Origin of the sequence: Corynebacterium sp. ACRQJ (genome assembly GCF_022346045.1) — a bacterium.
Classification (GTDB): Bacteria; Actinomycetota; Actinomycetes; order Mycobacteriales; family Mycobacteriaceae; genus Corynebacterium; species Corynebacterium evansiae.
The window spans coordinates 1-57,671 of the sequence record NZ_JAKRMT010000004.1 but is presented as its reverse complement, the minus strand read 5'-3'; the positions used below and the strand labels follow the sequence as shown (position 1 = coordinate 57,671).

Here is a 57,671-nt window from a genome sequence, read left to right as displayed (position 1 = left end):
CTCCCGGTCGCGGAAGGCATTCTTCAGCACGGTGTAGGCGCGCTCGCTAGCGGCGACGATCATCACCCCGGAGGTGCCGACGTCCAGGCGCTGCACGATCCCCTTGCGCTCCGGTGGGCCGGAAGTGGAGATGCGGAAGCCCGCGGCGGCCAGGCCGGAGGTCACGGTGGGGCCCTCCCAGCCGACGGTGGGGTGCGCGGCCACGCCGACGGGCTTATCCACCACGATCACGTCCTCGTCGGAGTAGAGGATGTCCATGCCCTCCACGTGGCGGGCGGGTTCTGCGGCCAGGTCCCGCGGCGGGGCGGGCAGGGTTACGTCCAGCCACGCGCCGGCAACCAAGCGGTCGGACTTCCCCACCGGCGCCTGATCCTGCAGGATGTCGCCGTCGGCCGCCAGCTCCGCCACGGCGGTGCGGCTGAGCCCCAGCAACTTGGACAAGCCGGAATCCACCCGCATGCCGGCCAGGCCGTCCGGCACGGGCATCACTCGGTTCTCGCGGGTCATCGGATCACCTCCTCGCTGGCGGCCTCCTGTTCTTCCTGTTCCTCCCGCTCTTCCCGCACGTGATTCGCCGGCTCAATGAAGAACGCATAGATCAGGTAGCAGACAACACCGACGGTGATGGCGGCGTCCGCAACATTAAAGATCGCGAAGCTACCGAAAGAAAGAAAGTCCACAACGTGCCCGTGCATACCCCCGGGCTCGCGAAAGATGCGATCCAGCAGATTGCCCGCCGCACCGCCGCCGATCAGGCCGATCGGTAGCGCCCCGGCCATGTAGCGCGTGCGCAGAGCCAGAACAATGCAGGCCAGGAACGCGACTAGCTGGAATATGGAGAAGATAATGGTGGCGTTCGTCCCCATCGAAAAAGCCGCGCCGGGGTTGCGCACCAGATAAAGCCGGAAGAACTCGCCGATGACGGGGTAGGCCCGTTGCTCCTCTAGGTTTTCGACGACCGCCCATTTAGTGATCTGGTCGACGGCGATGATCCCGAACATCAGGGTCAAGGCGGCGAAAGATGCACGTTTTGAAGTCACGCTTATTCAGTCTAATGTCCGCCTGTTACGCTGTGAACTTGTGGGTATTTCTAGCAAGTCCGCGCTGGCTGTTTGCAGCGCCATAGGTCTGGCCTTCACGACCGTCGCATGCTCTGACTCCGAGCAGCCGCAAGCTAAGCCGGCAGATGTGGCCGTGCCGGGCGTCAAGGTGGAGCTTCAAAGCCGCGGGGCTTCTCCCCAGGAGCCGATCGCCTGGTTCTCGCAGGAGGGCAGCCAGGAGGTCACGTACCACGCCACCCAAGGATTCGCTCAGCACACTGTTGGTGCCGCTAAGGATGATGACGCCACCGCGTCGGCCACCGACGCCTCAGAGACGGCGAAGGAAGACGAGCAGCCGGATGTTGACGAGCTGGACTACGACGAGGTCACCATGAACTTGCCCTTGTCCGCCGAGGTCACGACTGACGGTAAGGGGCGCCAGACCAATGTGACCGTGGGCGAGCCAACCGGCACCAACGACGAGCGGAACGAGGACATCGCCACGGCCGAGGGCTTCAAAATGACCACCGAGCAGGAGGTGGACGGGCGCGCGACCTCCCGCAGCTACACGGCCCCTGACGAAGCCAGCGCCACCGCCCGAGCCAGCGTGGAATCCGCGCTGAACCAGATGAACGACTTCCCCCTGATCTTCCCCACCGAGCCTGTCGGAGTGGGCGCGAAGTGGACGGTCTCCAACCGCGTGGACGGCGACATTTCGATGACCCAGAAGGTCACTTATTCCCTGCTGGAGCGCGAGGGGCAGACGGTCTCGCTCAAGGTGGAGGTATCCCGCAGCCCGGCAGTGGCTACGTTGGCGCAAACCGATCTGAAGGTGCTGGACGTCAAAACCGAGTCCAGCGGGCAGATCGCGCTGGATCTAAACAAGGTGCTGCCCACCCGGGGCCACATCAACGTGGAGACGAAGGTCACCTACGGGCAGGATGATTCCCCAGTCCGCGTGGTGCAAACCTCCACGTCGAAGTCGAAGTGGACCCCTGAACAGTAATCCCCCCCAAAGAACAGTGACCTAAGCGACCTAGAGGTCCTTGCACATCGGCGGTACCTGATCCGGCAGGACGTTTTCCACCAGGGTGCAGGCCCAGCCCTGGTCCAGCTTCCACTTGCCATCCTCGCTGACGAACTCCACGTCGCTGACCACGTGCGGCTCCTGGTCGGGCACGGTCAGGTTCACGGTTGCGTTAACGTTGCCGGGGGTCAGGCTCGGCAGTACGGGGTCGACGACTTCGAGGGTTGCGCCGGACTCGGTGCGGGACTTCGTCAGGGCGTCAAAGAGCTCCGGGGCCTGGTCGCCGTTCACGACCGTGTCCACCTTTTCCTCGGTCGGAATCTCCGGGTCGACGGCGCGGTTCAGCACTCCCGACAGCTCCTCCGCCGTCGGGGTCTGGTCCTCCGCCGCCTCAGAAGACTCGACGGTGGTGGCGGAGGAAGAGGAGGTGTTGTCGGAGGAATCGTCGTCGTTGCCGCAGGCGGAAAGGGTCAGCCCGGCAGCCAGGACGGCGGAGACAGCCGTTGCGCGAGTAAAGATCTTGGTGCTGCGAGAGTGGCGCTGGGTAGAACGCACGAGAATGCTCCTTCGATGGTTGGACAATGTGATGCTAATGATCGTGTGCAATTAACCGAGTAGGAAAATGGTGCTCGGTGGCACACTGCCGTAGACAGCTGTGCACATGGAGTACACATCCCAAAATTTGGGGAACCAGTTTCCGACTATACAAGCCATGCTGTTGCAGATGTTATTCGTGTGATTTGCGCCCGTGCGCACATGGTCCTGTCCGGGCCGTCACGTACATTGGTCACATGACTTCCAGCCCCTCGCAGAACTACTTGCAGATCCCCGTCCTCGGCACCGGCGGCACCATCAGTTGCACCCACTCCCCCGAAGGCGAACTTGTACCAACCCTGACCTGCGCGGACATCGTAGATCAGGCTCGCGTGCCGGAGGGTTTCCAAGCCCTGCCGCACGACATCATGAGCATCGACTCCAGCTCCATCACCCTGCCCCAGATCGACGAGCTCGTCGCCCACATCGCATGCTTCTGCTCCCCCGCCCCGGAGGGCATCGTGGTGCTGCACGGCACGGACACGATGGAGGAATCCTCACTCGCCGCCGCGTGCGCCCTGGAGCTGCCCTGCCCTGTTGTGTTTACGGGCGCCCAGCGCCCGGGTGATGACGCCGCACCGGACGGCCCGGCCAACCTTTCCCGCGCGTTCGCCGCGCTTGCATCGGGGGAGCTTTCTGCGGGGGTTCACCTAGTTTTCGGGGATGCCATCCTGCCCGCCCGCGGGGCTTACAAGGCCCACACCACCGCCGAAACAGCCTTCCGCAATGCACTGATTGACTCCGGGAAACACGATGGCGAGTCCCCCGAAACGGATGGCACCCCCCTCCCTCCGCTCCAGGTAGCGGGGCTAAACGTGCCCATCATCGGCACCTTTGCGGGCGATGACGGGCAACTCATTCGGGCGCTGCGAGAGCAGGACAAGCGGGAGCAGGGCACAAAGGTTGGCGTCAAGGTAGGTGCCGTGGACGGCCTGGTGCTGGCCGCCATGGGCTCCGGCAACATTCCCACGGCTGTCGCCGAGGAATTGGAGGCCTGGCGCGCGGAGCGCTACACGGAGCTGCCGGTCGTAGTGTGCAGCCGGGTGCCAACCGGCGGGGTTTCCTTCGTCTACGGAGGTACGGGCGGCGGTGCTCAACTGGCCCGCGCCGGTTTCCGTAGCGGCGGGGCAATGCGTCCCAGCCAGGCACGCATCGAGTTGCTCTACGAACTCGCCCGCGCTCGCTAGTCCCCTCTCAGTTTCTAGTCCTCCGCCAACCCGTCGAGATCCCAGGCCAGACTGTCCAGCGGGTTGGCAGGGCTTAGGTCTTCGTCGTCAATGCGGAAGGTGCGGGTCTTCCCCGGGCCGGTCGCGGCGGTCTCGAAACGCACGCTGACCACCCCGTTGCCGGCTCCCTGCACCCACCCGTGCCCGAACTCCACGTGCGATACATCCTGGGTGGCATGCCACACGGGGCGGGCCGTGGTGGCGTCATCAACCAAAGAACCAAACCCCGCATCGGTCTCGGTGGGGGCGGCGATGGGCACCGGCGGGCCGTCGAGCTCGGGGAACAGCAGCTCCTGGCGGTCGGCCACCAGCCCGGACACGCTCACCCCGACCAGGCGAAAGGCACCGGCCTGCTCGGGGCGTGGCATCAGGCGCTGGGCGAGGGCGAAGATCTTGTCGAAGTCCTCCGTCGGCGCGGGCAGCCCGGCGGATTTCGTGTGCAGCTGAAAGTCGGTGGTGCGCGTCTTGACCGTCACGGTACGCGCGGCGCGGCCATCCTTCAGCAGGCGACGGTGCATGGCCAGCGCGGTCTCGTGCAGCACGCGCATGGCCTCGGCGGTGGTGCGCGCGTCCACCTGCAAAGTCCTTTCCGCACTGACCTGCTTGGCGGGCGCGCGGGGAGCAACGGGCCGCGGGTCGTCGCCGGCAGCCATGCGCTGCACCTCCACCCCAACCGAGCCCAGGGCACCACGCACGTCCGTGATGTCGGCGACAACGAACTGGCCGATCGTGTCGATCCCCATGGTGTGCAGCTTGCCCTGTGCCACCTTGCCGATTCCCCACACGTCGCCGACGGGCCGGTCGGCAAAGACCTCCATGCGCGCCTCGCGCGGCACGACGAACACTCCGTGGGGCTTGGCCAGGTCGCTGGCCATCTTCGCGTCCAACTTGGTGGCGGCCATGCCGACGGAAGCGGGCAGGCCGGTCTCCTCCTCTACCCTGGCCTGCAGGTTCTCGGCCCAGGCGCGGGCCTCCTCGGTGCTTTCCAGCCCCTGCGGCTCGGCGAAGCCCTCGTCCACGGATAGCTGTTCCACCACGCCCGCGTGGGCGCGGATGACCTGGAAGATGCGGCGGGAGGCGGCCGCGTACACCTCCTTGCGTGGTTTAACCACCACGGCGCGGTTGTTGCACAGGCGCACGGCCTGCCCCATCGGCATCGCCGAGCGGGCGCCGAAGGCCCGGGCTTCGTAGGAAGCTCCGGCGACCACCCCGCGACCACCCAGGCCGCCGACCAGCACCGGCCTATCGCGCAGGGTCGGCCGGGTGAGCTGCTCGACGGAGGCGAAGAACGCATCCATGTCGATGTGAGCCACCCAGCGCATGCGCTTACCCTGCGGGTCTTTCTTTAGGACGCCACCGCGATGTCAGCCGAGCAGCCGTCCGCGACGTCGTGGCTGAGCTGCTCGCCGATGACAACCTTCACGTCCGTGGCCAGCACTTCCTTGGCGATCGCATCCGCGTGGGCGCGCGCCCACTCTTCCTTGTCTGCAGGCACGGAAAGGGTCAGGTGGATCCGGTCGCTGATCTGCAGGTCGGCGGCCTTGCGGGCCTCCTGCAGGCCGCGCACGCGGTCGGCGGCCCAGCCCTCGGCCTCCAGCTCCGGGGTGGTCTGGGTGTCCAGCACCACCAGGCCGTCTTGGCCGGAAACCTCTGCCGTGTGCTCCGGCTCGGCAGCCACGAGCTTCCGAGTGAACTCGCCATCCTGCAGCTCGATGCCGTCGGCGGTAACCACGCCCGCGTCGTCGACGGTGTAGTTGCCGGACTTCACGGCCTTGATGACGCGCTGGACGTCCTTGCCCAGACGCGGCCCGGCCACACGTGCGTTGACCACGACCTCGAAGCCGCCGACCTGGGCGACGTCCTCGGTCAATTCGACCTGCTTGACGTTCACCTCGTCGGCGATGATCTTCGTGAAGTCCTCCAGAGCGCTGGCGTTCGGCAGTGCGACCGTCAGCTTCGGCAGCGGCAGGCGGTTGCGCAACTTGTGGGACTTGCGCAGGGAGCTCGTGGCGGAGCTGACGGCGCGCACGGCATCCATAGCGGCGACCAGCTCCGCATCGGCGGGCAGGTTCTCGGCCTTCGGGAAGTCCGCCAGGTGCACGGAGCGCTCTCCGGTCAGGCCACGCCAGATCACCTCGGTGGTCATCGGCAGCAGCGGAGCTGCCGCACGGCACAGGGTCTCCAGCACGGTGTACAGGGTGTTGAAAGCCTCGGGGTGGACGGCGTCGCCCGCCCAGAAGCGGTCGCGAGAACGGCGGACGTACCAGTTGGTCAGAGCGTCACAGAACCAGCGAATCTCGTCACAAGCGGTGGCGATGTCCGTGTTGTCCAGCGCATCGGAGACGCCCTGCACCGTGTCGCGCAGCTTCGCCAGGATGTAGCGGTCCAGCACGTTAGTGGAGGACGTATCGTACTGCGCCGGCTGGGAGGCATAGAGGCGCAGGAAGGAGTACGCATTCCACATGGGCAGCATCGCCTGGCGCACACCCTCGCGGATGCCCTGCTCGGTGACGATCAAGTTACCGCCGCGCAGGATCGGCGAGCTCATCAGGAACCAACGCATGGCGTCGGAGCCGTCGCGGTCGAAGACCTCGTTGACGTTCGGGTAGTTGCCCTTGGACTTACTCATCTTCAGGCCGTCATCGCCCAGCACGATGCCGTGGGCCACGACCTTCTTGAAAGCCGGGCGGTCGAACAGCGCGGTGGACAGAACGTGCATGGTGTAGAACCAGCCACGGGTCTGGCCGGAGTACTCCACGATGAAGTCCGCCGGGGAGTGAGTATCGAACCACTCCTTGTTCTCGAACGGGTAGTGCTTCTGCGCAAACGGCATGGAGCCCGACTCGAACCAGCAGTCCAGCACCTCCGGCACGCGGCGCATGGTGGACTTGCCCGTCGGGTCGTCCGGGTTCGGGCGGGTGAGCTCATCAATGTCCGGACGGTGCAGCGAAGCCGGCTTGCGGCCGAAGTCGCGCTCCAGCTCCTCCAGGGAGCCGTAGACATCCATGCGCGGGTACTCCTCGGAGTCGGAGACCCACACCGGGATCGGCGCGCCCCAGTAGCGGTTGCGCGAGATGTTCCAGTCGCGCGCGCCCTCCAGCCACTTGCCGAACTGCCCGTCGCGGATGTGGGAGGGCATCCACTCGATCTGCTCGTGATTCAGCTCCACCATGCGGTCGCGGAACTTCGTCACGGCCACGAACCAGGACGGCAGAGCCATGTAGATCAGAGGCTCGCCGGAGCGCCAGGAGTGCGGGTAGGAGTGTTCAATCGTCTGGTGGCGCAGCACGCGGCCAGCGGCCTTCAGATCCTTGATGATCGCCTTGTTTGCATCGAAGACCAGCTGACCCTGGTAGTCGGGAGCCAAGGAGGTGAACTTGCCGTCCATGTCCACCGGGATCTCCAGGTCGATGCCCGCTGCCTCGCAGGTGAACATATCGTCCTCACCGAAAGCCGGAGCCTGGTGAACCACGCCGGTACCGTCGGCGGTGGTGACGTAGTCGGCGCACAGCACGCGGAAAGCTCCCGGCTTAAACTGACTACCCTCGCTGCCCTCGCCGGCGCCGGCCTTCTCGCCCGCACGCTCCGCGAAGTACCCGAACAGCGGCTCGTAAGTCATGCCCTCCAGCTCTGCACCAGTGAACGTGCCCAGAACCTCGGCCTTCTCGCCGAGCTCCTTGGCATATGCCCCGCGCAGGTCGTCGGCCAGCACCACGGTCTTGCCGTGCATGCCCTCCGCGCCGTCGGCACCGGCGGCGTCATCCCCAATCCGCACCGCGGCGTAGGTCACCTCGGGGTTAACGGCCAGAGCGAGGTTCGCCGGCGTGGTCCACGGGGTGGTCGTCCAGCCGATGAACGCGGCATCGGCGAGCTCCGGGTGCTCGGCCAGGGTCTTCACAGAGGCCGTGCCCTCGGTCGCGCCGGTGATCGGGAAGGTCACCGTGATGGTCGGGTCCTGGCGCATCTTGTAGGAATCATCCAGGCGGGTCTCCTGGTTGGACAGCGGTGTGTGCTCCGCCCAGGAGTACGGGAGAACGCGGAAGCCCTGGTAGATCAGGCCCTTGTCGTAGAGAGTCTTGAAGGCCCACATGACGGACTCCATGAAGCCCGGGTCCATCGTCTTGTAGCCGTTGTCGAAGTCCACCCAGCGCGCCTGGCGGGTGACGTATTCCTTCCACTCGTCCGTGTAGCGCAGCACCGAGGTCGCGCAGTACTCGTTGAAGGAGCGCATGCCCATCTCTTCGATGCCGGCGCGGTCCTTGATACCCAGCTGCTTCTCCGCCTCCAGCTCGGCGGGCAGGCCGTGGCAGTCCCAGCCGAAGACGCGGGCGACCTTCTTGCCCTGCATGGTCTGATAGCGCGGGACGATGTCCTTGACGTAGCCCGTCAGCAGGTGGCCGTAGTGCGGCAGGCCGTTGGCGAAGGGCGGGCCGTCATAAAAGACATATTCCTCGTTGCCCTCGCGGGAAGAGACGGATTCGTTGAAGGTGCCGTCCTTCTCCCAGTACTTCAGCACGTTCTCTTCGAGTGCGGGGAAGGCGGTCGAACCGCCGTTGGACATATCGACGCGCGGGTAGGCGCCGCCTGCTGGGGTTGCTTCGCTCATGGTGTGCTACCTGTTTCTTCGCTCTTTTTATTGACGCCCACAGTTGTGCTGTCGGCGACGTTCTCGCTAGAAAAACAGGGACGCATCGGCTAAAAAGCCTTGCGCGGTACCACCCTGATTGGCGTAATTCGTGATACGCCCTCTTCCTCACTTACGGCGATAACGTGCCGCGACTCCGCCTGGGTCTAATAAGCGCCCGCTCCAGCTCTCGCGTGTGGGTGCGGACACCGTTCTTCCAGGAACGCTCCCCGGTGATGGCCGGATCAATGCGTACTTTTGAAGGATATTCAGTTACGGCTCCTACCCTACACTGCCGTGTGCAGGATAAGAGCCTTAGCCCTCAGCGAGCCTTTAGCGCTTGCGATGGCGGATCAGATCGTAGACAAACAATGCCACGCCGATCAGGGCTACGGTCACGCAGATCCAGGCCCAGGTGGTGGATCCGACAGCGAGGCTAACGACAAGGGCCGCAAAGCCGAGAACCGCCAGGAGGATCGCTGCAGCGAGCATCGTTACTGTTTCCTCCTGGCGGTCGGTAGTGACCGGTCATAACCGGCCGTGGCCAATTTCTAAGGCGCGGGGGGCTACTAGTTGTTTTCGCCCTCAACCTCGATGGAGCCGGCCGGTGCGGCGGTGCCGCGGCTGTTCAATTCCTCCAGCTGAGACTCCAGGAAGGTCTTCAGGCGGGTGCGGTACTCGCGCTCGTAGGTGCGCAGCTCCTCGATGCGTGCCTCGAGGGTGGTCTGCTGCTTCTTCACCGTGTTCATGATCTCGGTGTGCTTGCGCTCTGCATCTTCCTGCAGGGCGTTTGCCTTCTCCTGTGCGGAGCGGATCTGCGCCTGGGACTGAGCAGTAGCGTCGGAAATCATGACCTCGGACTTCTGCTTTGCGTCTGCCAGCTGTGCGTTGGACTTCTCCTCCGCGTCTGCCAGCATCTTCTCGGAGCGGGTCTTCGCATCTGCCAGCTGAGCCTCGGAGCGCTTCTGTGCGTCCGCCAGGGTGTTCTTGGAGCTGCTGTCAGCGTCATCAATGGTCTTCTTCGCGGTGGCGCGAGCCTCTTCCAGCATGGTGTTGGACTCTGCCTTCGCATCGCCGGTCAGGCGGTCGGCCATCTCCTGCGCCAGGGACAGCACGCGGGCTGCCTGCATGTGGGTCTCGGCGGTTGCGACGCCGGACTTGCCGTCGCCGGAGGCGGCCGGAGCGACAGCAGCTGCGGAAGCCTGGGCCGGAGCCTGCTTCTTGGCATCCTCAGCGGCCTTCTCAGCCTTAGCAGCGCGATCCTCGGCTGCCTTCAGCTTGGCCTCGTAGTCAGCCTTGACCTTCTTCTCGATCTCGGCGACGTTCGCCTGGGAAGCGGCCTGCGGCTGCGCCTTGCCCTGCTGTGCCTGAACCTCAGCGCGGGCGTCCTTGCGAGCCTGCTCCAGCTTCGCGGAGTACTCGGACTCGAACTGGCCACGCAGGTCGGACTCGATCTGGCGACGCAGTGCGGCCTCGTCAACCTGGGAAGCGCCAGCAGCGCCTGCCGCACCGGCGCCAGCAGCACCAGCGCCCTTCGCAGAGCCGGACTCCAGCTGCTCGACCTTCAGCTTGAGGTCGGAGTTCTCGTCCTGCAGTTCCGCAAGAGTGTCCTCCACGAGATCCAGGAACTGGTCGACCTCGTCCTCGTTGTAACCACGCTTGCCGATCGGCGGCTTGCTAAAAGCTACGTTGTGCACATCAGCCGGAGTGAGTGGCATAGGTTGTCCCTTTCCCTTTCGGATTGCCTCAAAGTGCTCGAAGGCGTTCGCAACAGTAATGAACTATTGATGGTTTATGAAACAGCTACAAAGCATACCAGCATAAGCTGGTTCAGTCTCAACTTTAGATCGAGATTAGCCGCGTAGCGCGGCATAACACCGTATAGCTCAGCCTCAACAATAATTTATTGCAGCCACATCAACACCACAGACTGAGCCTCACCCCCTGGTTTCACCCCCCATACGAAAGTTTTCCAACTTTCTAGCTTGAACACGTAACGCCAGAAACGCGCCGACGATGTAACAGGTGAAGGGAATGAGAAAACCGCCACCGGCCAAGACCCACATTCTCGACCGGTAGCGGCTTTCGTCACTACACACGACATCTCCGCAGCCTCACTCACTTACCGCGAAGATGTCTCTAATCTTAGCCCCGTGAACGGATATTCACAACAGCTTGCTGAATATCTGTTTCATTCGTCTCCCCCCGGCATCCACCCCCTTAGTTTTATAACTTTAAGGATGCGCTGATATCGGCCTCGCTAGTGAACTTCTAGCGAACTTTGTAGCCGAAAATCCCCCACAATTTTTTAGCTGTAACGTCGCTGCACCCCGCACTGCACCAGCTTTGCACCGGCTTTGTATCGGCACCGTACCGTCGCTGTACGGTCGCTGCGCTCCCCCCGGTATTAGCGAATGAATGCCCCCAAGAGCATGCTCAGCAACTGCAGTCCGAAGAACAAAACCAGTACGGAAACATCCAGCCCCACGCCACCGAGCTGCACCGGCGGAATCAACTTCCTTAGCGCCTTCACCGGGGGATCTGTAACCACAAACAGCGGCTCAGCCACAATGCTGAACCAGCGCTGCGGGCGCCAGTTGCGGGAAAAGGACTGAATCATTTCGATAATGATGCGCAAGATCAGAATCAGAATGTAGAAGCGAATCAGCCACATCAACAGAAGCAGGATTTCGTTCACTTAAGAGCTCTCTATTGGTTAACGACCTTTTAGGGGTTAAAGACTTCTAAAACGGCTGGCGCGCAGACTAGATAGTCTCCGCGATGGCATCCAGCTGATCCTGCGCCAGGGTTACGCCCTTCGGCAGCAGAATGAAGTTACGCACACCCTTAAGCTTCTTCAGCTGTGCATCCAGGCCGCGGCTCAGGCCAGCGGCGAAGTCCAGTACTCGCTTTGCCTCGCCCTTTTCCATTCCGCTGAGGGAGAACACGACAACCTCGCGAGCCTTGAGGTTTTCCACCAGCTCGCCAGCCTGGGTGTAGGAGCTCAAGGTAAAGGACACGAAGGCCGAAGGATCCTTCTCCTCCACCGGAGCCTCCGCGTAGGAGGAGGAATAGTGGCTTCCGCCGCGGGAAGAGTAGCGATCCTCGCGGTCGCCCCGCTCTGCGCGGTCAGCGTACTCGGAACGGCCATAACGGCCGCCGCGCTCGGCGCGATCGCCAAAGTCACGCTCAGAACGGGAACGGTAGGAAGGTTCGTGGGCATCACGCTCAACACGGTCTGCGCGATCAGCACGGTCGCGCTCGCGAGAGCCGTAGCCGTCGCTGTAGTAATCCGTGTTGTAGGTTTCCACGGAATCAAAACCGAAGAAACGCTTGGTCTTGTCCATGAAGTTTTCTGACATTGCTCTGTAGGAACCTTCCGTTGGTTGAATCTCTTAGCTTGTTAAGGACTGCATGCAGCTATGTGGTTTAAAGTACTGGTCGCGCGCCCATTATATCCGTACCGACACGCACCAGCGTGGAGCCTTCCGCGATGGCAATCTCCAGGTCGCCGCTCATTCCAGCGGAGTACACGGGAGCGCCCGTCACGCGGTCTGTGATGCGCTCGACGAGCTGCCGACCCCGGGCAAAAACGGCTGCCGGATCGGCGTCCAGCGGCGGTACCGTCATCAGCCCGCGCAGCTCCAGGTTCTCGGCCGCGGCCACGGCATCGGCCAGTTCGTCGATGTCCGCCTCCACTGCCCCGCCGCGCTGCGGATCACCGTCGGCGCTGAATTGCAGGAGCACCGGCAGGCGCTCGCTTCGATCGCCGCGCTCCAAAGCCAGGCCCGCGCCGCGATCCAGCGCATTCAGCAGCTTCAGCGAATCCACGGTGTGCACGGCGGCTGCCCACCGCGCAACGGAGTTCGCCTTCTTCGTCTGCACCTGCCCCACCATGTGGAACTGCAGACCTGTATCTGCCAACTGTGCGTGCTTATCGCGCGCTTCCTGTTCGCGGTTCTCGCCGACGGCGGTGACGCCCAGCTGTGTCAGCAGCTTCACGTCCTCAGCAGGGTGGAACTTGGTGATGGGCAGCAAATCCGCTCCCCCGGCCACCGCAATGCGGCGCCTGACGCGCGCCAGGTTCTCGGCGATCTCCTGCGCCCGGGGGCTCAGGTTCGCCGAGCCACCGGGAAGGTCATCGGCCACCTGGTTTTCGCTGTTCACGCTCTTCTGCTCCGTCATGGCATCCACACTACGCCCGCCTGACGGCCAGTCGTCCCCTCCCGGCGGTAGGAGAAGAAGCGATCGGCGTGCTCCGGGTCGATTGTGCAGCGCGGGTCCGCATCAATGCTGCGCACTCCGAGCGAGAGCAGTTGGCGGGTCAGACCAGCACGAATGTCCAACCCATGGGTGCCCTGGGCGGTGGTGGTTGCCGAGCCGGGAAGCTTGGACTCCACATCCGCGGCCATAGCCTGTGGCACTTCGTAGTTCTCCCCGCTGGCAGCGGCGCCGAGCAGCGCGTGAATGTTGCTGGGCACAGCTCCCAGGTCTTCCATGCGGGCAATGGTGCGACGCAGGATTCCGTTGCGGGCTCCCATTCGCCCAGCGTGAACCGCAGCGATCACGCCCGCGTCCTCATCGGACAGCAAAACCGGAACGCAGTCAGCGGTGAGGACGATCAGCGCAGTACCTCGCAGGGTGGTAATGAGGGCGTCAGTAGCCTCGATGACGGGCGACGCAGGAGCCTCAGCGGGCGCAGAAGCGACAAGGTGGTCGGCGGTGACCTCCGTGACGTTCGGCGAGTGGATCTGCTCCATAAACACCAGGCGCCCCACGTCCAGGCCCAGCACATCCGCCAGACGCTGGCGGTTGTGAGCCACAGCCGCCGGGTCATCGCCCACGTGATCGCCCAGGTTGAACGAGGCGTAGGCGCCCGTAGAGATCCCACCGTTGCGGTCGGTGAAGACCTTCCGCACCTTCGGGCTCTGGTTGTGGCTCAAAGCAAGCTCCTTAGTTTGGCATCTGGCTGCATCTGGCTGCATCTGGCGAGGTGGTATCCGGCGGACTAGTTGAAGTCCGGCAGATCCAGGTCGTCCTCTTCCTCAGTCAGATCCACGCCAGAGTTGGTGGAGTTCTGCGGCTGTTGCGGAGCGGAAGTGAACAGGCCACCGCCCTGGTTGGACTGCGGCTCCGGCTGCGCGTGCTGCGGCACGGTGCCACGGCGCTGCGCGAAGCTGGACTGGGTGCCAGCCTGCGGTGTGGCCGGATCGGCCTGCGCGGAGCCCGCCTGCGGGGCTTCCTGCCCCTGCACTGCGTACTGGGAGTTCTGGCCAGCCTGCGGGGCCTCCTGGCCGCCGAACAGGTTGGTCGACTGTGCAGCGCCGGCGCCTGCAGCCGCGCCCGCGCTCTCCTGCGCGTGGTGCGCACCGGAGCGCTGGTTGTTGGACGTCGCGGACGGGGAATCGTCGAAGCCGGTGGCGATGACCGTCACGCGGACCTCGTCGCCCAGCTGGTCGTCGATGATGGTTCCGAAGATCAGGTTGACGTCCTCGTCGGCCTTCTCCTCCACCAGGTCCGCGGCCTGGGAAACCTCCAGCAGGCCCAGGTCGGAGCCACCAGCGAAGGAAAGCAGCACACCCTTCGCACCCTCCATGGTGCTCTCCAGCAGCGGGGAGTTAATAGCCGCCTGGGTGGCCTTTACCGCACGCTGGTCGCCGCGGGCGGTGCCGATGCCCATGAGGGCGGAGCCCGCGTCGGTCATGACGGAGCGCACGTCGGCGAAGTCCACGTTGATCACACCCGGGGTGGTGATCAGCTTGGTGATGCCCTCAACACCGCTGAGCAGCACCTCATCGGCCTTGCGGAAGGCCTCCATCATGGACAGCTGTTCCTCGGACATCTTCAGCAGCGAGTCGTTGGGGATAACGATCAGCGTGTCGCAGACCTCGCGCAGGGCCTCGATGCCCTCCATGGCCTGCTTGCTGCGGCGACGACCCTCGAAGCCGAAGGGGCGGGTAACCACGCCGACGGTCAGGGCGTTCTGCTTCTTCGCGATGTTCGCCACGACCGGGGCTGCACCCGTGCCGGTGCCGCCACCCTCACCTGCGGTAACGAACACCATGTCGGCACCGGCCAGGATCTCTTCGATCTGGTCCTTGTGATCCTCGGCAGACTTGCGGCCAACGTCCGGGTTAGCGCCAGCGCCCAGGCCGCGGGTCTCCTCACGGCCGATGTCCAGCTTGATGTCCGCATCGGTCAGCATCAGAGCCTGTGCATCGGTGTTGATGGCGATGAACTCCACGCCCTGCAGCTGCTCGTCGATCATGCGGTTGACGGCGTTTACTCCGCCGCCGCCGACACCGACCACCTTGATCTCGGCGAGGTGGTTTCCAGGATTCGTCATGTGCGCTTTTCCGCCTTCCTAAAGAATCTTTCGTGCTTTGCGGTTTACCGGTTTGCTGTTGCGTCCATCTTCCTAGCCGTCAAGCATTTAGCGGTGCACATTTTTGGTGGCGTGTCGTATCCTTAAAGTTCAACTTAAAGCTTAAACTGGGGTTTCATCCCCACTTCAGCCCTGCCTGACGGTGGGCATGGCGGGGTTCGAAACGTTCCAATTTCCCTCGCGTCCCAACACAATTCGGGTCGCCTCGGCCTTCTCATCCGCCCTATCTGCCGAGCCCCAATACACAGCCTGATTAGGGAAGAAGAGGCGAATGCTGTCCGCCGACTCAGCCTCGATCCCCTCCAGCTTCCCGCGCAGATCATCCGAAAGCGCAGTCAACGCCTTCGTCGCCGCGTCGATAGCCCGGGCATCATCGGCCTTAGTCTTCTTAAACTCGAAAGCCCCTTCAGGCTTCACACCCGTCAAGAACACCTGCCCATTCTCGTCCACTACGTGTGGCGTGTCGCCATCCATGACGTAGCCGATGGCCTGGTGCTCGGTCACATCGACCGTCACCGTGGTGGGCCAGGAGCGCTTAACGGTCACCTTCTCCACCCACGGCACGGCAGATACGCCCTTGGCGGCTTCTGCCATGTCCAGGCGCAGCATGTTGTCGCCCGCATTAATGGCGCTGGCCTCCCGGATCGCCTGCGGATCCGCGTTCGTCGTGCCCTGCACATCGATCTGCGACACCTTCACGATGGGCGCCGCATACGCAACCACGCCCAGCAGCACAACCAACGCGACGATCCCCGCGACGAGCCACTGCAGGCGCTTTCGCGGCGTGTTGCGGCCCTTCTGGCTCTGCTGGTTCCTCTTGTTCTTTGTTCTTGACGCCCTACTCACCCGCGATCACCACGGTCCAGCTCCAGCAGAATCTCGTCCGCCAGCATCGTCACGGTGCCCGCGCCAATCGTCAGCACCATGTCGCCACGCTGCACCAACCCGGCGACTACGCCGGCCACGCGCGAGAAGTCGGGCTCAAATACGCACTCGGTGGAGGCATCGATCTTGTCCCCAATGATGCGCGAATCCACGCCTTCCACCGGCTCCTCGCGGGCGCCGAAGATGTCCAGCAGCACCACCTGGTCGGCCAGAGACAGGGCCTCGGCGAACTCGTCGGCGAAGTTGATCGTGCGGGAGTACAGGTGCGGCTGGAAGACGGCCACGATGCGCCCACCTCGGGCTTCCACCCGCTGACGTGCGGCCGACAGGACGGCCGCGACTTCGGTCGGGTGGTGTGCGTAGTCGTCGTAGACCTCCACGTCCTGGCGAGTGCCGTGGTATTCGAAGCGGCGGCGCACGCCGTCGAAACCACCGATGCCCGCGATGACCTTCTCCACGTCCGCGCCCAGCAGCGCGCTGCCCAGCACGGCCGCGGTGGCATTCAGCACCATGTGGATGCCCGGAATGGCCACGCGCAGCGAATAGGTGCCAGCGCCCTTGCCAGCACCCTGCTGCGCGGCTCCGTTCACGGCCTCAGTCAGCCGCAAGGCGGAAACGGTTCCCTCGGCGGTCACCTCCGTGCTTTCGATGATCGCTGCTGGGGGCACGGAAGAGTGGGCGTCACAAGCTTCGGCAGTGCCATAGCCAACAACGCTAAACGGCAAAGGTTCGCCGGCCTCGGCACCGGCGATAAGCTTCTCGGCGAGCGCGGCCGAACCCGGATCGTCCAGGCACGCGACCAGGAAGCCGCCCGGCACGATGCGGTGGGCGAACTTCTCGAAGACCTCCCGGTAGGCCGCTTCCGTCTTGAAGTAATCCAGGTGGTCGGGCTCGATGTTCGTGACCACCGCGATCTCGGGCGAGTAGGACAGGAAGGAGCCGTCGGACTCGTCGGCCTCGGCCACGAAAATCTCGCCTGTGCCGTTGTGGGCATTCGTGCCCGCACGGTTCAGCTGGCCGCCGATGGCGAAAGAGGGATCCTGCCCCGCGGCCTGCAACGCCGCCACGGCCATCGACGTCGTAGAGGTCTTGCCGTGCGTACCCGCCAGCAGGAAAGCACGGCGATCCTGCAGCAACAGCGCCAGAATGTCGGAGCGGCGGAGCACCGGAATGCCTGCCTCGCGGGCGCCGACGAGCTCTGGGTTATCCTGCGGAATCGCAGCGAAGGAGGTGACGACCACCGTGGGCATCTCCCCCAGCAAGCGCAGGTTTTCCGCCGCGTGCCCCACCTGAATCTGCGCGCCGGCCGCGCGCAGCGCCATGATGCTGCGCGACTCCTTCATGTCCGACCCGCTGACCTGGTAGCCGCGGTCCAGCAGGATGCGGGCGATACCGGACATGCCGGCACCGCCGATGCCCACCATGTGCACGCGGGAGAGGTCCGTGGTCTGAGGCTGCTCGCTCATCGTGGAAGAAGATGCCTTTCTAGAAGGGAGGAATGGTTTGTACTGGGGCTGTACTGGGGCTAAGCTTCGGCGGCTGCGATGATCTTCTCGGCGATCTTCTCGGCAGCGTCCCTGTGGCCTGCGGCCAGCGTTGCCAGGCTGGCGGCGTGCCAGCGGGTTTCGTCGCGCAGCAGCGGGATGACTTCCTGGGAAACGCGGTGGCCGGTGAGCTCGGCATCCTTGATGATCACCCCGCCGCCGGCGTGGGTTATCGGGCGGACATTAAGTTCCTGCTCGCCGTTGCCGTGCGGCAGCGGCACGTAGATGCCCGGCAGGCCGACAGCGGAGACCTCGGCAACGGTCATTGCGCCCGAACGGCAGAGGATCGCGTCCGCGGCGGCCAGTGCCAGGTCCATGCGCTCGATGTACGGGACGGCCACGTAGGGAGGCGTGCCCTCCTTGACCTCCGCGGGCAGCTCAATCTCGTTCTTCTTGCCGTAGGCGTGCAGCACCCCGATGCCCGCGTCCTGCAAGGTCTTCGCAGCATCCACCACCGCGTTGTTGATACTGCGCGCGCCCTGCGAACCGCCGGTGACCAGCAGCAGCGGGGCTTCCGGATCCACACCGAAGAACTCGCGGGCCTCCGCACGCAGGGCCTTGCGGTCCATCTTCAGCACGGATTCGCGCACGGGGATGCCCACGATTTCGGCGTCCAGGCCGGAATCCTCGACTGCCGCCAGGCCAGTTCCGCCCAACTTCACTCCGAGCTTGTTGGCCACGCCCGCGCGGGCATTGGCCTCATGGACGAAGAAGGGAATCTTGAGGGAACGCGCCGCCAAGTAGGCCGGAGCGGAAACATAGCCACCGAAGCCGATCACCACGTCGGCCTTCACCTCGCGCAGCACCCGCTTCGTCTCCTTCAGTGCCTTGCGCAGGCGCAGCGGCAGTGTAGCCAGGTCCTTGTTCACCTTGCGCGGCACCGGCACCGGCGGGATCAGCTCCAGGTCGAAGCCGCGTGCCGGCACCAGTGTGGTCTCCAGGCCACGGGTGGTGCCCAGCGCGGTGATGCGCGCGTCGGGGCGCTGCGCGCGAACTGCCTCTGCCACGGCCATGGCGGGTTCAATGTGCCCGGCCGTTCCGCCGCCGGCAACGACGACTGATAGCTTCCGGTCGGCTTCTGGCTTCGGGTTCACTTTGGCTAGCGCCTCCTGTGTCGGTTATCGATAGTTCTGCGAGTCTTGCGAGCCCTCGGCGGCCCCGCCTCGTCCGCCCGGTGACGGCTACGCGGGATCGGCTTCGGGGTCGCGGTGGGCGGCAGGTCCTGCCTTCGCACTCCATCGTAGCCACGCAGACGCGACTCGCCGCCGACGCGACGGATGGACTGTTCCACCCGGTCGCGTTCGCGGCGGACGTCCTGGCTCCCCCGGCCAGCGCTCGCCCGCTGCCGGGTAACCGGCTCGCCGTAGCTATAGGCCGTCTCGCGGCGCTCGTTCCGGCGCTGCTCGCCCGCCTTGTAGCCTTGCGGTTCCGGCAGCAGAAGGATGCGGTCGATGAGTGGGCGCCCTTCGTGCTGCATGGAAGAGACCGTCTCCGGCTCATTGCGGGCGCAGTTGCACAGCAGCCCCATGGAAATGAGGGTGATGATCGCCGACGAACCGCCGGCGGAGATCAGCGGCAGCTGGATGCCGGTCACCGGCAGCAGGCCCACAACGTAGCCCATGTTGAAGAAAGCCTGCACGGTGATACCGATGGTCAGCGTTGCAGCCAGCAAACGCAGGAAAGGGTCCTTTTGTGCCAGGGACGTACGGATGCCGAACCAGGCGAGCACTCCAAACAGGATCACAACGATTGACGCGCCGAGCAGTCCCAGCTCCTCGCCCACGATGGCGAAGATGAAGTCGTTCTTCGCCTCCGGCAGGTAGAACCACTTCGCACTGGACTGTCCCAGCCCGGCACCGAAAACCCCACCGTCCGAGAGGGACAAGATGCCCTGGTGGGACTGATAGGACGAACCTTGGGTCGCCGAATCACCGAAGTTCAGGGTCAGAGCGTCCTTCCACGTCGTAATACGCGCGCCGCGGAAGCTCTGACGGGTAATCGCAAACACGCCCAGCACCGCAACGACTCCCAGCACCGCGGAGATGACCTGACGGCCAACACCGGCGAAGAAGATGAGCGCGGCGACCACAATGCTCACGGAGAACACCATGCCTAGGTCCTTCTGCAGGAGCACCAACACCAGAATCGCAGCACTCACGCCCAGGAAGGCGCCGAGGGCACTGTCAAGGCGCCTTGTGGCGCGTGCCCTGTAGGTGACCGTGGCCGCTCCCCAGACGGCCAGCGCCAGCTTCGCCACCTCGGAGGGCTGCACACCGATGGGGCCAATGCGGATCCACGAGTTCGAACCGACTTCTTCGCCACCGATACCAACGCCGGGGATCAGCACCATGAACAGCATCACAATCGCAACTACCAACAGCCACGGGGAATACTTGCGGATCGTCTCCGGGCGCATCCGTAGCGCCACCCACATAGCCACCAATCCGAGGAATACGACCACGGCTTGCTTAATAAACTCACTGAAGACGCTCGCGCCGCTAGCGTAGGAGGTCACCATCGACGATGACAGCACCATAACTAGCCCCAGGAGGGTCAAGCACGCCGTGACGACCATCAGCACCTTGTAGTTCATCTGCGGGGTGGCCAGCTGCGCGGACAACTTGCGTTGCAGGGATGCCAAGCCGCGCTCGGCGCCAGATTCCTGGTTCGCGGCCTTGCGCTCCGGCTCGGGTCGCTCGCCGTGCGGGCTGTTCTCCCTTGCGCCGGGGATGCGCCGGCGCTTCGAATTGGACGTCGGAGTGGACATCGCGCGCCTATCCCCTTTCCTGTGTTGCTTGAGTCTCTTGGGCCGCTTGGGCTTCTGGGGCCTCTTGTGCCGTCTGTTCGGCTCTATCGGCCCCAGCATATGCCACCGCATACTGGGCGAACAGGTCGCCACGCTGGCTCATGCCGGTGTACATATCCAGCGACGCTGCCGCCGGGGCCAGCACCACGCTGTCGCCGGGTTGCGCCAACTCGTGGGCGGCGCAGGCGACGGCACGCATCGCTTCTTCTGGATCGGTGGCGTCAATAACAGTGACCGGCAGGTCGGGCAGCTGCCGCGACACTTCGGCGACGAGCTCCGCGCGATCCACGCCCAGGGCCACCACTGCCTTGAGGGCGCCGCCGATCGCCCGGATTAGCCCGTCGACCGCCGCGCCCTTCAGCTGCCCACCGGCAACCCAGATCACATTGCGCTGGCCCCGCAGCGCGGCCTCGGCGGCGTGCGGGTTGGTGGCCTTCGAGTTATCGATCCAGGTAACGCCTCCGTGCTCCAGCACAACCTGTCCGCGGTGCGCCTGCACCTTGAATCCGGCCAGCGCGGCTTCGATGGCCGCCGGAGCCACGCCCAGCGCACGCGCCATCGCCGCACTCGCCGCGGCATCGGCAAGCCCTGCAGGCCCGGGAGGGCTAATCCCCTGCGCCGGAGCGAGGTCCGTGGTTTGGCTCGGGTCGTCGATGACGACCTCGATCAGCCGCCCGTCGCGCACCCCGACTACTCGTTCCGTGTTTTGTGACGCCACCTCTTCAGGGTCGTGAATCGTGTACCCACGGCGCGCCGCGACCTGGCGGGCGCGTGCGGTGGCCACAACGTCTGAGTCGTCCAGGGCCAGGACAGACTCCTCAGCGGTCAAGACTTGTGCCTTGTCTGCGCAATAGTTGTCGTAGCTCCCGTGCCAATCCAGGTGGTCTTCGGCAAGGTTCAGAATGCAGCCGACAGTGGGCTCGAACATGGGCGCCCAGTGCAGCTGGAAGCTGGATACCTCGGCGACAAAAACGTCGGAGCGGGGTTCGCCGCGGTGCTGGCCAGCCAAGGCGGCGGAAGGGGCGATGCCAATGTTGCCCACGGCCAGGGCAGCGCGCCCATCGGCGATCAGCATGGAGGTCAGCATCGCCGTGGTGGTGGTCTTACCGTTTGTTCCCGTCACCGCCAGCCATGTGCGGGGCTCGCCGAAGGCCCCGGCCTGGTCCGCCAGCCAGGCTGCGGCAATATCCCCAATCACGGGGATTCCCAGCTCGGCGGCGCGGGCCAGCAGCGGGGATTCGGGCTTCCAGCCCGGGGAAGTCACGACGAGCCGCGGGGCCAGGTCTTCTAGGGAGTCGATGGCCTCGGAGACATTCAGCAGCCGCAGCTCCGTCTCCCCATCGTCGGCGATGTGGCCAAGTGCCTGCGCGTTATCGTCTGCAACCAGGACCAGCCGGGCGCCGAGGGCGCAAAGCATGGAGATCACGCCCCGCCCGGCCACTCCCGCGCCCGCGACCAGAACGGTCTGGGTGCGCATGGTTTCTAGGGCGTCTGCGGGGTGAAGTGCGGGTGTCGATTCCACGGCTGGGTTGTCCTTACATTGCTAGCGAATTGTGGGTTTGTGGGCCTGCCACTGGCCGGCCTAGAAGCTGGCGCCGTTGAGCCACTCCGCGTAGAAGATCGCGAAGCCGGACATCGCCGCCAGCGCGGCCAGCAGCCAGAAGCGGATAACGACGGTCGTCTCCGCCCACCCCTTGTTTTCAAAGTGGTGGTGGATCGGCGCCATGCGGAACACGCGCTTGCCGGTGGCCTTGAAGGAGACCACCTGGATCACCACGGATGCAGCCTCGATGACAAAGATGATGCCGACCAGGATCATCAGCAGCTCAGTCTGGGTTGTGACGGACAAGCCTGCCACCAGGCCACCAAGGGCCAGCGAGCCGGTATCACCCATGAAGATCTTCGCGGGAGCCGCATTCCACCATAGGAAGCCCAGGCAGGCACCCAGGCCAGCGGAGGCGAGCATCGACAGGTCCAACGGGTCACGCACCGCATAGCAGGCGGCCTGTGCACTGACGGCACAGGAGTTACGGAACTGCCAGAAGGTAATCAGCACGTAGGTGCCCATGACCATCGCGGTCACGCCGCTGGCCAGACCATCCAGGCCGTCGGTCAGGTTCACTGCGTTAGACCAGGCGGAGATGACCACGTAGATGAAGATCAGGAACAGAACCATGCCCACGATGGCCGGCCCGATGGCGATGTCGAACGTCGCAATATCGCGGACAAACGACAGGTGCGTGGAGCCCGGGGTGAGTCCGTGCGCGTTCGGGAACTGCAGGATCAGCAGGCCAAAGACAATCGCGGTTACCAGCTGCCCCACGAGCTTCGCCTTCGCGTTCAGGCCCAGGTTCCGGCCCTTGACCAGCTTGATGTAGTCATCGGCAAAACCCAGCCCGCCCAAGGCAAGCGTCAGCCCCAGCACCAGCCAGCCGCTGACGCCCGGCCCGGCGCCGGTGGTTATAAGACCCACCAGCACGGCCACCAGGTAGCCGAACACGATGCCCGCCAGCACGGCGATGCCGCCCATGGTCGGGGTGCCGCGCTTCTTGAAGTGCGACTTCGGGCCTTCCTCGCGGATCTCCTGGCCCAGTCCTTCGGCGGAAAACCAACGGATCAGCACCGGAGTCAGCAGTACGGACACAAGGAAAGCGACCGCACCTGCGATAAAGATTTGCAACATGGGATTTTTAAGCTCCTTGGTCCTCGCCGATCAGCAGTCCTTCTGCCACGGCCCATAGTCCGTCCGAATACGATGCCTTGATCAGCACCACATCCTGCGGGTTCAAACTCATGTCTAGATAGTTCACCGCGCCGTCGATGTTCTCAACAACGTGGGTTTCCACTCCACTCTCCCGGGCGGCGTTGGCCAGCGCACGCTGGTTCACCCCGTTGCCCACGATCACTGCGTGGTCGATGCGCCGCTGCGCCAACACGTGGCCGAGTTCGGCATGCTCGTCGCTCGCGTCCTCGCCCAGCTCGCCCATCTGCCCCAGCACGGCCCAGCTTTCCGCCTCGCGGCGCCCCTTGGCCGTGTAGGCCAGCGCATCGATTCCCGCGCGCATGGATTCGGGGTTGGCATTGTAGGAATCGTTGATGATGGTCACCCCGTCGGATTCGCGGGTGCGAACGTCCATGCGGTTCACGCTGGCGGCGACGTGAGAGCTCAGCAGGGATGCCACCGTGGCGGCGTCAATACCCAACTCGATGCCAACCGCCGCGGCGGCGAGCGCGTTCGAGACCTGGTGGGCGCCGAACACCGAAAGCTCCACGCGCACCGGCTGACCTGCCGGGTGGTGCAGCATAAAGCTGGCGCGGGCCACGGCATCGAGCTCGATGTCGGTGGCATAGTAATCCGCCGGAACACCCGCGGCTCCCGTCGCGCCCTCCGTGGAGAAGCGCACAACGCGCGCCGCGGTGCGCTTATCCATCGCCGCGACCTTGTCGTCGTCGGCGTTCAGTACGGCCAGGCCACCCTCGGCGGCGGCTGGCAGCGCCTCCACGAGCTCGCCCTTCGCCTGCGCGATGGCCTGGCGGGAACCGAACTCGCCCAGGTGGGCGCTGCCGACGTTCAGCACCACGCCCACGCGCGGTGGAGTGACGGTCGTCAGGTGCTGGATGTGGCCCACGCCACGGGCGGACATCTCACTGACGAGAAAGCGCGTGTCGCGGCTGGCACGCAGGGCGGTGTACGGCAGGCCGATCTCGTTGTTGAAGCTGCCGGGCGGGGCGACGGTCTCCCCCGCCTCGCGCAGCACCGCGCCGATCAGGTCCTTAGTGGAGGTCTTGCCCGCGGAACCAGTAACGCCGACGACGACCATGCCTTCCTCGGCGGCCAGTACGTCGGTGTTGTAGCGCGCGAGCTTGTCCACGGCAGCCAGCACTGCGGCGCCGTGGCCTTCCACGTCGAATTCGAAGGCGGTGGCGTTGGAGGTCTGCTCGTTGACCTCCACCGGAGCCGCCAGCAGCGCGGGCTGCTCCACCGGTCGGCCGACGATCAACAGCGCAGCGCCGTTCTGCAATGCAGCGTCGGCGAAGTCGTGCCCGTCGGCGCGAGCTCCGGGCAGGGCCATGAAGATCGCGCCCGGGGTGATCTTACGCGAATCGAACTCCGCAGGGCCGGTTACTACGGCCTGCGGGTCCACGTCGTTAATCAGCGCGCTGCCCGTTACCTCGGCGATTTTCTGGGTTGTTAGTTCAATCATCGCTTCTGCCTACCTTCACCATTATCTGCCTCACGCTCTTGCCGCACCCGGTTCTGCAGAGCTGCCGCCAGCTCCTCCACATCGTCGAAGGGGTGCATCGTGCCGGCCACCAGCTGCCCCTTTTCGTGCCCCTTACCGGCCACGACCACCGCGTCTCCGGGGCGTGCCCACGCCACAGCCGCGGCGATTGCCTCTGCACGGTCGGGCACGATCTCGCACACGGTCTCGCCGTTTGTTGGTTGTTCTTGTTCTTTCTTCTGGACGCCCTCTCGCGCCCCCGCGTAAATAGCCTCCCTAATCGCGGAAGGTTCCTCATCCCGGGGATTGTCATCCGTGACGAACACCGCATCGGCCAGCTCCGCGGCGATGCGGCCCATGATCGCGCGCTTGTCGTGATCGCGGTTTCCACCGGCCCCGAGGACGATGCCGATGCGGGCTTCCGGATCCGGCAGGTAGTCGTGCAGGCTACCCAGCACGGCCTGAACCGCGCCCGGCTTGTGCGCATAGTCAACCATCGCCAGGAAGTCCTGGCCCTCCTCGACCAGCTGCATGCGGCCGGGCACCTGCACGTCTTGCAGGGCCTGTACGGCGGCGCTGTCGCTGGTCAGCGCGTCTCCCGTGGCGGCCTCGATGCAGGCCAGCGCCACCAAGCTGTTGGCCTGGTTGAAGGAGCCCGCCATGCCGATGCTGTAATCCAGCTCGCCGGGTTCGGCGCCGCCTGCGATGTCCAGGCGAATGTGCTGGCGGCCGCTGGGGGCCACTTCGGCGGAGGCAATGGACCATACCGGGCCGCCTGCTTCGGCCGTGTGGTCACCGCCCTGGGGGTACAGCGCCGCGGTCGGCGAGTGCTTCGCGGCGATGGCGCGCATGCGCTCGCCCCACTCGTCCTCACAACAGACCACAGCGGTGCCCGGAACACCACCATCCTCCGCGCGTTCGAACAGCAGCGCCTTCGCCTGGAAGTAGTCCTCCATTGTCGGGTGGAAATCCAGGTGGTCCTGGCTCAGGTTCGTAAACGCCACCACGTCGAAGTGCACTCCGCGCACCCGGCCTAGCTGCAGGGCGTGGCTGGAAACCTCCATCACTAGGTGCGTGGCACCCTCGGCAACCATGCGCGCCAGCAGCGCCTGCAGCGTGGGTGCCTCCGGGGTGGTCAGCGAGGTCGGAATCGGCTGGCCGTTGATGCGGGTGCCGGTGGTGCCGATCAGCCCCACCTGCAGCCCCGAATCCAGCAGAGCCTTCTCCACCAGGTAGCTGGTGGTGGTCTTGCCAGACGTGCCGGTGATGCCAATGGTCTTCAGCTGGCGTGCCGGGTGGCCATAAACCTCCGCAGACACCGCGCCCATCCACTCGCGAACGTCGTCCACAACAATGCACGGTAGCGGCGTAGGGGCGTCATCAATAATGCGCTGGCCTGCGGCGTCGGTAAGAACGGCGGCCGCCTTGCTATCCGCGGCGAAGGTCGCGCCGTGGACCTTCGAACCAGGAACAGCACAGAAAAGGCCGCCCGGCTGCACATCATTAGAACCGATCGCGGCAGAGCTAACCTCCACACCTTCCCAGGGGCCGGTGAGGGTTCCTCCGCAGATTTCGGCGAGCTGCTTCAGCGATGTCATTGATTTGCCTCCAGCATCAGCTTTGGTCCTGCTTCCTTGGACAGCGGCACGTTGTAGTGGTCGAGCATCCACGCCATGATGTCGTGGAACAGAGGCGCCGCGCTGCCACCCGCGCCCCCGTCAGTACCGCGCTCGGGGTCATCCAGCATGATGCCAACCACGAAGCGGGGCTTGTCGGCGGGTGCGATACCCGCGAAGTTGATCCAGTACTTGGAGTTCGAATAGGCGCCCGTGTCCGGGTCGACTTGCTGGGCCGTGCCCGTCTTGCCGGAAACCTGGTAACCGTCGATGGCCGCCGGCGCACCAGAGCCCTGCTGAACTCCGGTTTCGTCCTTCTGCGTCACCGCACGGAACATGTCCACGGTCGTGCGGGCAGTCTCCGGGGAGACCACGCGGGTCTCCTTCGCCGGGTCGGAATCCAGCTCCGCGCCGTCGGACGTGGTGATCTTGTTGATCAGCCTGGGCTCCACGCGCACGCCGTCGTTGGCCAGCGCCTGGTAGATGCTGGTCATCTGCAGCAGGCTCATGGACATGCCCTGGCCGATCGGCAGGTTGGCGAAAGTGCCGCCGGACCACTGGTTCAGCTCCGGCATGTAGCCGGCAACCTCGTACGGCAACCCCACGCCCGCAGTCTGGCCTACACCGAACTTGCGGAAGTATTCGTACATCTTCTCCTCACCCACGCGCTCGGCGAGCATCAGGGTGCCGACGTTCGAGGACTTACCGAAGATGCCGGTGGTGGTGTACGGAACCTCGCCGTGGTCCCATGCATCCTTCACTGTCACGCCGGACATCTCGATGCTGCCGGGGACCTTAAGCACCTCATCCGGGGTAGTCTTGCCCTCCTGGATGGCTGCCGCGGCGGTCATGATCTTGGCCACGGAGCCCGGCTCGAAGGAATCCGCCGTGGCGCGATCGCCGAAGACCTTCTTGCGCTTCAGCTGCTTTTCGATGTCCCCGTTCGGGTCAATGGAATCGCTAGAGCCCATGGCGATGATCTCGCCGGTCTTCGAATCCAGCACGACGGCCGAGGCGGATTTTGCGCCCGACTTCTCGCGCGCCTGTTGCAGTGCCTGCTGTACATAGGTCTGCGCGTCCAGGTCGATGGTCAGCTCGTAGGAATCGCCGTTGACGGCCGGGTGCACATCGCGGGTGGAGCCCGGAATCTGGTAGCCATCGCCTCCAATGTCCACGGTGCGCGAACCGTTGATGCCCTGCAGGCGCGCATCCTGGGACAGCTCCAGGCCGAACTGCCCCTGGTTATCGGTACTGATCTTGCCGATCATGTTCTGCGCCACCGCGCCGTTGGGGTATTGACGCAGGTCCTGGCGTTCGACGGTGATCTCGGGGAACTCCTCGCCAACCTTCTCAGCAACGTCCGGGTCGACGTTGCGCACCAGCACCTCGTAACTTCTATCGCTGGTCAGTTTGTCGCGGATATCGTCTTCCTCGATATCGTCGCCTTCTTTATTGATCATCTCGGGCAGACGCTTGGCGATCTCTTCGATGCGCTGCTTGGGCTCGGGGTTCTCCTCGGGATTTTCTTCATAACTTTCCTGCATGAGCTTTTCGGCCTGCTTCGGGAGCACAGCGAGGCTGCGTGCGTCCATGGTGTAGGCCAGCACCTGGCCATTGCGATCCGTAATGCCTCCGCGCAGAGCCGGTTCGGTAATCACCGAGGTACGCTGCATCTGCGCTTGATTAGACAGCGTTGGGCCGGCGACCAGTTGTACCCAGGCGAGGCGCAGCAGCAGGGCGAAAACCGTCAGGAAAATGACTAGGAACACAAGGCGTACGCGCTTGTTAAAGCGCGCGAAGGAGGTATCCAGGATCAACCACGAGTTAGAGTCAACCGTCCGCGGGGAGCGGCGGTCGTTGGGTGTGGACACGTGGTTGCCCTCCTTTCTATTCACTCTTGGTTATTGTCCCCGTAAATACGAAAACAGGCCGGGGTTGGCCCCGGCGTGTCTGAAGTTTTCGGTTTGCTGTCCGCGGTGACCTAGCGCGGCGCCGGGGCCGGCGCCTCCGCCGCGGGCGCTGGAGCAGGAGCCGGTGCTGGAGCAGGTGCTGCCGGAGCCGGCGCGGGCGCTGGTGCAGGCGCCTGACCCGCCGGGCCGCCGGAGTACGGCAGACCACCGTTGCCCTGTGGGTTGTTGCGAGGACCGCTGACGTCTACATCTGGGGCGCGGTCACCTGCAAGGACCGGGTGGTCCGGGTGCAGCCCCTCGACACGTTCGGTCTTGTTCGGATCACTGGTTGCGCCACGACGCTTAGTTTCGCCGTTGACGTCGACGACTTCCTTGCCATCTTCAGCGTTGGCCGGGCGGGTTTCCTCGATCTTGCCGCCGCGATCCTCCAGAATGCCGGACTGCTTCGGGGTAACCATGCCCATCTCGCTGGCTTCCTTGGCGATGTTGGCGGAGGACTTCGCGTTGGCGACGTCCCGGTTCAGACTCTCGATCTCGTTTTCCAACGTGGTGCTTCGAGACTGCGCATCGGAGATCTGGAACGACTGCTTAGTCGTGACGGCGGACAGCGCCATGATGGAAACCACGCCGAGGATGAAAACAGTAACCGCCAGCACGATGCGGCGGGTGAGCTTCGGGTTCCCGCGCTCCAGGGCAATGATGCGCCGCCCGCGGACCGATACCTGCTGGCGCGAGCCCACCCGGCTACCGCCGAAGCGGCGAGTGCTGCGCCCCGGGGCGCTGGTGCGGTTGGTATCCCAGGCACTTCCGCGGCGGGTCGGCTCGGCGGTGCGCTGGGTAGAGCGCGCCGGGCGAGCTTTGGCGCGGGAGCGGTCGGCAACGCCGCGACCGGCTACGGTGGTGCGATCGCGGTCGGTGTGCTGGCCTCGGGTGCGGATGGTGCCTGGTGCTGTCATGTGATTCCTTCCGAATTATCGGAGGTCCGGGTTTGTTTCTATCAGTGGTTCTAAGGTGTTTTGTCTAGCTAACTGGGCGTGTCCAGCGGAAATGTTGCTTTTCCTCTGTCGCTGACCCTGCTGTAGGCTCTCACCCTCACGGGGGCGGCCCGGGAGTTCTGCTCGATCTCCGCCTCGCTAGCCTTCTCTGCCCCGCGGGTTTTGAGCTCGAACTCGGCTTCCATGCCGGGCAGCTCCATCGGCAACCCCGGCGGGGTCTTTGATGTGCTGAGCTGCACCAATGCCTTCTTGACGATCTTGTCTTCCAGCGACTGGTAGCTCATGAACACGCCGACGGCGCCGACATGTAGCCAGCGGGAGATCTCGGGGATCAGGTTCTCCAGCGACTCGAGTTCCGCGTTCACCTCGACGCGCAGCGCTTGGAAGGTGCGCTTCGCCGGGTGCCCGCCGGTGCGGCGCGACGCTGCCGGGATGGTTGCGTACAGCAGCTCCACCAGCCGCGCGGAGTTCTCGAAGGGTTGCTTCTCGCGCTCGCGGACGACCGCGGAGGCGATCTTGCCCGCGAAGCGCTCGTCGCCGTAGGTCTTCAGGATGCGCGCGATCTCGCCGTGGCTGTAGGTGTTGAGGATCTCGGCGGCGGTCAGCGGGCTGCTGGGATCCATGCGCATATCCAGCGGCGCGTCTACCGCGTAGGCGAATCCGCGTTCCGGCTGGTCCAGCTGCATGGAGGACACTCCGAGGTCGAACAGAAACCCGGAGATGCCGTGCTCCCGCACGCTGGCCGGGAGTTTGCCCTGCTCCATCAGGTCCTCCAGCGCTTCGGTTACTCCATCGAAGCGGGTCTGGTAGGAAACGAAGCGGTCCCCGAAGCGCACCAGGCGCTCATTGGCCTCCGCCAGTGCGTTGGGGTCGCGGTCTAGGCCGACGACGGTTGCGTGGGGAAAGGCGTCCAAAAAGGCCTCGCTGTGACCGCCTGCGCCGAGGGTCCCATCGACGATGACCGGGTGGGCGGGCGCGTTTTCGCTGTTCACGCCCAGCCCCACGAGCTCGACCATGCGGTCGCGCATGACTGGGGTGTGGCCGTGCTCTTCGCGCTGCTCGGCTCCACGTTCTTCGTTCATCGGTATTCCCTCCTTCCCTCACTGCGTTTCTTGGGGCGCTATGTAGTTCATGTGCCACATAGCTACTTATGTGACTCAAAAGCTAAAGGAGTGCGTACAGGGCCTCACCTGCGTGGGTGCGGGCTTGACATTGGGGAAGTACGTCAAGATTCCGCGTCGTCCACGCAGGTAAGGGCCTGCGCACACTCCGTTTTCACTATGAATTTGTCTTATCTGGTCAAGCGCTAAGGCCTTCGGGGCTACAGGAATGTCGCCAGCACTTCGTCGTCGCCGTCCGAGAAATCCTCTTCGTGCTCCGCGCTGTACTCGGCCCAGCTTTCGGCATCCCAGATCTCGATGAAGTCGACGTTGCCGATCACAACACATTCTTTCGTGAGACCCGCGTAGCTTCGGTGCATCGCCGAGACCGAGATGCGCCCCTGCGAATCGAGGGTTTGCTCGTCGGCGCTGGCCGCCAGGTTGCGCACGAAGGCGCGAGCTTTCGGGTTCGTGCGCGAGGCTTCAGCCGCCTTCTTCGCCCGTACCAGAAACTCTGCCTTGGGGTACACAGCCAGGCTGCGATCCTGCCCTTTCACGACCATCAGGCCGTCACCGAGCTCCTCCCGAAACTTTGCCGGCAGGGTCAGTCGACCCTTGTCGTCCAGCTTCGGCGTGAAGGTGCCGAAAAACATGCATCGGCCCCTTTCCGTTGGAAGATCTCTTGTTTCGTTTTGCCGTCTATGTCGTGGATGGCGGGCGATTTCTTGCCCTGACCAGTGGTTTCGCTATGAAGTTTGGAGTTGTTGGCACAGCTTTGCTCCAACGAGCCCCACTTTACCCCACTCTCTCCCACAAACTCCACAACACGAGGTGTTTTTGCGCACCTTTTCTCAATATTTTTCACATCAACAACGTTCAAGCTGGACTTTACCCCTTCGCCCCTCGCCCCTTCACACACAGCCCCTCACCCTTCTTTCTTTGTGACGCCACCATTCCCCCACCCCCTTATCTCAGCCAACTGAGCCATTTGCGCAGGTAGGAATATTCAAGCCACCCCTCCTCCGACGCTTGAATGCGCGCGCCCGCAACACCAGAGGGATTAAAAGGGCTTGAGGTGGGGCGAAGTGGGGAGGCTCCCCCTAGTTTCGACTAGATACGACAAAACCACCGTCCTCCATGCGTGGAGGACGGTGGTTCCTTAAGTTAGATCTAACTGGTGGGCTTGACTAGCGCTCGAAGCGGCGACGGAAGCTATCTTCCATCTTGTCGCCGATGCCACCGGAGTGACCCGAGCCAGCCTTCCTCGCCGCACCGGGCTTGCCACTCTTGGAAGACTTGGAGCGCTTGATAGCTGCGGTCTCCGGATCATCGTTGGACTGGAATGCCAGAAGGCCACCGCCGAACATGATCAGGAACCCGAGCACACTCATCGCTACGAACCACAGCGAAAGCTGGGACGCAGCAATGCCGCCGACCATCACCGCGAGACCGAGGACAATGAGCGCAATCGAGCGGATGTTGAAGCTGATCGTCTGTTCGCCGCTATTGGAAGCCTGCTTTGCCAAGCGTGGATCCTCGGCGATCAACGCCCGTTCGATCTCCGCGAGCATCCTCTGCTCTTGCTCCGATAGAGCCATCGCGACCTCCCAAATGTTTGCGGCTACTCTTCCTAACGCTTTAGGCGTAAAGAAAGTTTCCAGCCTGGGCGAACTCCGCCCACTTCTCACCCATCCACCCTACATCAACCTGCGGTTTTCAAACAACGCCCACTTTTCGCCCTAGGCAACCTCCGGCAGGTAATTTACTGCCCCGCGGGCGAAATCCACCAGATCGCAGGCATCGCGATAGATCGCGCCACGCGCATTCTCCGGCAGTCCTCGGTTAAGCCCCAACCCCGCCCTACTCGCTACCCGCGCGTGCACCTCAAAGGTCTCTGCCCAACCCTCCAAGTCGGGGCGCAAAACCCGCAGCTTCGCCCATGCACTCCCGGAAGGGCGACGCTTTCGCGTGGCCATCTCCCACTCAATCAACGCACCTGCCGCCCGCAGGGCAGCTCGGTAGGCATAGACGATCGCCTCGGGCTCACGTAGTTCCGATCGAGATAGCTCCAATTGGCGCTCCGCCTCGTCCAGGAACCCCCGCGCCCCGCGACTGCGACTGTAACGAGCCCGCGCCCCCAGCTGCTTGGGTTGGGCCAGCATGTTCTCGTTCATGGTCTTGTCCCCTCTTCCTTTTGGCCTATCGCCTTGTTGGCCTATCGCCTTGACTGTTAGACCTCACTCTAGGAAGCGCCTCGGACATCCCACCGAGAACACAACTCAAAATAGAACACCTGTTCTAACTGGCATCTTTCGCGCCAATCTTCCTCCAACGCCTCCCCCGGCAGTGGCACTATTGAAGCCATGCCCCAGGACACGCCCCGCACACCCTCCGCCGCCGATTCCCCCATGCGCGTGTCCGTGGTTCCCGCCACCAATCGCCACTTCATCACCCGGCTCGACGAGCTCATCGATATTCACCTGGCGGCCATGAACTATCCAAACGAGACGCACACCCAGCGCAAGTCGCTGTGGTTCTATAATGGATCCCAGCCGGACTTCACCTGCAGCATGGCCCTCCTCCACCGCGCGGAGGAACAGCCGGATCCGGGTAACGCCCGCCAGCGCTGCGTGGGCATCGGCTTTACCTTCCGCGGCTCCCCAAACACCTGGTGGTATCGCCAAGTCGCCCGCGGCCTTGTACTTAACGGACATTCCCGCACGGAGGCGACCCGAATACTGCATGCCTACGCCGAACTCTCCGAAATACATGTACTCCCACCGGCACAGGGTGAGGGCGTCGGCACCACAATCCTGAACGACCTGCTAGAGCGAACGCCACAGAACACGGTGATGCTCTCCACACCCGAGGTGGAAGGCGAGGCCAACGCAGCCTGGCAGCTTTATCGCAAGGCCGGGTTCACCGATGTGCTGCGGAACTTTAAGTTCCCGGCGGACCCCCGGCCGTTCGGGATCTTGCAGCGCACACGCAGCTAACGCACCATGTCGTGCCCCAGCCCCGGCCCCCACGCCGGAGCCATGCCCAGGTTGTGCAGGACCTCCTGGGTGGCGCGCACGTTATTCATCGTCATGAAGTGCAGGTCCGGAACTCCCTCGGCAATGAGGCGCTCGGCCATCTCAGTGGTCACCTCGATGCCGACCTCGCGGATGGCGTCGCGGTTTGCGACCTCGTCGCCGGCTGCAGCATCCAGCAGGCGCTTCTCCAGCTTCGGTGGCAGAGCAGCACCCGCCAGCTCCATCTGGCGGCGCACACTCCGCAGGGATGTGATCGGCATCAGCCCCGGAATGATCGGCTTCTGCCCATGCTCCGGATCCGCCTTCGCCAGACGATCGCGCAAGCGCAGATAGTGGTCCACATCGAAGAACATCTGCGTAATCGAGTACTGCGCCCCGGCGCGGAGCTTGGCCAGGGTGTACTCCGTGTCCTGTTCCAAAGAACCCGTGCGGTAGTGGCCTTCGGGGAAGCTGGCGATGCCAATGTCGAAGTCGGCGCATTCGGGCATCTCGCGGATCATGTCGATCAGTTCCACCGCATAGTTCAAACCACCGGGGGTGGGCACCCATTCGGCGTTCGGATCGCCCGGCGGGTCGCCGCGCAGCGCCAGCAAGTTCGTGAGCCCCAGCGAGGCATAGGTGCGCAGCATGTCTTGCAGCTCTTCCTTGGTGTGCTGCACCAGCGTCATGTGCACCAGGGTTGTCAGCGGCTTCGTGCCCAGGCGCTCGGCGACACGCAGGGTGCGCTCGCGGGTACTGCCGCCGGCGCCATAAGTTACCGAGGCGAAGCTCACACCGAGGTCGTGGAATGCCTCGGCCGCGTTCCACAGGCGCTCTTCGGCCGCGTCGTCGCGCGGCGGCATGAACTCCACGGAGAACGGAACGCGCCCGGGAGTGTAGAGCGAAAGGGACTGGGATACGGCAACCTGCCTGCGGATACTAGCCATACCTAAAGATCATATAGACAGAGCTGTCCATTTCAAGACTTTGGCCTACATTTGGCATTTTCCCTGCGCGCGATCACCCCCGCGGCCTGTCCGTTCGCTCACCCGTTTCGCCCGCCCGCCACGGTGGCGTCACCCCAGCACTACCGTTGTTCGCACTTGTCGCGCGAGCCCTTAGAATAGAGAGCCATGAGTACCGATGAGCTGGCCGCGCACCCCTGGCGCCTCGATTCCCCACTGTCCGCAGTTCCGTCCGCCGTCGATGCCCAACTAAAGGAGTACCTGAACCGCTCCCAGGAGGAGTTCTCCCACATCGGTCCCCTCGTCGGCGGCGCCATCACGGTGCTGCGCGACTTCATCGTCAACGGCGGCAAGCGCGTCCGCCCGACTTTCGCCTGGGCAGGCATCCGCGCGGCGCTCGAAGGCGGTGGCGGTACATCGCCGGCTGCGGGTATCGACCAGGGCGCCATCTTGAATGCGCTGTCCGCCTTCGAGTTCATCCAGGCCTGCGCCCTCATCCACGACGACATCATCGACCGCTCCGATACCCGGCGCGGCTTCCCCACCGCCCACCGCACCTTCGAATCGAAACACCGCGAACGCGGCTGGCTGGGTTCCTCCGAGCACTACGGGATCAGCCAGGCAATTCTCATCGGCGACCTCGCCTTTGCCTGGGCGGACGACCTGTACAACGGCTCGGGGCTGAGCACCACCGCGCTGCAGCGGGCACGCCCGGCCTGGCGGGCAATGCGCACCGAGGTGATCGGGGGCCAGATTCTGGACATTGCCCTGGAAGCCAACGGCAGCGAAAACGTTGCGGATTCCTTTGCCGTGATCAAGTACAAGACGGCCTCCTACACCGTCGCCCGCCCGCTGCACATCGGCGCCGCACTGGCGGGCGCCAACGAACAGACTCAGACCATGCTCCGAAATGTGGGCCAGGACATCGGTGAGGCCTTCCAGCTGCGCGACGATCAGCTGGGAGTTTTCGGCGACCCGGAGGTCACCGGCAAGCCCTCCGGCGACGATCTGCGCACCGGCAAGCGCACCACCCTTATCAACGAGGCATTGCAGCGGGGCGACGAATCCCAGGTCGCGGCCCTCCGCGAGGGGCTCGGCAAGGGCGAGAAGTCCGCGGAGGCGGACATCGAACGCCTCCGCGACATCATCTACGACACCGGCGCGCAGGCCGAAGTGGAAAAGCTGATCGAGGCGCGCACGCAGCGGGCCATCGAGTCCCTGCGCGCGGGTGGTTTGGGTGCCGACATCACTGCGGAGCTGACCCAGCTGGCGGAAGAACTAACGCACCGGAGGTTTTAAATGAAGCTATCCACCCGCTCTGCCGACGGTCGCCGTCACCTGAGCCTGCCCAGCCCCTTGGTTCCCATGACGCGCCCCACGATGCGCAAGCGCCTGCCCGGCAACGGCGAGCGCGTGGTCGTGATCGGCGCCGGGCTGGCAGGGCTCTCCGCTGCCCTGCGGTTGCGTTCCGCGGGGCGCGAGGTCACCGTCATCGAGGCCGCCAACGCCGTGGGCGGCCGCTGCCGTAGCGAGCAGCTGACCAGCGCACACGGGGACTTCGTGGCCGACACCGGTGCCACCGTGCTGACGATGCCCGGCCTCATCGAATCCGCCGTGGCCTCCGTGGGCATCGACTTGCGTTCCGAGACCGCCGCCGAGCAGCTGGGCCTGGAGCGCCCGTGGGCACCCCAGCGCCTGGCCCCGGCCTATCACGCGCAGTTCGCCAGCGGCCGCCACGCCGAAGTCTTCGCCGACCGCGATGCGATGGTGGCGGAGATCCGCCGCTTCGCGGATTCCAAGGGTCTGGATCGCACCGCCACAGACGAGCTGGCCGCCGGTTATCTGGCTCACCGCGAATGGTCGCAGAATGTCTTCAGCGCCAGCTTCGAGAACTTCCTAGCCGCCGACTTCGACGGTGCGCTGGATCTGCTGTCCACGCCCGCTGCGGCGTCCGACCTTAGCCACCTCGGCTCCCTCGGCGCCTTCGGTAGCCTCGGCAAGGCCGCGGCACGGCACATCCCCGACGCAGAGCTACAGCGGTTGTTTACCTTCCAGGCGCTGTACGCGGGCGTGGCGCCGAAGAATGCGCGTGCGGTCTACACCGTCATTTCACACATGGATACCTCCATGGGCGTGTTCTACCCAGGCTTTTCCATGAGCGAAGTGCCGGAGGTCATGGCCGCGGCGCTGCGGGCCGCCGGCGGGCGCATCATCACCTCGGACGCAGTCGAGCACGTGGACTTCTCGGAAGACCTCATCACGGGCGTGCGCACCCGCTCCGGCGAATACATCGGCTGCGACGCAGTTGTGGCCACCCCGGATCTGCCGGTGGTGGGCGAGCTGCTCACCCGTTCCGGCCGGGAAAGCGCGCTGATCTCCCGCTCCTTCGCCCGCCGCATGTGGCGCAAGGTCGCCCCGCTACGCTGGTCCCCTTCTGCCGTGGTGATTCACGGCAGCATTCCGACGGAAGTCTCCGGCCGGTGGGAGTCGCAGCGCCACCACACCATCAGCTTCGGCGAGGCATGGGACGAAACCTTCCGCGAGATCACCGCCCCGCACGGTCGCGGCAAGCTAATGAGCGACCCGTCGTTGCTGCTTACTCGCCCGGCGCGCACCGTTGCCGGCCGTACCTTCGGCGGTGTTGTTGAGGGTGACGCCACGTCTCCCCGCGCGGGCGTGAGTACGGGCACTGGCACGGGCGCCTACGAACCGCTGAGCATCCTCGCCCCGGCGCCGAACCTGCGTTCGGCGGATATCGACTGGGAGAACGTCACGGATCCTTACGTCCAGGAGCTCCTGGGGGTGTTGGAGGCCCGCGGCTACACGGGCATTGCCGAGCACTTCCGCGCCGCCCGGGTGGATACCCCGGCCTCGTGGCAGGACGACCACGGTTTCGGCGCGGGCAGTCCGTTCGCGTTGGCGCATTCCTTTACGCAGACCGGCCCTTTCCGGCCTCGTAATGCCCGCGCGTTCGGCGTGGATAACTTGGTACTCGCCGGTTCCTCGACCACGCCAGGCGTGGGTGTGCCTACTGTCATCCTCTCCGGCGCGCTGGCTGCCCGCCGCATCACCGGCGGTGGTGTGCTGTGACGGCGGCCGCGGAGGGCTTTGCGGACAAGGCTCGTTCCTGGCTGCAGTCGGTGGGCTACAGCCGCGCCGTCTGGATGGGGCTTATCGGCAGCATCGTTTTGACGATCACCTCCCACAGCGTCGGTGCCGTGCGCTCGCGCGGTGGCATCATGCAGGTCATCGGCCTGAGCTCCTTTACCTTCGGCCATGCCGCAGGCATGGTGACGGTCGTGATGTGGTTCGCCTTGGCGGCGATGGTGCTCAGTTGGATCATCGTCGGGCGGCACATCCTCGTGCGTGGTGAGCCGCTGCGCCGCTCTGCCATCGCCGCCTGGATCGGCCCATTGGTGCTGGCCGGGCCACTAATGTCGCGGGACATTTACTCCTACCTCATGCAGGGCACGCTGGCCCGCGATGGCTTCAACGCCTACGAGGTCGGCGCGGCGGCCAACCCCGGCCCCCTGCTGTTCGAGGTCAGCGCCGACTGGCGCAACACCACCACGCCCTACGGCCCGCTGCACATGGGAGTGGGCCAGGCCATCACTTCCGTCACCGGCGATAACATCACCGCCGGCATTTTCGCCTTCAAGTTGCTCTCCATCGCGTCCGTGCTGGTGATGGCCTGGGCAGTAGCGAAGCTCGCTACGCATCTGGGCATCCGGCCGGACGTGGCCGTCTGGCTGGGTGTGTTTAACCCGCTGAGCGTGCTGCACCTGATCGGTGGCATGCACACCGAGAACATGATGATGGCTTTGGTGCTTCTCGGCTGCCTGTGCGCGGTGAAGCTGCAGCCGGTTCGTGGTGCCCTGGCCGCATCGGCGCTGATCGGTGTGGCGACTGCCCTGAAGGCCACGGCGTTTATCGCCCTGCCGTTCGTCGTGTGGATTCTGGTCGCCCGGGTGGCAGGGGCACTGCCCTACTCCGCGGGTAAGGCCCGCTGGCTGCGCCTTGCAGATACGTGGCGCCGCTTCGGCACGCTGGTGTGGGCGGGGCTGGTCAGCGTGCTGGCATGCGTTGGCATGCTGGCGCTCGTGACCATCCTGACCAACCAGACGTGGGGCTGGGTCACGGAGGTCACCGGCAACTCCAAGGTCATCAACCCCCTGGCTCTGCCGTCCTTTATCGCCTCCTCATTGGAGCCAGTACTGTCGCGCATCAACGACGACCTGACTTTCAACGTGTTGGTGGATGCGATCCGCCCGGTCAGTAGCGCCCTGATGCTCCTCGGCCTGGTCGCCACCTGGTGGCTGTTCCGCCACGACGAGCGCACAGCGTTTACCGGCATGGCCGTCGCCTATGCGATCACCTGCGTGCTCAACACGGTGACGCTGCCGTGGTACTACACCGCGCCCCTGGCGCTGGTGGTGCTGGCCAGCCAATCGCGCATGGTCATCTACCTCACCAGCGTGTTCTGCATGTGGGTGACCTTCATGTTCGACGGCGGCGGCAACAACCGCTTGTACGCACTGTGGTGGGTGCTCGCCTTCGCGGCGATTTTCGCCTGGGTGGTACAGGCCTGTCTGGAATTCCCACCCCGTCGCCAGCCGCAGGCTAAGCAGAGTCAGCCGCAGGCTAAGCAGGACCAGCAGCAGACACAGTGGGCTATAGAATTGCCATCGCTTGCGCCCGACGCATCACCTCGCGGGCAAGGTGGCCGTGCAGAGCGTCCACCGGGCGCCCCGGCAGAGAGTCGTCCTCAGTAAAGAGGTAATCCAGAATCTCCGCGTCGGAGTAGCCGCCGTCGCTCAACAGGGCGATCGCCCCGGGGACGAAGCGGTTCAGCTGCCCGTCCTCGTCCAGGAAGCGGGCGGGAACGTGCCGCACGCGGTCGATCTCGACTGCCAGCAGCTGCTTCTTGCCCAGCATGTCCATGACCTTGGTGACGACCAAGTTCATTCGCTCCGCGACTTCTGGTAGGGTCAGAACCTCTTCACCTGCGGGAACGCCGTTCACTGGCTCCGCGAGCACGCGCCCCTGCCCCTCCTGGCCAGGGCGTGCGCCAGAGCGTGTAAAGGTGCCGTGATCTTCTGCGTGCTTGTTTTCTTTACTCACGGTGGCCACTGTAGCGCGTGGGCGTCAATAAGAGTCAATAGGAAACGAGTAGGGCGCGCACCAGGCTAAACGTATAATGACACGAGTACCACTAGAATAATTCCGTAACACTGAGCACAACTACACACAAGAACATCTCTTGTAACCCCACGCTTAGACCGAAAAACCGCTAGACAACCGCTAGAAAACGAGGCTGAAACTAGACGTGAGCGAGCTACACCCCGGAGACCTGCTGGAGTGGCGCTACCGCATCGGCGCCCAGATCGCCCGCGGTGGCATGTCCACAGTCTATGCAGCCATCGACACGCGCCTGGACCGCGAAGTGGCGGTCAAGGTGATGGATCCGACGCTCGCCCGCGAACCCGCCTTCCGCACCCGCTTCGAGCGCGAGGCCCGCGCGGTGGCGAAGCTCAGCGACCCGTCGCTCGTGAATGTCTTCGACCAGGGTGTGGACGACGACTATGTCTTCCTGGTGATGGAGCTGGTCGAAGGCGGATCGCTCCGCGAACTGCTGAAAGAGCGCGGCCCCATGCCGCCCCACGCCGCCATCGCCGTGATGCGGCCGGTGCTCACCGCGCTATCGATCGCCCATGCCAAGGGCATGATCCACCGCGACATCAAGCCGGACAACGTGCTGATCAGCGACCGGAACCAGGTCAAGCTCGCGGACTTCGGGCTGGTGCGCGCCATCAACAAGGCGATGGGCGACCCCACCAACGCCACCACATCCGTCAATGGGCAGGTCATCGGCACCGTCGGCTACCTCTCCCCGGAGCAGGTGCGCGGCGAGAATCTGACCCAAGCCAGCGACGTGTACTCCGCCGGCATCCTGCTGTTCGAGCTACTCACCGGGCGCACGCCGTTCAAGGGCGGCACGCCCATCGAGACGGCCATGGCGCGCATCAACCGCCCCGTCCCCGCCCCCAGCACGCTGATGCCCGACATCCCGCCGGAGATCGACGAGCTGGTCTTGCGCGCCTGCCACCGCGACCCCACGCAACGCTTCGTGGACGGCGCCGAGTTCCTGGAAGCCGTGGAGCAGGCCGCCGAGGACCTCGACGTGCCCGATTTCCAGGTGCCCGCCCCCACCGAGTCCGCCGTGCGCAGTGCATTGGCGGGAACCGACTTCGGCGAGCGCACCCCGTGGGACGACGAATCCATGTCCACCCGCGCGGTCGTCCTGCCCCAGGAGGATCGCGCCCGGCCGGGGACGCACCACACTGCCGTCACGCAATTCCAGCCGGAAGGCCGGCCGGGGTACGCGGAGCGGCCGGGCGAACCGGGCGAGGGGCTGCTCCCCCACAACGCCAACGCCCCGCACACCAACCCGACGCCCACGCAACACCAGCCGCACGCGCCGTATGCACAGCATGGCCCTGCGTCACATAACCCGGCGCCGCACCGCCCGGGGCCAGCACGGCAGGTGCCGAAGCTCAGCAACAAGTCCCCGGTGGCGACGGTCTTCTGGATCGTCCTCCTCATCGCACTGGTCATTGGCATGGCCCTGGGCGGATGGTGGTTCACCACGGGCCGCTACGGCGAGATCCCGACTGTCATCGGCATGGATCAAGCCACCGCGCAGGCCACCGTCGAAGAAGCCGGCTTCAGCTCCACCTTGGACGAGCGCTACGACAACCAGGCGGAGAAGAACACCGTCATGGGCACCGATCCCGCCAAGGGGCAGAAGGCCGTGCGGGGCTCCGAGGTGGCGGTGCTGCTTTCCCTCGGCAAGCCGACGGTGCCGGACCCGGGCACCAACTCGAGCCTGCAGTACTACACGAATAAGCTCACCGACCGCACTCTCAAGGTGAAGAAGGGCGACGACGTTTACTCCGACAAAATCGCAAAAGGCCACGTCGCGGAGGTTCAACCCGCCGCCGGAACCGAGGTGAACACCGGCTCCACCGTCGAGGTACGCATGAGCAAGGGCAAGCGCCCCGTCACCGTGCCTGGCGTGAAGGGCCAGGAGCGCGACCGCGCGAAGAAGACCCTGGAGAAAGCCGGGCTGCAGGTCGCGGAGGAAACCGAGGAGTTCAACAAGGACGTCCCCGCCGGCCAGGCCATCCGCACCGACCCGAAGGAAGGCGCAGAGGTCGAGTCCGGCACGGAGGTTACCCTGGTGCTCTCGAACGCGATCGAGGTGCCGGACGTTAAGGGTCTTTCTGTTGATGACGCCCGTAAGGCTCTGCGGGAGGCCGGCCTCAACCCGGTCGATGGCGCTCCCGTGGAGGACTCTTCCGAGGATTCCGGCGACGTGGCAGAGCAATCGCCTGGCGCAGGGGAACTCTTGGATCCATCGAAGAACACGGACGTGGAGATCCGCGAGTCCACATCCCAGCGCGTGCCGTGGGTTCTGGGCCTCACTGGGGAAAGGGCTCGGGAGAAGCTGGAAGACGCGGGCTTCGAGGTGGAGATCAAGGGGGATCCCAACGGCTTGGTTCTGGGTCAATCCCCCGGCCCCAGCTCTCGTAGCCACCGCGGTGCCGTGGTGACGCTGACCACGGTCTAAAAGCTCGCGCGCGGCCGGAGCGTGCGCGCCAGCTGAGTGCTGGCTTGGGCACGCCCGGGGCTGATACCGGCGCCCGGGCGCTTAGCGCTTTAGTTGCGCAGCATCTCTGCAACCAGGAACGCCAGCTCCAGCGACTGCTGGGTGTTCAGGCGCGGGTCCACGGTGGTGGCGTAGCGCTCCGGCAGATCCAGGTCCGTGATGGACTGGCCGCCGCCGACTACCTCGGTGACGTCCTCGCCGGTCAGCTCCACGTGGATGCCGCCCGGGTGCGAGCCGATCTTGCGGTGCACCTCGAAGAAGCCCTGAACCTCGTCGATGATGCGGTCGAAGTCGCGGGTCTTGTAACCGTTGTTGGAGGTGTAGGTGTTGCCGTGCATCGGGTCGCACTGCCAGATGACCTTGTGGCCGGTGGCCTCCACTGCCTCGACGATGGGCGGCAGGGCCGTGCGGATCTTGTCGTAGCCCATGCGAGTGATCAGCGTCAGGCGGCCCGGGGTGTTGTTCGGGTCCAGCTGGCGGACGTAGCCGACGGCCTCCTCCGGGGTGGTTGTCGGGCCGATCTTCACGCCCACCGGGTTAGCGATCAGGGAGGCGAAGCGGATGTGCGCGTCGTCCAGGCCGCGGGTGCGCTCGCCGATCCACACCTGGTGTGCGGACAGGTTGTACAGCGCGTCGTTGCCCTCTTCGTCGTGGGCCAGGCGCAGCATTGCGCGCTCGTAATCCAGCACCAGCGCCTCGTGGGAGGCGAAGATGTCCGCGGAACGCAGGCTCTCGGAGGTCACGCCGCAAGCGGACATGAACTCCAGGCCGCGGTCGATCTCAGTGGCCAGGGCCTCGTAACGAGCACCCGCCGGGGAGTTCGTCACGAACTCGCGGTTCCACTCGTGCAGCTTGTACAGGTCGGCGGTGCCGGAGTTGGTCAGCGCACGCACCAGGTTCATCGCCGCGGAGGAGTTTGCGTAGGCGCGCACCATGCGGGACGGGTCGTGGGTGCGGGCTTCCTCGGTGGCCTCCACGCCGTTGACCAGGTCGCCACGGTAGTTCAGCAGACCGTTGGAGTCGCGGTCCGCGGAGCGCGGCTTCGCGTACTGGCCGGCGATGCGGCCCATCTTCACCACAGGGGTGGAGGCGCCGTAGGTCAGCACGACCGCCATCTGCAGCAGGGTCTTAACGTTGCCGCGCAGGTGCGGCTCAGTGTTCGTCTCGAAGGTTTCGGCGCAGTCGCCGCCCTGCAGCAGGAAGGCCTTGCCCAAGGCCACGTCGGCCAGCTGCTTCTTCAGCTTCTTAACTTCCGGGGCCACCACGATCGGCGGCACGGATTCCAGGATCTTGCGCACGCGACCCGCGTGGTCCGGATCCCAGCTGGGCTGCTGCTTCGCGTCGCGGGACAGCGCGTCTTCTAATTTCTCCGCCATGTCCGCGGGCAGCGGCGGCAGATCGGGGAGTTCATCTAACGGTGCATCAATAGTCCAAGCCATAGGCAGATCATACTGTATGTGGCCTGTTTCATTGCCATTTAGGTCCTTTTCAGCTGCGCGGGGCGCCACGGCTGCGGCCCTTGCGCTGAAGCCCCGACGGAGCGATTAGGACTGCAGGGCCTCCATGGACAGGCGGTACTTCACCACGTTGAAGCGGGCGTCCGCCAGCGCGTCGTGCGCGTTGCTCGGGCTCTCGGGTAGCCGCGGGCGCCCGGCCATCTCCCACAGTTGCTTGAGCTCGTGGGTAAAGCGCGGCAGGTCGGAGGGCAGGCCCGTCATGTCGCCCCACAGCTGAGCCAAGGCAACGTGGTCGTAGGCGCCCACCCAGGCCCACAGTTCGGGCCGGTCACTGGGCTTAGTGCGCCCGCGGCCAGCACGCTCGGGCACCAGGAATTCGTGCAGCTTAGTGCGCAGCGTCGCGCGATCCATCCACGCCTTGTCGGAGCGCGGCGGCAGCAGTGGCAGCACGTTCTTCTTCACCCACTGCCCCGCCCGGTGTTCGTTGAATTCGGTGGAGACCGCGTAGAACTCGCGGCCGTCCTCCGCCACCACGCCGATGGAGATCAGGTCGATCGTGGAGCCGTCTTCGATGAATTCTGTGTCGTAGAAGTAGCGCACGATTGTCCAGTTTAGATCCCTTTGGCCGCGCTAGGCCGATGGGGCTCGGTCGCCGCCTGCGGGCGCATTGTTGCGGGATTGTTGCTGCTTTTCTTGTGGACGCCGCAGTGCCGGCGGGAACAGTACCCAGCCCAGGTAGGGAGTCTTGCCGATCGCATAGCCGATTGCGGAGGCCACCACGCAGGCGCCAATGCCCCACCACAGCTGACCGGCCACGGTGCCCAGGAAGGACAGGGTTTCCGGGTGCGCCTCGGCCAGCGAGCCTGCAATTCCGCCCAGCAGGAACAGGCCCAAGGGGTGGAAGACGTAGACCTGCAGGGTATTGCGGCCTACGAACAGGAACAGGCGGTTTACAACTGGGATGGCGCAGATCCAGACGGCAACCACAATGGCAAACGGCAAGGCAGCTAGGGAGCTCACGAAGCCCGTGCCCAGGGTCTGGGCTGCAACCGTGGGCGTCCACTCACTAAAGATCGTCTTGGACAGCGTGCGCGACAAGAACTCGGAGCCGAAGAACAGTACCGCGCTGCCGATAACCACCCAGGGACGGAAGGCCTCTCGGGCGAGGCGGAAGAAGAAGTCGCGGCAGTGTAGGCCGATGAAGAACATCGGGGCGTACGTCAGTACTTGGCGGAAGAAGATGTCCTCTCCGCCGCCCAGGAAGGCTCCGACGACCAGCGGTATGCAGGAGACCAGGATCGCCAACCACGGTGGCTGCTTGCGCAGCGTCCAGGCGAAGATGTTGTAGAGCATCAAGGCGTAGAGGAACCAGAGACCCACGTTGCCCAGCACCATAGCTTTGACCAGGCCGAACCAGGAGAAGTTGTTGTCGATGCTCATGCGCGTCAGCGCATGGAACGGATTGAAGACCAGGTAGGGCACCAACAGGAACCACAGTCGGCGGTACCACAGGTCGGCGAAGGTGCGTTCTAGGATGCGGTGCGCGAAAAGCCCGGAGACCAGGAAGAACAGCGGCATCCGCAGCGGGTCGAGGAAGCTGGAGAATTGGCCGAGAGCCGTTTCCCTGCCACCGGGGATGCCGGTGACGACGTGCATGATGCACACGCCAATGATGGACAAACCCTTGGCTGCATCAGCCCATTCGACTCTCGCTTTAGTTGCCATAATTCTTATAACAGAATCAGGTTCACGCCCGTGAAGTCAAACCAATGAGGGGGCGCAAACGCCTGGTGAAAGCCCTACGGATTAGCCACCGAGTTGCTACCGAGTAGCTACCTAGCAGCTACTGAATAGCTAGCTGCGCGGCTCGGAGCCCGGCGGGTAACCCTTGCCGGCCTCGAGAGACTTCTTCACGTCGGCGGCGTAAAAGTCCTTGACGTACTCCTGGCCGGACAGCTCGTGGAGAGCCTCCATAATCGCGTCGGTCAGAGCCCTGGCCTGCGCGTAGTCGTCACCAGCATCGCGGAAATCATCCGGGTCGATCGGGTCGCCGACGTACACCCCACAGCGGGCCGGGCGCGGGATCCAGGTGCCGATCGGGTTGGCCTTGTTCGTGTTGATCATGGCCACCGGGTAGACCTTCTGGCCGGATTCCAGGGCGATGCGGGCCAGGCCGGTCTTGCCGCGGTATAGGCGCCCGTCCGGGGAGCGGGTGCCCTCCGGGTACATTCCCAGCAGATCCCCGCGCTCCAATACCTTCAGGGCGGTGCCCATGGCGGCGTTTTGGGATTCCTTATCCTCGCGGTCGATCGGCACCTGGCCGACGGAGCTGAAAAAGAACTTCTGGATGCCACCGACCAGGCCCGGGGTGGTGAAGTATTCCTTCTTAGCCAGGAAGGTCAGCTGGCGCTTGGATACCAGTGGCAGGTAGAACGAGTCCATCACCGCCAGGTGGTTGGAGGCCAGGATGCCCGCCCCCTCCTTCGGCAGCTTATCCAACCCCTTGGTGAAGGGGCGATTGTACACGCGCAGCCACGGGCCGATGAGGATGTACTTGAAAAACCAATACGCCTTGTTCTGCATGTTCTAAAACTTACCGTCCCTTGGTGGCTTCCCTATTCAGCGCCACGCTCAAGCTGCTTGCGCGCCAGCAGCGCCACGCCGATCATACCGGCATCGCCACCCAGCTGTGCGGTTTTCACCTCGGCTACCGGGCGGTGGCCTGCGCCGACGATGCTGTAGTTCATCATCGATTCCGCCTGGTCCAGGAACAGGTCCGCGTCGGAGCTGACTCCCCCGCCGATCACAATCAGCTCCGGGTCCAGCACGTCCTGCACCAGGGACAGGCCGCGCCCCAGCCACAGCCCCATGTCCTCGATAGCGGCGCGAGCCAACGGATCACCCTCCCGAGCCAGGCGCACGATCGCCCGGCCGGAAATCTCCTCCGGGTGCTGCGCAAACTCGCGGGTGATGGCCGAATCCGGGTAGCGGCCGGTTGCAATCAGATCCTGCGCCGTCAGCGCCAGCGCCGAGCCGGAACAGTAGCGCTCCAGGCAGCCCTGCTTGCCGCAGGGGCACGCCCGCCCGCCGGGCATGACGGTCAGGTGCCCAAACTCCGGGGCGGTGCCGAAAGCTCCGCGGTAGATCTCCCCGTCCACCATCACGGCACCACCGATGCCGGTACCCAGTGCGAACAGGACCCACGTCCCCGCGTTCTGCGCGGCCCCCAGGTAGTACTCCCCCAGCGCGGCCGAGTTTGCGTCGTGCTCCAGCTCCACCGGCAGCCCCAGCTTCGCGCTCAGTCGCTCGGTGACCTTCGCGTTGCGCCACGGCAGGTGCGGGGCGAAGCGGACCGTATCGCGCTGGGAGTTAATGAACCCCGCCACGGCCAGGCCCACCGCCACGATCCCCTCGTTACGGCGTTGCAGGCAGCCGATGGCATGCACCAGCGCGGTTTCCAGCGCGTACACGTTAGAGGGAGTGGGCAGCTTCTCGATGTCCAGGATCTGCCCGTCCGCGTCCACTACGGCGGCGCGCAGGTTCGTGCCACCGATGTCCACGCCCACGGTTAGGGTCCCAGTCACTAGGCGTTCCACCCTCTCCACTTCGTCTGTACTTGTCTGTACTCTTCTGTACCGATTAACCCCCTCATTCTAGCCAGCCGGGCAGCGCATAGAAATTCTGCCGCCGCCATCCCCCGGGCCGCATGCGTATCAGGCGAAGCTGTGGCGCGGCGGAATGCCGCCGGTTCCGGCCATCACCGCACGGCACTGGTGGCCGAGGACCTCCCAGGTCCACTTCCCCGTCACGTACTCCCTCGCTGCGGTCGATAGGCGCTGGCGCGTGGGGGCGTCACCAAGCAAAGAAGAGATACGCCCCGCAACGTCGTCCAAGTTTCGAGAGTCCACGACCAGCCCGGTCTCCCCGTCGATCACCGTCTCGGGTGCACCGCCGCCATTGCCGGCGACAGTGGCCACGCCGGCGGCCTGCGCCTCCAGGAACACGATGCCGAGGCCTTCCACCGACAACCCACCCAGCTGCGTGCGCACCGGCAACGCAAACACGTCGCCGGCCACGAAATGGCCCGGTAGCTCCTCTACATCGACGGCGCCGGTAAAGGTTGTGTTCTTTATGACGCCCAGCCGACGCGCCAGCTTCTCCAACTTCCCGCGGTACGTACCGGGTCCGACGATCAGCAGGTGCGCATCCGGGTGCTCGCGCAGGATGGCGGGCATGACCCTTACCAGCGTGTCCTGGCCTTTGCGCGGAACCAGGCGGGAAACGGCGACGACGACCTTCTTGTCCTCCAGGCCGTAGCGGGCGCGCAGGGTGTTCCGCATGTCAGGATCCGGGCGGAACAGGTCGGTGTTCACCCCGCCGGGCATGGGTTCCCAGGCAACAGTGGGGCCGAACGCAGCGGCCATGCGGTTGCGGGCGTAGTGGGAAACATACGTCAGGCAGTCCACGGTGTTGCCGATACGCCGCAGCACCTGGCGGGAGCCCGGGAACATCGACCAGCCGACCTCGTGGCCGTGCGTGGAGGCGACCACGCGCCGAGCGCCCGCCGCACGTGCGGCCTTCGCCATCAGCGCCAGCGGCGCGGCGGCGCCGAACCAGACGGTGTGGATGTTGTGCTCGCGGATCAGCTGCTGCATCTTCCGCGCGGTGGCCGGGGTGGGCAGCATCACGCTGCGCGGCCAGCGCACCACCTGGTAGGGCTGCTGCGCGTCGAAGGCGCGCGCGTCCTCTGTGTTTTGCGTGGAGGCGAAGACAACGACGTTCTCCGGGTTCAGTGTGGAGAGGTAGTCGCGCACGTAGGTCTGAATCCCGCCGAGGGTCGGCGGGAAGTCGTTAGTTACGACGAGGACGCGCGGGTGGCTCTGCCGGTTTTCTTGGGGCTGGTCTTCCTTTGGCATACGCAAGGATGCTACCGCACGGACAGGCCCGGGCAGGAGCCCTAGTAGCGAGCTGCGCCCTGGATCGGCATGGAGTCCACCGGAACGACCTGGACGGGGATGCCGTAGTCGGAGGCGTGGACGATCTTGCCGTCGCCAATGTACATGCCGACGTGGGTCACGCCCGGGTAGTAGCCGACGATGTCGCCCGGCTGGAGGTCGTTGATGGAGACCGACTGACCGCCCGCGATTTGAGCGGAGGAGGTACGCGGAATGGACTTGCCCTCCTGCTGGTATGCCCAGAACATGAGGCCCGAGCAGTCAAAGGCGCTGGGGCCGGTGGCACCCCAGGAGTACGGGGAGCCCAGCTTGGACATGGCGGCCGCAACCACGCCGGTAGCGTTGACCGGACCGTCGGAGCCTGCCTTCTTCTTCAAGTCGCCGAGGAACTGTTCCACGTCCACGTCGATCGGGCCATTGCGGTCGACCCAGCGGCGACGATCCTCCGGGCTCAGGCCGTCGACGGCCTTCATGACCTTGTCCTTCAGCGCATCCAGCTGATCGTTGCGCTCTTCCAGGTCCTTCTTGCGGTCGTTCAGAGTGCGCAGCTGGAAGTCGGCGGTGGCCTTGGAACGGCTGGCCTTGTTCTTCTCGCTGGCGGCTTCCTTGAGCTGTCGGGTCAGGGCGGTAACGGTCTCTGCACGCTTGTCGCCGATGGATGCCAGGTAGGAGGAACGCTCAACGGCTGCCTGCGGCCCCTGCGAGCCAACGAAGGCGGAGACGGGATCCACGGTTGCGCCACGGTACATGGCCTTGGACACGCCGGAGACGTTCTTGCGGGAAGCCTCTACGTCGATGTTGAGCTTGTCGGCCTTCTTCTGCGCATCTTCGGCGGACTTGTTGGCCTTGTCCAGGTTCCCCTGTGCCTGGTCGATGTCGATCTTCAGCTGCTCGACCTCGTCGGAGGTCTCGGAGGCGAAGCCGGAGATCTTGTCCACGTGAGCCAGCAGGCCGTCCACGTCCTCCGGGATCGGCGCGTCCAGCAGGCGGCGGATCTCGTCGGCGCGCTTCTGCTCGGCCTTCTCGTCGTCCTTCTTCTCTTCACGCTGCTGCGGGTTGCCCTGCTGCTGTTCCTGCTGCGGATCCGCCGCGGCCTGCGGGAGGGAGGCGCCAACGGCGAGGGTTAGCAGAGCCGCGGTGGCGGCCTTAGCGACGGTGCGGGTGCCGACGAGGCGATCACGGGAAGAGGAAGACAACACGTTCACGACTGGACTTTCTTTAATTCTCAACTAATCTAGGCCGCCGAACGGCCAGGCAACGTTTATCAACGTTTGATAACGATAGACATTCTGCCACAAGAAAGGGCAAAAGTGGGACTGGCCCCAACCGGGTTCCAGCCCCACTTAATCACATGCTCACCAGCTGTAACACCAGCCCCGATTACATCTGTCGAGCTGGCGAAACGCCGGGTGGGCGTCACTAAGAAATTTAGAAACGCACCGCGTTGTAAACCGGCATCATGTGCAGGTTGTCGATACGCACCGGGTTGGAGGAGTTCAGTGCGTGAACGATCTTGCCGTTGCCGATGTAGATAGCAACGTGGGAAGCACCGCCGTAGTAGGAGATGACGTCGCCCGGCTGCAGAGCGTTCAGGGAGACCTTCTTGCCTGCGTTAGCCTGTGCGGAGGAGGTACGCGGGATGTTCTTGCCAACCTGGCGGTGAGCCCAGGAGGTCAGGCCGGAGCAGTCGAAAGCGTTCGGGCCGGATGCGCCCCAGGAGTACGGAGCGCCAACCTTGGACTTCGCGATACTAGCGATGCGCTGGCCGACGGAGGAAGCAGCAGGCTTCTTCTTAGCAGCCGGCTTAGCTGCAGGCGCCGGAGCGTTGTTGCCACCGGTGGTCAGGTTTGCCTGCTTGAAGTAGGGCTTGATGGTCGGCAGCAGGTGGTCCGGAACGTCAACGGTGACGCCGGACGGGGTGTGGGTAACCGGAGCAGCCTGGGCTGCAGCGGGGTTCAGTACAGCGGCACCCACACCGACAGCGGCGATCATTGCTGCGTTGCGGGGTGCGTTGTTCTTCTTCAGGCTGTGCTTGCCCATATAAGTCCTCAATTACCTTTCAATCCGTTGTCTGGGGTTCGGAACTCTTCCTTCTCCCCTCGCCCGGTAGCTCCTGTGCGCTACCGCGGTGCGGTGAACTCTTTGTCGCTCACCCTTAAGGTCTCGAAAAGATTACGAAATGAACACAAGCCGTGTCCAGCTCTTCACCAAATATCCTGCGATTCAGTCGCCGACGTGCCGTTGTTATGAAACTGAGATTTTCTAAACCCTAAAGGCGAACGTGAAAGTTACCAAAGCTTTATAATTCGTTGACCTGCGAATTTGGAAAACGTGGCCCTAGCGACTGTCGAAGAATCTCGTTTAGGGACTTTTAAGGAACACATTTATGTGATCCTCCTCACATACGCCGTTTCTGGCGTGTTTCTGTCCTGTTATTGACGCCCCTACGACCCCGCGGCGCACCACTTCAGCCACCGCTGCCCTACCCGCCCGCTAGACTTACTCCCCGTGTCCCCTACCCAGCCTCACTCTCCAGATGAATCATCAGGTCTGCACAGCGGCAAGCTGCGCCTAGACCTGCAGCAGACCCTTGAAAACTGCATCGTCATCGACATTGAAACCACGGGGCTACGGCCGCAGGATGAGCGAATCATTGAGATCGCCGCCTTGCGCATCTGCGACGGCGAACTCCAGGATCAGTTCACAACCCTGCTCAACCCGCATCGCGACGTGCCTCAGGAAATCACAGACCTCACGGGCCTCTCCGACGGTCTGCTGGCCGACAAGCCCAGCTTCGCCGAGATTCTGCCGGGCTTGCTGACTTTCCTCCGGGATACGCCGGGCCTGGAGGCTCCGCGCCTTGTGGGGCACAATGTCTCCTTCGACTTCTCCTTCCTCCAACACGAGATCCTCCGCGCCCAGCTGGGCGATGTCGCCCTAGCCTCGGATCCCTTTAGCCCTCCATACACCCCGCGCCTGGTGTGCACTGCGGAGGCTTCCCGCGCGCTCATCCCTAGAGAGTCGGTGGGGCGCTACCGGCTGGGAAACGTGGCGTCATACCTCAAAGTCCCCCACCGCCCGCTACACCGCGCAATGAGCGACGCCCTAGCCACCTACGACGTCCTCCGGGCGCTATCGGCGCAGTAGGCACTCCCTGCGCAGCAAAAATCCCGCCCACCGGGTGGTGGACGGGATTTTGTCGAGCCTTATGTGAGAGCAGTTGAGTTAGCTCGAATGGAGACTACTTGTCGAGTTCCTCGTGGCGACGACGGTTCTCCTCGTTCAGTCGCTCGAACATTTCCTTCTGCTCCGCGTGGTTAGCCTTTTCGATACGCTCGGCCTTCTCCGCGATCTCCGGGGAGTCCGGGCTGAAGAAGCTACCGCGACCAGGCTGGCCGGCTGCGCCGAGCTCGTTCATGGTCTTCGGAACATATGCACCCTGGTACTCCAGCGGGATCGGGTGGCCGTGCTCGTCGACCGGGCCCAGCGGCTGGTGAACCTCGATGAAGCCACCGGAAGGCAGCTGGCGAATGGTGCCGGTCTCGATGCCGTGCTCCAGAACCTCGCGATCGTTGCGCTGCAGGGAGATGCACAGGTGGTAGGTGATGAAGTACGCCAGCGGCGGCAGCAGCACCAGGCCGATACGGCCAACCCAGGTCATCAGGTTCAGCGAGATCGTGAAGTGCAGTGCAACCAGGTCGTTACCACCGGAGATCGTCAGCAGCACGTAGAAGACCAGTGCCATGACACCCAGTGCGGTACGAACCGGCACGTCGCGCGGACGCTGCAGCAGGTTGTGGTGGGCGTCATCGCCCGTCATCTTCTGCTCGATCCACGGGTAAGCGAACAGCAGCACAACCAGGAGGCCCAGCAGCAGAGCTACCCAGAACACAGCCGGAATGGTGTAGTTACCGAGGTAGAGCTCCCATGCTGGCATGACACGTGCAGCACCGTCAGTCCACAGCATGTAGATATCCGGCTGGGAACCAGCGGAGACCTGCGACGGGTTGTACGGGCCCAGGTTCCAGATTGCGTTGATCTGGAAGATGCCGGCCATCAGGGCGACGACACCGAAGGTGATCAGGCCAAAGGAAGCAGCCTTCAGACCGAAGACCGGCAGAATACGAACGCCGACGACGTTGTTCTCCGTGCGACCCGGTCCGGGGAACTGAGTGTGCTTCTGGTACCAAACCAGTGCCAGGTGAGCGGCGATCAGGGCCAGCAGGATACCCGGGATCAGCAGCACGTGGGCGATGTACAGGCGAGGAATGATGATCTCACCCGGGAAGTCACCAGCGAACATGATCCAGTGCAGCCAGGTACCGATGATCGGCAGACCAACGATGATGGCGGACATAATGCGCAGACCAACACCGGAGAGCAGGTCGTCCGGCAGGGAGTAACCCATGAAGCCCTCTGCCACGGACAGCAGCAGCAGGACGCAACCGATAACCCAGTTAGCCTCACGCGGCTTGCGGAATGCACCAGTGAAGAAGATGCGCATCATGTGAACCATGATGGACACTGCGAACAGCAGTGCAGCCCAGTGGTGGACCTGGCGGATGAACAGGCCACCGCGAACCTCGAACGAGATGTCCAGGGCGGTGTGGTAGGCGGCGGACATTTCCACACCGTTGAGCGGTGCGTAGGCGCCGTCGTAGATCACCTTCGACATGGACGGATCGAAGAACAGCGTCAGGTAGACACCGGACAGGATCAGGATGATGAAGGAGTACAGCGCGATCTCACCGAGCATGAAGGACCAGTGAGTCGGGAATACCTTGTTGATTTGCGGGCGGATCAGGCCGGAGGCAGTGTACCGCTCGTCGATGTTGTTGGCCGCTTTAGCAGCGCGGCTCTGTTGTTTAGTGGTCATGAACGACGCTCCCAGAATGCCGGGCCGACAGGCTCGATGAAGTTACGGTCGGCGTACATGTATCCCTCTTCGTCCACCGAGATCGACAGCTCAGGCAGTGCACGGGCTGCCGGTCCGAAGATCGGCTTACCGTACTGCAGTGCGTCGAACTGGGACTGGTGGCACGGGCAGAGGATGCGGTTAGTTTGCTGCTCATACAGGGACGTAGGGCAACCGATGTGGGTACAGATCTTCGAGTAGGCGAAGTAGTCGCCGTAGTGGAAGTCCTCCTGGCCCTCGCGCAGGATGGCCTTGTCGCCATCCTCCGGGCGCAGGCGGATCAGCATGACTGCGTTACGCGAGCCGTGAATGGAGTGCATGTGCTCCTCGTAGACGTCGCGGTCCTTGTCGAACTTGTCGCCATCGTTGACCATGTCCTCGGTCAGCGGGAAGACGGTCTCCATGGAAGCTGCGTCCAGATCCTCCGGGCGCATGCGGATCAGGCGAGACACGCCCTTGGTGCTGTAGTGGCCGTCGTGCTCCTCGGCGATAGCGCCGGTGTCGCGACCCAGGTAGACCTTCTCGCCCTGCTCCACCAGCGTCCAGCCGGTGGTCCAGAGGGTACCGTCGCCCTGGATGCCCATTGCCTTGGCCTTCCAGGGGTTCTTCACGATGCCGCCCAGCGGCAGAGCAATAACCAGACCAGCCAGGACCGCACCGGTGCCAGCCAGGCCGGCGATAACCGGGCGGCGGCCCAGGGTGGAGGTCTTCCAGGAGTCGTTCAGCAGAGCGACCAGGGTACGACGATCAACTTCCTCAGACGGACCGTCGTGACGGGTCTGAACCGAAATCTCTTCCGGAACGAAGTTCTTAGTGTAGGCAACGATGGCCGCGCCAAGCAGGGTGATGCTCAGGCCGGACGTGATGCCCAGCAGTGGGGTGTAAATCGTGTACAGCCACAGGCCGTCCTCTTCCAGACCCTTGTGCTCCCAGGGCCAGAACAGGTAGACACCGATGAAAGCGATGCCGAACAGGATCGACAGGGCCAGCAGAATGGTGACCTTGCGGCTCGCACGCTTCTCAGCGGGATCGTTAGCGATCGGGAAGCGCTCCTTGCGGTATGCAACCGTCACGCCGTCGAGCTCGGTACCCAGGCGGGCGAGCTCGTCGTTATTCATCTTCGACAGCTCTTCGTTGCTGTACTTCTTGTTGTTCTCACTCATGACCGCGATCCAATCCACATAGCGAAGGCAACGAGAACCACGATGCCGATAAACCACATGACCATGCCTTCAGTCACCGGGCCGATACCGCCCAGACCCCAGCCACCCGGGTTCGGGGATTCCTCAGCCGACTTGATGTAGGCAATGATGTCCTTCTTCTCGTCAGCAGTCAGCTGGCGATCGGAGAACTTAGGCATGTTCTGCGGGCCGGTCAGCATGGCCTGGTAGATCTCCTGCTCGTTGGCCGGAGCCAGCGGCGGAGCGTACTTACCACTGGACAGTGCGCCACCCTTACCGGTGAAGTTGTGGCAAGATGCACAGTTCAGGCGGAACAGATCGGAACCACGGGCAACGTCGGCCGGGTCGATCTTGCCATCCTTGTTGTTGGCGCCACGCAGGGACTCCATGGCGATCTCGCCGTTAGCATCGCGGACGATGCCCGGGCCGCCACCGTTAGCGTTAACGTATGCAGCCAGTGCCAGAGCCTGCTGCTCGGAGTAACGCGGAGGCTTACGGCCTGCCTGCGCCTCGTTGCGCAGCATCGGCATGCGGCCGGAGTGCACCTGGAAGTACACAGAGCCCTCACCGACGCCGATCAGGGAAGGACCGCGGTCCTTCACGCCCTGCAGGTTTGCACCGTGGCAGGTGATACAAGCAACCTCGTAGATTTCCTTACCCTGCTTTGCCAGATCCTCCGCGCTCTGCTCTGCAACGGCGTTCTGTGCATCGGGGGTCAATGCGTTGGCGAGGAAGCCCGCGCCCGTGAGCGCGAACAGCAAAGCCAACGCGCCGGCGAAGGCCTTGCGGACCTTCCGGCGGCGGCGTGCCTTAGCGGCACTGCCCTTCGAACCACTGGAGACTTGCTCCGTGGTTGCGTTGGTGGAGTTGATATCCATCTTGTTCCCTTATTTGTTAGTCAATGGAATTGCGATGGGCTGTAGGCCGACTCTCTTCTTGGGGGAGAAGAACCGACCTGGCCGGCCTACTGAATGAAGTAAATGGTGATCCACAGGCCGATCCACACGACGTCGACGAAGTGCCAGTAGTAGGACACAACGACGGCGGCGGTGGCCTGTGCCGGGGTGAACTTCGACTTCGCGGTCCTCAGCAGCACCACGAGGAAGGCGATAACACCGGCGAGCACGTGCGCGCCGTGGAAGCCTGTCGTGATGAAGAAGACCGATCCGTAGACGGATCCGGGGATGGTGGTTCCGTGCTGCACCAAGTGGACATACTCGTAGCCCTGGCCGATGAGGAAGATAGTTCCCAGCAGCGCGGACAGTGCGTACCACTTGCGTAGCGCGAAGACGTCACCCCTCTCCGCTGCGAAGACGCCCCACTGAGCAGTGAACGAAGAACTGATCAGGATGACCGTAATCGTTGCCGCGAAGGGCACGTTCAGCTCGGTGGGCTCAGACGGCCAATTGCCGCCAGAGTTGGCCTTGGACACGAAGTACATCGCGAACAGGCCAGCGAAAAACATCAATTCCTGAGACAGGAACACAATCGTGCCGACACTGACCATGTTGGGTCGGTTCAGTGTCGCAACACGTTGTGGTGCTGCCATACCTGGGTTTTCAACTGCGCTCGTCACGCATAACAGTATGGCCGTTTAAAGCTCGATAGTCGATTCACTTCGACGGTTTTCTGGAAGCAATCTGTAAAATCGCAGGTGAAACCTTGGATAAACCTGAAAGCCAACCCCGTTAGGGGTTAGTGGGAACTTTTCCAGCCCCGTATCCGACGAGTCACATAACGACAGGTCACATGCCACTTTCGTCAAGGGCTGACACACCAACCACCCCACTATGGGGTTAGCCACCCGGTATCCCCGGGAACTCCCCCGACGGCCAATCTCTCGGAGCCGATCCCTAGGGGCGTCACTACCCAAAGGCTTCCGAGCTCCCCCGCACCTAATAGACTGGTTAGTACAGCAACCATTTGCAACCATCTACTTCATTGTGCCGATGCGCGGCACAGGTCCCTGACAGAGAGGTGCGTCGAAGCAGCCATGTCCCCCACTACCCCACGTTCCGCAGAAACCAGCGGCCTTAGCCCCGAGCAGCTACCGCCGAGCTACTTCACCTGGCCCGGCCTGCTCGGGCGACTCGGCAAGGGCCAGGAGCTCAGCGAGGCTCAGGTTCGCTGGGCGATGAACGAGATCATGGAGGGCAACGCTACCGACGCGCAGATCGCCGCCTTTGCCTTCGGCATCCGCGTGCGTGGCATCACCGCCGCCGAGCTGGCCGCCGCCGCCGAGACGATGACTAGCTTCGCCACCCCGGTGGACTTCTCGGACGTCCCCAACTGCGTTGACATCGTGGGCACGGGCGGCGACGGCCACCACACTGTCAACATTTCCACCATGGCTTCCTTCGTGGTCAGCGCCGCGGGCGTGCCGGTGGTTAAGCACGGCAACCGCGCCGCCAGCTCCAAGTGCGGCGGTGCAGACATGTTGGAGGCCCTGGGCTTGGACATCGAGCGCTCCCCCGAGGCCATCCGCCAAGATGCGCACGAGACGGGCTTCGCCTTCATGTTTGCAAAGACTTACCACCCGGCGATGCGCTTCGCCGGCCCCGCACGCAGCCAGCTGGGCGCCCCCACCATCTTCAACCTGCTGGGCCCCATGACCAACCCCGCGTACCCGAAGTTCGGCCTGATCGGCTGCGCTTTCAAGGAGTTCATGCCCATCATGGGCGGCGCGTTCGCCCGCCAAGGCAGCCGCGTTCTCGTGGTGCGAGGCATGGATGGCATGGACGAGATCTCTGTGTGCACTCCTACCGAGGTCGTTACTGTGGACGCCAACGGCCGCACCGGCGAGGAAGTCATTAACCCTCGCAACGTCGGCCTCGACTTCTACGAGGACGGCAGCCTGGTCGGCGGCGACGCACAGTACAACGCGGACGTGGCCGTGCGCCTGATGAAGGGCGAGATCTCCGGCGCTATCAAGGATGCTGTCTTGATCAACGCCGCTGGCGCCCTGACGGCCGTGCGAGGCTGGGAGGAGAAGGGCTTCCAGGAGACTCTGCGCGAGCAGGTGCAAATCGCCCGCGAGGCTTTGGAATCCGGTGCCGCCCTCAAGCAAGTGGAAAAGATCGTAGGCAAAGAGTTCTAGCCAGGTGGCGCCTGAGGGCGTCACCAAATAGAAAAAGAACTCCCCCTCCGTTCCCAGTTGAACTGCTCCCCATTAGTTGGACTGAGAAATCAGTTACCGACTAGTGGGGAGTAGTTTTCATTGAGAGCACGGAGTTCGCTGAGTGAGCATCAGCGTGAGCAGCTGGTGGAGTGTTTCGAGCAAGGCATGGGCTGTGCTGCCGCTGCCAATGCTCTTGGTGTCTCCAAATACGTCGTCCGTACGCTCTATCGTCGATTTCAGCTGCATGGCAGGCTATGTCTTGTGGAGAAACCGACAAAGCAGCAGTACTCGTTCGACATCAAGAAGGAAGTTGTCCAACGTCACCTTGCCGGCGAGACAATGATGGATCTTGCCCGTGAGTTTGGCCTGTCGTCAGACCAACTCGTCAAAGATTGGTCCTGGAAATGGCGCAAAGGCGGCGA

At 64.0% G+C, this 57,671-nt stretch carries 50 protein-coding genes (1 of these 50 running past the window's edge); 10 read left to right on the top strand and 40 right to left on the bottom strand.

The features are described 5' to 3' along the window. A protein-coding gene (locus MHX52_RS03665) for an RluA family pseudouridine synthase (protein ID WP_035005443.1) crosses the window boundary here: on the bottom strand, positions 1 to 507 show its 5' portion. The gene continues 465 nt to the left of window position 1, outside the view; only the first 507 of its 972 coding nucleotides appear in the window; its start codon is at positions 505 to 507; its stop codon lies off the left edge, out of view. Then, positions 504 to 1,040 (bottom strand): signal peptidase II, encoded by a 537-nt coding sequence (gene lspA / locus MHX52_RS03660; RefSeq protein WP_049049502.1) that lies wholly within the window; start codon positions 1,038 to 1,040, stop codon positions 504 to 506. The genes MHX52_RS03665 and lspA overlap by 4 nt, the downstream gene beginning before the upstream one ends. Before the next feature lie 40 nt (positions 1,041 to 1,080). Here lspA and MHX52_RS03655 point away from each other — a divergent pair, with 40 nt between their 5' ends. After that, on the top strand, positions 1,081 to 2,046 hold the full coding sequence (locus tag MHX52_RS03655) for a DUF6263 family protein (protein WP_239316622.1): 966 nt from the start codon (positions 1,081 to 1,083) through the stop codon (positions 2,044 to 2,046). A 30-nt stretch (positions 2,047 to 2,076) separates the two neighbouring features. Here MHX52_RS03655 and MHX52_RS03650 read toward each other — a convergent pair whose 3' ends face one another. Continuing rightward, positions 2,077 to 2,622, bottom strand: a complete 546-nt coding sequence (locus tag MHX52_RS03650) for a hypothetical protein (protein WP_239316620.1) — start codon at positions 2,620 to 2,622, stop codon at positions 2,077 to 2,079. Between the two features lie 236 nt (positions 2,623 to 2,858). On the opposite strand from MHX52_RS03650, the gene MHX52_RS03645 reads away from it, so the two are divergent. Then, positions 2,859 to 3,848: an asparaginase gene (locus tag MHX52_RS03645; RefSeq protein ID WP_239316619.1), complete on the top strand. Its 990-nt coding sequence runs from the start codon at positions 2,859 to 2,861 to the stop codon at positions 3,846 to 3,848. A 14-nt stretch (positions 3,849 to 3,862) separates the two neighbouring features. On the opposite strand, the gene MHX52_RS03640 is transcribed toward MHX52_RS03645, so the two are convergent. The 23 genes from MHX52_RS03640 to MHX52_RS03530 all read right to left on the bottom strand — a co-directional run bounded on the left by MHX52_RS03640 (position 3,863) and on the right by MHX52_RS03530 (position 32,149). Continuing rightward, on the bottom strand, positions 3,863 to 5,209 hold the full coding sequence (locus tag MHX52_RS03640; RefSeq protein ID WP_239316617.1) for a DNA polymerase IV: 1,347 nt from the start codon (positions 5,207 to 5,209) through the stop codon (positions 3,863 to 3,865). Between the two features lie 23 nt (positions 5,210 to 5,232). Then, complete coding sequence (gene ileS, locus MHX52_RS03635; RefSeq protein ID WP_239316616.1) at positions 5,233 to 8,493, bottom strand: isoleucine--tRNA ligase; 3,261 nt, start codon at positions 8,491 to 8,493, stop codon at positions 5,233 to 5,235. 351 nt (positions 8,494 to 8,844) lie between these two features. After that, positions 8,845 to 9,003 carry a hypothetical protein gene (locus tag MHX52_RS03630; RefSeq protein WP_049049513.1) on the bottom strand — a complete coding sequence of 53 codons (159 nt, stop codon included), beginning with the start codon at positions 9,001 to 9,003 and terminating at the stop codon, positions 8,845 to 8,847. A gap of 77 nt (positions 9,004 to 9,080) precedes the next feature. Then, complete coding sequence (locus tag MHX52_RS03625) at positions 9,081 to 10,229, bottom strand: DivIVA domain-containing protein (protein WP_239316615.1); 1,149 nt, start codon at positions 10,227 to 10,229, stop codon at positions 9,081 to 9,083. Positions 10,230 to 10,918: 689 nt separating this feature from the next. Continuing rightward, the gene (locus MHX52_RS03620; protein ID WP_035005451.1) at positions 10,919 to 11,209 is read right to left on the bottom strand and encodes a YggT family protein; all 291 of its coding nucleotides are present in this window, start codon (positions 11,207 to 11,209) and stop codon (positions 10,919 to 10,921) included. Between the two features lie 67 nt (positions 11,210 to 11,276). Continuing rightward, a complete protein-coding gene (sepF, locus tag MHX52_RS03615) occupies positions 11,277 to 11,873 on the bottom strand; it encodes a cell division protein SepF (RefSeq protein WP_070489002.1) in 597 nt (198 codons plus the stop codon). A 67-nt stretch (positions 11,874 to 11,940) separates the two neighbouring features. Continuing rightward, positions 11,941 to 12,696 (bottom strand): YggS family pyridoxal phosphate-dependent enzyme, encoded by a 756-nt coding sequence (locus MHX52_RS03610; protein ID WP_070489183.1) that lies wholly within the window; start codon positions 12,694 to 12,696, stop codon positions 11,941 to 11,943. Continuing rightward, entirely contained in the window at positions 12,693 to 13,454 is a 762-nt protein-coding gene (gene pgeF / locus MHX52_RS03605; RefSeq protein ID WP_035005454.1) for a peptidoglycan editing factor PgeF, read from the bottom strand. Before pgeF ends, MHX52_RS03610 begins: the two co-directional genes overlap by 4 nt. A gap of 65 nt (positions 13,455 to 13,519) precedes the next feature. After that, positions 13,520 to 14,857 (bottom strand): cell division protein FtsZ, encoded by a 1,338-nt coding sequence (gene ftsZ / locus MHX52_RS03600; RefSeq protein WP_035005455.1) that lies wholly within the window; start codon positions 14,855 to 14,857, stop codon positions 13,520 to 13,522. 165 nt (positions 14,858 to 15,022) lie between these two features. After that, entirely contained in the window at positions 15,023 to 15,742 is a 720-nt protein-coding gene (locus tag MHX52_RS03595) for an FtsQ-type POTRA domain-containing protein (RefSeq protein WP_239316613.1), read from the bottom strand. Next, the gene (gene murC, locus MHX52_RS03590; protein WP_239316611.1) at positions 15,739 to 17,247 is read right to left on the bottom strand and encodes a UDP-N-acetylmuramate--L-alanine ligase; all 1,509 of its coding nucleotides are present in this window, start codon (positions 17,245 to 17,247) and stop codon (positions 15,739 to 15,741) included. Before murC ends, MHX52_RS03595 begins: the two co-directional genes overlap by 4 nt. 59 nt (positions 17,248 to 17,306) lie before the next feature. Further along, positions 17,307 to 18,419: an undecaprenyldiphospho-muramoylpentapeptide beta-N-acetylglucosaminyltransferase gene (gene murG, locus MHX52_RS03585; protein ID WP_239316609.1), complete on the bottom strand. Its 1,113-nt coding sequence runs from the start codon at positions 18,417 to 18,419 to the stop codon at positions 17,307 to 17,309. A 5-nt stretch (positions 18,420 to 18,424) separates the two neighbouring features. Then, positions 18,425 to 20,092, bottom strand: coding sequence for a putative lipid II flippase FtsW (gene ftsW, locus MHX52_RS03580; protein ID WP_239316607.1), 1,668 nt, complete (start codon positions 20,090 to 20,092; stop codon positions 18,425 to 18,427). Positions 20,093 to 20,099: 7 nt separating this feature from the next. Further along, positions 20,100 to 21,653 (bottom strand): UDP-N-acetylmuramoyl-L-alanine--D-glutamate ligase, encoded by a 1,554-nt coding sequence (gene murD, locus MHX52_RS03575; protein WP_370642213.1) that lies wholly within the window; start codon positions 21,651 to 21,653, stop codon positions 20,100 to 20,102. Positions 21,654 to 21,713: 60 nt separating this feature from the next. Then, complete coding sequence (mraY, locus tag MHX52_RS03570; RefSeq protein ID WP_035005461.1) at positions 21,714 to 22,814, bottom strand: phospho-N-acetylmuramoyl-pentapeptide-transferase; 1,101 nt, start codon at positions 22,812 to 22,814, stop codon at positions 21,714 to 21,716. 7 nt (positions 22,815 to 22,821) lie between these two features. Further along, positions 22,822 to 24,336 carry a UDP-N-acetylmuramoyl-tripeptide--D-alanyl-D-alanine ligase gene (gene murF, locus MHX52_RS03565; RefSeq protein ID WP_239316605.1) on the bottom strand — a complete coding sequence of 505 codons (1,515 nt, stop codon included), beginning with the start codon at positions 24,334 to 24,336 and terminating at the stop codon, positions 22,822 to 22,824. Further along, on the bottom strand, positions 24,333 to 25,952 hold the full coding sequence (locus MHX52_RS03560; protein ID WP_239316603.1) for a UDP-N-acetylmuramoyl-L-alanyl-D-glutamate--2,6-diaminopimelate ligase: 1,620 nt from the start codon (positions 25,950 to 25,952) through the stop codon (positions 24,333 to 24,335). The genes murF and MHX52_RS03560 overlap by 4 nt, the downstream gene beginning before the upstream one ends. After that, entirely contained in the window at positions 25,949 to 27,841 is a 1,893-nt protein-coding gene (locus tag MHX52_RS03555) for a penicillin-binding protein 2 (RefSeq protein ID WP_070488980.1), read from the bottom strand. The genes MHX52_RS03560 and MHX52_RS03555 overlap by 4 nt, the downstream gene beginning before the upstream one ends. A gap of 110 nt (positions 27,842 to 27,951) precedes the next feature. Then, a complete protein-coding gene (locus MHX52_RS03550; protein WP_049049529.1) occupies positions 27,952 to 28,836 on the bottom strand; it encodes a hypothetical protein in 885 nt (294 codons plus the stop codon). 68 nt (positions 28,837 to 28,904) lie between these two features. Next, on the bottom strand, positions 28,905 to 29,957 hold the full coding sequence (gene rsmH, locus MHX52_RS03545; protein WP_034986510.1) for a 16S rRNA (cytosine(1402)-N(4))-methyltransferase RsmH: 1,053 nt from the start codon (positions 29,955 to 29,957) through the stop codon (positions 28,905 to 28,907). A 239-nt stretch (positions 29,958 to 30,196) separates the two neighbouring features. Further along, positions 30,197 to 30,628, bottom strand: coding sequence for a division/cell wall cluster transcriptional repressor MraZ (mraZ, locus tag MHX52_RS03540; protein ID WP_034986508.1), 432 nt, complete (start codon positions 30,626 to 30,628; stop codon positions 30,197 to 30,199). Positions 30,629 to 31,162: 534 nt separating this feature from the next. Then, positions 31,163 to 31,573 carry a DUF3040 domain-containing protein gene (locus tag MHX52_RS03535; RefSeq protein ID WP_239316601.1) on the bottom strand — a complete coding sequence of 137 codons (411 nt, stop codon included), beginning with the start codon at positions 31,571 to 31,573 and terminating at the stop codon, positions 31,163 to 31,165. Positions 31,574 to 31,714: 141 nt separating this feature from the next. After that, positions 31,715 to 32,149, bottom strand: coding sequence for an SAV_6107 family HEPN domain-containing protein (locus MHX52_RS03530; RefSeq protein ID WP_239316599.1), 435 nt, complete (start codon positions 32,147 to 32,149; stop codon positions 31,715 to 31,717). A gap of 189 nt (positions 32,150 to 32,338) precedes the next feature. Between MHX52_RS03530 and MHX52_RS03525 the strand changes: the two genes are divergently transcribed. Continuing rightward, positions 32,339 to 32,971 carry an N-acetyltransferase gene (locus MHX52_RS03525; RefSeq protein WP_053088967.1) on the top strand — a complete coding sequence of 211 codons (633 nt, stop codon included), beginning with the start codon at positions 32,339 to 32,341 and terminating at the stop codon, positions 32,969 to 32,971. On the opposite strand, the gene metF is transcribed toward MHX52_RS03525, so the two are convergent. Then, the gene (gene metF, locus MHX52_RS03520) at positions 32,968 to 33,936 is read right to left on the bottom strand and encodes a methylenetetrahydrofolate reductase [NAD(P)H] (protein ID WP_034986504.1); all 969 of its coding nucleotides are present in this window, start codon (positions 33,934 to 33,936) and stop codon (positions 32,968 to 32,970) included. The genes MHX52_RS03525 and metF overlap by 4 nt on opposite strands. A 186-nt stretch (positions 33,937 to 34,122) precedes the next feature. Between metF and MHX52_RS03515 the strand changes: the two genes are divergently transcribed. The 3 genes from MHX52_RS03515 to MHX52_RS03505 are packed head-to-tail and all read left to right on the top strand — an operon-like array spanning position 34,123 to position 38,726. Then, positions 34,123 to 35,253, top strand: a complete 1,131-nt coding sequence (locus MHX52_RS03515) for a polyprenyl synthetase family protein (RefSeq protein ID WP_239316597.1) — start codon at positions 34,123 to 34,125, stop codon at positions 35,251 to 35,253. Further along, positions 35,254 to 37,044 carry a phytoene desaturase family protein gene (gene crtI / locus MHX52_RS03510; RefSeq protein WP_239316595.1) on the top strand — a complete coding sequence of 597 codons (1,791 nt, stop codon included), beginning with the start codon at positions 35,254 to 35,256 and terminating at the stop codon, positions 37,042 to 37,044. After that, complete coding sequence (locus tag MHX52_RS03505) at positions 37,041 to 38,726, top strand: alpha-(1->6)-mannopyranosyltransferase A (RefSeq protein ID WP_239316593.1); 1,686 nt, start codon at positions 37,041 to 37,043, stop codon at positions 38,724 to 38,726. The genes crtI and MHX52_RS03505 overlap by 4 nt, the downstream gene beginning before the upstream one ends. Here the strand turns inward: MHX52_RS03505 and MHX52_RS03500 are convergent. Then, positions 38,626 to 38,991: an Rv2175c family DNA-binding protein gene (locus MHX52_RS03500; protein WP_049049577.1), complete on the bottom strand. Its 366-nt coding sequence runs from the start codon at positions 38,989 to 38,991 to the stop codon at positions 38,626 to 38,628. The genes MHX52_RS03505 and MHX52_RS03500 overlap by 101 nt on opposite strands. Before the next feature lie 289 nt (positions 38,992 to 39,280). Here MHX52_RS03500 and pknB point away from each other — a divergent pair, with 289 nt between their 5' ends. Beyond that, positions 39,281 to 41,584: a Stk1 family PASTA domain-containing Ser/Thr kinase gene (gene pknB / locus MHX52_RS03495; RefSeq protein ID WP_239316591.1), complete on the top strand. Its 2,304-nt coding sequence runs from the start codon at positions 39,281 to 39,283 to the stop codon at positions 41,582 to 41,584. Between the two features lie 89 nt (positions 41,585 to 41,673). On the opposite strand, the gene MHX52_RS03490 is transcribed toward pknB, so the two are convergent. The 8 genes from MHX52_RS03490 to MHX52_RS03455 form a co-directional block, all read right to left on the bottom strand. Then, entirely contained in the window at positions 41,674 to 43,062 is a 1,389-nt protein-coding gene (locus MHX52_RS03490) for a class II 3-deoxy-7-phosphoheptulonate synthase (protein ID WP_239316589.1), read from the bottom strand. Positions 43,063 to 43,167: 105 nt separating this feature from the next. Beyond that, positions 43,168 to 43,680, bottom strand: a complete 513-nt coding sequence (locus MHX52_RS03485) for a polyadenylate-specific 3'-exoribonuclease AS (RefSeq protein ID WP_034986490.1) — start codon at positions 43,678 to 43,680, stop codon at positions 43,168 to 43,170. 30 nt (positions 43,681 to 43,710) lie between these two features. Continuing rightward, positions 43,711 to 44,805, bottom strand: a complete 1,095-nt coding sequence (locus MHX52_RS03480; protein WP_239316588.1) for an acyltransferase family protein — start codon at positions 44,803 to 44,805, stop codon at positions 43,711 to 43,713. 129 nt (positions 44,806 to 44,934) lie between these two features. After that, positions 44,935 to 45,663: a 1-acyl-sn-glycerol-3-phosphate acyltransferase gene (locus MHX52_RS03475; RefSeq protein WP_034986486.1), complete on the bottom strand. Its 729-nt coding sequence runs from the start codon at positions 45,661 to 45,663 to the stop codon at positions 44,935 to 44,937. A gap of 32 nt (positions 45,664 to 45,695) precedes the next feature. Further along, positions 45,696 to 46,664, bottom strand: coding sequence for an ROK family protein (locus tag MHX52_RS03470; RefSeq protein ID WP_034986484.1), 969 nt, complete (start codon positions 46,662 to 46,664; stop codon positions 45,696 to 45,698). Positions 46,665 to 46,793: 129 nt separating this feature from the next. Then, positions 46,794 to 47,996 (bottom strand): glycosyltransferase family 4 protein, encoded by a 1,203-nt coding sequence (locus MHX52_RS03465; protein ID WP_239316586.1) that lies wholly within the window; start codon positions 47,994 to 47,996, stop codon positions 46,794 to 46,796. 41 nt (positions 47,997 to 48,037) lie between these two features. Continuing rightward, a complete protein-coding gene (locus MHX52_RS03460) occupies positions 48,038 to 49,240 on the bottom strand; it encodes an NlpC/P60 family protein (RefSeq protein WP_239316584.1) in 1,203 nt (400 codons plus the stop codon). A gap of 223 nt (positions 49,241 to 49,463) precedes the next feature. Then, positions 49,464 to 50,075, bottom strand: coding sequence for a C40 family peptidase (locus MHX52_RS03455; protein WP_239316582.1), 612 nt, complete (start codon positions 50,073 to 50,075; stop codon positions 49,464 to 49,466). A gap of 468 nt (positions 50,076 to 50,543) precedes the next feature. On the opposite strand from MHX52_RS03455, the gene MHX52_RS03450 reads away from it, so the two are divergent. Further along, positions 50,544 to 51,182 (top strand): 3'-5' exonuclease, encoded by a 639-nt coding sequence (locus MHX52_RS03450; protein ID WP_239316580.1) that lies wholly within the window; start codon positions 50,544 to 50,546, stop codon positions 51,180 to 51,182. Positions 51,183 to 51,276: 94 nt separating this feature from the next. On the opposite strand, the gene MHX52_RS03445 is transcribed toward MHX52_RS03450, so the two are convergent. The 4 genes from MHX52_RS03445 to MHX52_RS03430 form a co-directional block, all read right to left on the bottom strand. Beyond that, positions 51,277 to 52,911 (bottom strand): cytochrome bc complex cytochrome b subunit, encoded by a 1,635-nt coding sequence (locus MHX52_RS03445; RefSeq protein ID WP_239316578.1) that lies wholly within the window; start codon positions 52,909 to 52,911, stop codon positions 51,277 to 51,279. Next, positions 52,908 to 54,113, bottom strand: coding sequence for a ubiquinol-cytochrome c reductase iron-sulfur subunit (locus tag MHX52_RS03440; protein ID WP_239316576.1), 1,206 nt, complete (start codon positions 54,111 to 54,113; stop codon positions 52,908 to 52,910). The genes MHX52_RS03445 and MHX52_RS03440 overlap by 4 nt, the downstream gene beginning before the upstream one ends. Further along, positions 54,110 to 55,009 (bottom strand): c-type cytochrome, encoded by a 900-nt coding sequence (locus MHX52_RS03435; RefSeq protein WP_035005491.1) that lies wholly within the window; start codon positions 55,007 to 55,009, stop codon positions 54,110 to 54,112. The genes MHX52_RS03440 and MHX52_RS03435 overlap by 4 nt, the downstream gene beginning before the upstream one ends. Positions 55,010 to 55,095: 86 nt before the next feature. Continuing rightward, the gene (locus MHX52_RS03430; protein ID WP_034965190.1) at positions 55,096 to 55,707 is read right to left on the bottom strand and encodes a heme-copper oxidase subunit III; all 612 of its coding nucleotides are present in this window, start codon (positions 55,705 to 55,707) and stop codon (positions 55,096 to 55,098) included. 417 nt (positions 55,708 to 56,124) lie between these two features. On the opposite strand from MHX52_RS03430, the gene trpD reads away from it, so the two are divergent. Next, on the top strand, positions 56,125 to 57,228 hold the full coding sequence (trpD, locus tag MHX52_RS03425) for an anthranilate phosphoribosyltransferase (protein ID WP_239316574.1): 1,104 nt from the start codon (positions 56,125 to 56,127) through the stop codon (positions 57,226 to 57,228). Between the two features lie 120 nt (positions 57,229 to 57,348). Then, the coding region (locus MHX52_RS03420; RefSeq protein WP_239316572.1) for a helix-turn-helix domain-containing protein at positions 57,349 to 57,671 on the top strand (323 nt) is incomplete at its 3' end.

What these genes read in the sequence shown, in the direction of transcription:
- MHX52_RS03550 (WP_049049529.1), bottom strand. Translation starts at nt 28,836, where the DNA reads ATGACAGCACCAGGCACCATCCGCACCCGAGGCCAGCACACCGACCGC.
- MHX52_RS03640 (WP_239316617.1), bottom strand. Translation starts at nt 5,209, where the DNA reads ATGCGCTGGGTGGCTCACATCGACATGGATGCGTTCTTCGCCTCCGTC.
- MHX52_RS03530 (WP_239316599.1), bottom strand. Translation starts at nt 32,149, where the DNA reads ATGAACGAGAACATGCTGGCCCAACCCAAGCAGCTGGGGGCGCGGGCT.
- ftsW (WP_239316607.1), bottom strand. Translation starts at nt 20,092, where the DNA reads ATGTCCACTCCGACGTCCAATTCGAAGCGCCGGCGCATCCCCGGCGCA.
- MHX52_RS03455 (WP_239316582.1), bottom strand. Translation starts at nt 50,075, where the DNA reads ATGGGCAAGCACAGCCTGAAGAAGAACAACGCACCCCGCAACGCAGCA.
- MHX52_RS03630 (WP_049049513.1), bottom strand. Translation starts at nt 9,003, where the DNA reads ATGCTCGCTGCAGCGATCCTCCTGGCGGTTCTCGGCTTTGCGGCCCTT.
- MHX52_RS03610 (WP_070489183.1), bottom strand. Translation starts at nt 12,696, where the DNA reads ATGACGGAGCAGAAGAGCGTGAACAGCGAAAACCAGGTGGCCGATGAC.
- murF (WP_239316605.1), bottom strand. Translation starts at nt 24,336, where the DNA reads ATGATTGAACTAACAACCCAGAAAATCGCCGAGGTAACGGGCAGCGCG.
- mraZ (WP_034986508.1), bottom strand. Translation starts at nt 30,628, where the DNA reads ATGTTTTTCGGCACCTTCACGCCGAAGCTGGACGACAAGGGTCGACTG.
- crtI (WP_239316595.1), top strand. Translation starts at nt 35,254, where the DNA reads ATGAAGCTATCCACCCGCTCTGCCGACGGTCGCCGTCACCTGAGCCTG.
- murC (WP_239316611.1), bottom strand. Translation starts at nt 17,247, where the DNA reads ATGAGCGAGCAGCCTCAGACCACGGACCTCTCCCGCGTGCACATGGTG.
- mraY (WP_035005461.1), bottom strand. Translation starts at nt 22,814, where the DNA reads ATGTTGCAAATCTTTATCGCAGGTGCGGTCGCTTTCCTTGTGTCCGTA.
- ftsZ (WP_035005455.1), bottom strand. Translation starts at nt 14,857, where the DNA reads ATGACGAATCCTGGAAACCACCTCGCCGAGATCAAGGTGGTCGGTGTC.
- MHX52_RS03645 (WP_239316619.1), top strand. Translation starts at nt 2,859, where the DNA reads ATGACTTCCAGCCCCTCGCAGAACTACTTGCAGATCCCCGTCCTCGGC.
- MHX52_RS03525 (WP_053088967.1), top strand. Translation starts at nt 32,339, where the DNA reads ATGCCCCAGGACACGCCCCGCACACCCTCCGCCGCCGATTCCCCCATG.
- MHX52_RS03435 (WP_035005491.1), bottom strand. Translation starts at nt 55,009, where the DNA reads ATGGATATCAACTCCACCAACGCAACCACGGAGCAAGTCTCCAGTGGT.
- MHX52_RS03535 (WP_239316601.1), bottom strand. Translation starts at nt 31,573, where the DNA reads ATGGCTCTATCGGAGCAAGAGCAGAGGATGCTCGCGGAGATCGAACGG.
- MHX52_RS03560 (WP_239316603.1), bottom strand. Translation starts at nt 25,952, where the DNA reads ATGACATCGCTGAAGCAGCTCGCCGAAATCTGCGGAGGAACCCTCACC.
- MHX52_RS03445 (WP_239316578.1), bottom strand. Translation starts at nt 52,911, where the DNA reads ATGACCACTAAACAACAGAGCCGCGCTGCTAAAGCGGCCAACAACATC.
- MHX52_RS03475 (WP_034986486.1), bottom strand. Translation starts at nt 45,663, where the DNA reads ATGCAGAACAAGGCGTATTGGTTTTTCAAGTACATCCTCATCGGCCCG.
- rsmH (WP_034986510.1), bottom strand. Translation starts at nt 29,957, where the DNA reads ATGAACGAAGAACGTGGAGCCGAGCAGCGCGAAGAGCACGGCCACACC.
- MHX52_RS03515 (WP_239316597.1), top strand. Translation starts at nt 34,123, where the DNA reads ATGAGTACCGATGAGCTGGCCGCGCACCCCTGGCGCCTCGATTCCCCA.
- sepF (WP_070489002.1), bottom strand. Translation starts at nt 11,873, where the DNA reads ATGTCAGAAAACTTCATGGACAAGACCAAGCGTTTCTTCGGTTTTGAT.
- MHX52_RS03465 (WP_239316586.1), bottom strand. Translation starts at nt 47,996, where the DNA reads ATGCCAAAGGAAGACCAGCCCCAAGAAAACCGGCAGAGCCACCCGCGC.
- MHX52_RS03480 (WP_239316588.1), bottom strand. Translation starts at nt 44,805, where the DNA reads ATGGCAACTAAAGCGAGAGTCGAATGGGCTGATGCAGCCAAGGGTTTG.
- MHX52_RS03440 (WP_239316576.1), bottom strand. Translation starts at nt 54,113, where the DNA reads ATGAGTGAGAACAACAAGAAGTACAGCAACGAAGAGCTGTCGAAGATG.
- metF (WP_034986504.1), bottom strand. Translation starts at nt 33,936, where the DNA reads ATGGCTAGTATCCGCAGGCAGGTTGCCGTATCCCAGTCCCTTTCGCTC.
- ileS (WP_239316616.1), bottom strand. Translation starts at nt 8,493, where the DNA reads ATGAGCGAAGCAACCCCAGCAGGCGGCGCCTACCCGCGCGTCGATATG.
- MHX52_RS03625 (WP_239316615.1), bottom strand. Translation starts at nt 10,229, where the DNA reads ATGCCACTCACTCCGGCTGATGTGCACAACGTAGCTTTTAGCAAGCCG.
- trpD (WP_239316574.1), top strand. Translation starts at nt 56,125, where the DNA reads ATGTCCCCCACTACCCCACGTTCCGCAGAAACCAGCGGCCTTAGCCCC.
- MHX52_RS03490 (WP_239316589.1), bottom strand. Translation starts at nt 43,062, where the DNA reads ATGGCTTGGACTATTGATGCACCGTTAGATGAACTCCCCGATCTGCCG.